Here is a 57,671-nt window from a genome sequence, read left to right as displayed (position 1 = left end):
CCACGCCGGACAAGCCGGAAAAAGGCGTTGATCGGGTCACGGTGATCAGCGTGCAGCTCGAAGGCTCGGACAGCATCGGCGCGCGCCTGGGCACCAGGCTCAAGGAGCGCTTCAATCAGAGCAATCTTTTCACGCTCAATGACGATGACGAGAAAGACATGCCCAAGCTGCGCCTTTTGCTGAGCACGGCCCCGGAGTTTCCGAGCCGCCCGGGCGTGGGCTCGGTGTATTCCGTGTGCTGGGTGTTCAGCCAGGGCAAGGGCTACCTCGGTTATCTGCTGGCCCGCGAGCTGGGCACGGTCAATGGCGACGATATGGACGCCTTGGTGGACAAGCTGGTGGAGCGCACCGACGGCATTGCCGCCAAGTACGGCAATTTGTGGAAATAGAGCGGTTGGCTAATGAAATCAGCTAAACGCTCTGGCGACAGCGTTAGCTGGCGCCAGCGCCGGCGGCAGCCGTCAGCAAGCTTTGCTTGCTTGCGCCAGCCGTTGGCGAGTCTGCGAGCCTTACGGATGGCGACAGCGGTTTCGTTGCATGTTTTTTGTGGTAACTCATTGCTGTCTCCATCCGTAGCTTCCTTCGTCGCAACGGCTGGAGCCTGGACGCGAAATGATGGCAGCGAAGTGATTGAAAATGCTCTGCTGACGCGAAAGCGGCAGCCGCCGCAACGCGGCGTACATTCAGGCGAAAACCGCATTTTTCGCCTGAATGCCACCTTTGACTTTCATAAAAAGTCAAAGGTAATCTGCTCTCGCTGAACGAACGGCGCGGGCTGAACAGCACACAGGGGGAGTGGAAGTACAGCGGCACCTGGTTCCGCTCCGGCGGGGAGTACAGGTTCATTTTCAACGGCGCTGCCGGGTCTGTTACTGTTTTCTGCGTGGGCGAAGGCGACGCCCTGTGCCGGGGAAAGGTCAATGCCGTGGGCACGGCTGTTTTCGCGCTTTCGCCTCTGGCGCAGCAGCTTGCCGATCCCGATACTCCCGCTTCTTCCATCGAACCTCGCGCCCTGTGCGATGCGGCCAATCAGGTCAACGCGATCATCCTTTCCGGCCTGCAAAGCCACGCGCAACAGGGACAGCTTCAGGGCAAACTCAACGGGTTCAGGGAAAACGCCGCGCAATGCGGCTGATTTGCGGCAGGCTCGTCCTACTGGTCTATCGACTGGATAAAGGAGTCTATGGGGGCTCAGATGATGTACAGCTTGGAAGAATTCACAAACGGGACGCGCACCCTGGCCGTGGTGGGCCTGGGCTATGTGGGCCTGCCCCTGGCCGTGGCTTTTTCCCGCCACATGAGCGTGCTCGGTTTTGACATCAACGCCGGACGCATCGAAGAGCTGCGCAAAGGCCATGACCGCACCAACGAAGTGACCGACGAAGCCCTGGCCGCCGCCACGATCGAATATACCTGCGACCCCGCCGACCTGGCCCGGGCCGCCGTGATCATCGTGGCCGTGCCCACGCCCATCGACGAACACCGCTCCCCCGACCTCACGCCCGTGGTGGGGGCCAGCCACACTGTGGGCCGTCACATGCCCAGGGGCTGCGTGGTGGTCTATGAATCCACGGTCTACCCCGGCCTCACCGAAGAGATCTGCGTGCCCATCCTGGAGCAGGAATCCGGCCTGACATACGGCACGGATTTCACCGTGGGTTATTCGCCGGAGCGCATCAACCCCGGCGACAAGGTGCATACGCTGGAGACCATCACAAAGATTGTCTCCGGTTCCGACCAGGCCACGGCCGATCTGCTGGCCCAGGTCTACGGCTCCGTGGTCAGGGCGGGCATCCACCGCGCCTCCAGCATCAAGGTGGCCGAGGCCGCCAAGGTCATCGAGAACACCCAGCGCGACCTGAACATCGCGCTCATGAACGAACTGGCCATCATCTTCGAGCGTCTGGGCATCGACACCCTCGAAGTGCTGGAAGCCGCCGGCACCAAATGGAATTTCCTGCCCTTCCGTCCCGGTCTGGTGGGCGGCCACTGCATTGGCGTGGATCCCTATTACCTGACCTTCAAGGCCGAGGAAATGGGCTTCCACCCCGAAGTCATCCTGGCCGGTCGCCGCATCAACGACAACATGGGCAAATATGTGGCCGAATGCCTGGTCAAGCGACTCATCAGACACGGCAACGTGGTCAGCGGCGCGCGCGTGGGCATTTTGGGCTTCACCTTCAAGGAGAATGTGCCCGACCTGCGCAACACCCGCGTGGTGGACGTGATCCGCGAACTCAGGGAATACAATATCGTCCCGCTGGTGCATGACGCCGAGGCCGATCCGGCCGAAGCCATGCACGAATACGGACAGGAGCTGGCAGATCTGGACCAGCTGCGCGACCTGGATGCCATGCTGCTGGCCGTGAGCCACAAGGCCTACGCCGCCCTGACGCCCGAAGACATCAAGGCCCGCTGCAAACATGCGGGCAAGGCCGTGCTCATGGACGTGAAGGGCTTCTTCGACCCGCAGGCCATGCGTGCCGCGGGCATCGACTACTGGAGGCTGTAAGCCTGGAATCACCGGATACCCAAATCTAAGGTACTTGGCTACCGCCTGAGGTATCTTGCGCGCTACCTGACTCTACAACGTACTTCTCCCACGTTAACTCCGTGATCATTGGCAAGAAACTGTTGTATACGCAGCTCAAGGCATGAGGGTATGGATGACAGCATCGTCGCACAAGGAATATACCCCGCTTTCCATCGCCCGCCAGCTCTATGCTCTGGCCACACCACGGGAACGTCGTCTGTTCTGGTGGCTGTGCCTGCTCAACATTGTCATGGGTCTGTTCGAGATCGGTGTGGCGGGCGGCATTTCCCTGCTGGGTGTGGCCATGTCCGCCCCAGAGAGCCTGGCCCGCTATGCACTGCTGGAGAATATCCGCGCGGCCCTGCCCTTTTCGCCGGCCATCCCCACTGCCTTACAATTTCTGATACTTGTCCTGGCTGGGGTCTGTGCAGCTACCTTGCTGAAAAATGTCCTGCTGGGCTATATCACCTGGCTGCAAAATTATTTTTCCCAGCGCATTGCCTGGACCATGGGCAGTAATCTCTTTCGCCGTTTTCTGGGCGCGCCGCACATCTGGCATGCCGGGCAGAACTCCGCAGAACTACTGACCGTTCTGGGATGGAAAGGCTATGTTGCCATTTATGCCACGACTCTGCTGACCCTGTTCACCCAGATGGTCATTGCTGTATTTCTGCTGGGGGGGGCGCTCATCGCCAATCCCCTGCTTTCCTGCCTGCTCTTTGTGTCTGTTGCCCTGCTGGCCGTACTCATCCAGAAAGGAACCCGTGCCCGCATCTATGGCCTGTCGCAGGACATCCGCCACTATGACCTGTATAATTCGCGTGTCGCCATGCAGGGCCTGCAAGGACTGCGCGAGATAGCCATCTACGACAAAAGGCAGAATTTCCTGCAGGAATATGTAAAATTCATTGAAGACTATTCGCTGAAAAACAGTTCCCGCACTACCCTGCCCATGCTGCCCATGTGGGTGCTGGAGGTGGCGGGCATGCTCCTTTTGCTGCTGGTTCTGCTGATTCAGGTACGTCTGGGCAGCAGCGTGGCGGCAACCACCGGTACGCTGACCCTGCTGGCAGCCGTCGCCTGGCGTCTGCTGCCGGCGGCCAACAAGACCATGAACGCCATCCTGACCATGCGCTCCTGCCAGCCTCTTCTGGAAAAACTTCTGGACTTTGTGACGGAACTCCCCGCGCCGGAGCGCCTGGACGCCCGCCCTGTGCGCCACTTCCAGCGCGAGATCAGCCTGCATGAGGTGAGCTTCACCTATCCCCATGCGGAGCATGCCGCCTTGCGGGGCATCTCACTCACCATCCCCAAGGGAGGCATGGTCGGTCTGGTGGGCCTCTCCGGCTCAGGCAAGAGCACGCTGACCTCGCTCATCACGGGGCTGTTGCGCCCGCAGCAGGGGCATTTGTGCCTTGACGGCAATATCTGGAATACATCCACTGAACGCCTGAATATCGGCTACGTCCCCCAGAACCTCTACCTGCTGGATGCCACACTGGCCGAGAATGTGGCCTTCAGCCACTGGGGCGAGCCGGTGGATGAGGAACGGGTGCGGGAATGCTGCCGCATGGCGGCCATGGACTTTGCGGAGGATCTTCCCGAAGGCATCCACACTCCCCTGGGGGAACGCGGCGTGCGCCTCTCCGGTGGTCAGATACAACGTGTGGGCATCGCCCGCGCCCTGTATGACAGGCCGGAACTTCTTATCTTCGATGAAGCCACGTCCGCGCTTGACGGGGCCACCGAACGGGCCATACAATCAACAATCGAGACTTTGCGCCAGCATGTGACGCTTGTGGTTGTAGCCCATCGTCTGAGTACGGTGGAAGGATGTGACCTGCTCTACTGGATCGACAAGGGAGCCGTAGCCATGCATGGTACGGTGGCAACGGTATTGCCTGCCTATGAAAAGACATTGCAACATACTGCCGCTCACCTGACAGAAAAGCTCAGCTAAGGGTGCATGATGTTTACCGATAAAACACTCCTCATCACCGGTGGTACCGGTTCTTTTGGCAAGAAATGCGTCGAAGTCATCCTGAAGAACCACAAGCCCAGGCGGCTTATCGTTTTTTCCCGGGATGAACTCAAGCAGTTCGAGATGCAGCAGGTCTTTTCCCTGAAAAAATATCCATGCATGCGCTATTTCATCGGTGATGTGCGCGACAGGGAGCGCCTGTACCGGGCCTTTCGTGGCGTGGATTATGTCATCCATGCGGCGGCTCTCAAGCAGGTGCCGGCGGCGGAATACAATCCCACAGAGTGCATCCGCACCAATATTGGCGGCGCGGAAAATATCGTCAATGCGGCGGCCGACTGCGGCGTGAAAAAGGTGGTGGCCCTGTCCACGGACAAGGCTGTGGCCCCGGTCAATCTCTACGGCGCCACCAAACTCTGCTCGGACAAACTCTTCATCGCGGCCAATGCCTACACGGCCTGCGATACGGTGTACTCCGTGGTACGCTACGGCAACGTCATGGGCAGCCGCGGCAGCGTCATCCCCTTCTTCCTCAGGAAGCGTGACGAAGGCGGCCCCCTGCCCATCACAGACACGCGCATGACCCGCTTCTGGATCACGCTGGAACAGTCTGTGCACATGGTGCTGCGTTCCTTTGAACTGGCCGGCGGCGGCGAGATCCTCGTGCCCAAGATCCCCAGCATGAAGATCACGGATCTGGCCGAAGCCATCGCTCCCGGCATGGCAACTGTCGAAGTGGGAATCCGCCCCGGCGAAAAGCTGCACGAGACCATGATCACGGCCGAGGACTCCCGCCATACCATCGACATCGGCCACTACTACGTCATCAAGCCGGAGACCTTCCCCTATCGCGGGCCTGAGGGGAAACCCGCGCCCGAAGGTTTCAGCTACAATTCCGGCACCAACGAAAGCTGGCTGACCATCCCTGAACTGCGCGCCACCCTGAAAGAACAAGGTTTTGCTATCCGCTAGTCATGAATACGCCCCATTTTATCCCCTATGGTCGGCAGACCATCGACGACGACGATATCGCGGCCGTGGTCGAAGTGCTGCGCTCGGACTGGCTGACCACCGGCCCGGCTGTGGAACGCTTCGAGGCTGACGTTTGCGCCTATACCGGCGCGCGTCATGGCGTGGCCGTCAGCAACGGCACCGCGGCCCTGCACGCGGCCATGTTTGCCCTGGATATCGGCCCCGGCGACGAAGTCATCGTCCCGCCCATGACCTTTGCGGCCTCGGCCAACTGCATTTTGTATCAGGGCGGCACACCGGTCTTTGCCGATGTGGATGCCGAGACGCTGCTCATGGCTCCGGCGGCTGTGGAAGCGGCCATCACGCCGCGCACCAAAGCCATCATCGCCGTGGACTATGCCGGTCAGCCCTGCGACTGGGACGCCCTGCGCGCCATTGCGAACAGGCATCACCTGGCCCTTGTGGCCGATGGCTGCCACGCCCTGGGCGCGTCCTTCAGGGGGCGCAAGGTGGGCACGCTGGCTGACATCACGGTGTTCAGCTTCCACCCGGTCAAGCATATCACCACCGGCGAAGGCGGCATGGCCGTGACCGGTGATAAGCAGCTTGCCGCGCGCATGCGGGCCTTTCGCGGGCACGGCATCACCACCACGGCCAGCCAGCGCGAAAAATCCGGCGCCTGGTTCTATGAAATGACCGAGCTGGGCTACAATTATCGCATCACGGACTTCCAGTGCGCGCTGGGCAGTTCGCAGCTCAAAAAACTGGACGGCTGGATTGCCAAGCGCAACGAACTGGCCCGGGCCTACGCTGCCGCGCTGGCGGGGCAGGACAGCATCCGGCCGCTCAGATGCCGGGAGGATGTCCGCCACGCCTACCATCTTTATGTGGTGCGCAGCCCAGACCGGGATGCCCTGTTCCGCCATCTGCGCGCCAACGGCATCGGCGCCAATGTGCATTATGTGCCTGTGCACCTGCACCCCTACTACCGAAACGTCGTCGGCACGCGGGAAGGCCTCTGCCCCGTGGCTGAAGCCGCCTATCGGGAGATCCTCACCCTGCCGCTCTGGCCGGGGATGACTGAAGGGGATATTTCACGCATTATTCAAAAACTGTGCAGCAAGGAGGCTTTATAATGCGCTACTGTACCAAATGCGTTCAACCAGATACCCGTCCCAATGTATTTTTTAACGAACAAGGAATCTGCGGGGCCTGCCTTTGGGAAGAAGAGAAGAAAAAAATAGACTGGACAGCGCGCAGGCAGGATCTCGCTTCCATCTGTCAATGGGCAAAAGCTCAAAAAGCGCCTTATGACTGTGTCATCGGAGTTTCCGGCGGCAAGGATTCTACGTTTCAAGCCCTGTACATGCGGGACGAAATGAAGCTGCGCCCGCTCCTGGTATGCTCGGAACCCTGCCAGACGACGGAAATTGGCGCCAAAAATCTTGAGAATATCAAAAATCTTGGCTTTGATGTCATTACGCTTAGTGCCGATAAAGAGCTGCTCAAGCAATTCTTCAAAAAAGATTTTTACAGGATAGGAAACCCTAACAGAGCATCTGAGTACTGTGTATATTCCTCAGTATTTATTATTGCTGATAAATTTGACATTCCCCTCATAGTCAATGGCGAAAATCCCGGCCAGACACTTGGGGTTTATGACATGAAGGCAGCCGGAGGTGATGCTACTCAAATATGGGCCTCAAATACGGTCAAAGAAAAAGTTATTGATGCTTATGCCGATGATGGCAACCTGGAAGCCCTCTTTCTATACCAGCCCAATATGACGTCCATCATCAGGAAGGGTATAAGGGGCGTATGGCTGAGCAACTACGTACAGGAATGGGGGCAACTGCATAATGCAAAGTTTTCTATGCGGCACGGCCTTTCTATCCATCCTGAAAGTATGGAGCCTTATGCCAAGGGACTTTACAGACGTTTTTATGCCTTGGATCATAGTTTTCGAGAAGTGAATCAACTGCTGAAATATATCAAATTCGGCTTTGGATTTACTACGGATCAAGCATGCTATGACATTCGCGATGGTGAAATCTCTCGTGATGAAGCCATTTTTCTGGTCAAGGAGCTGGATGGAGGCTGCGGCACCCTCTATATCACGTCTTTTTGCCAATTGATCGATATTGATGAAGGCGAGTTCTGGGAAGTCGCCAATTCCTTTAGAGGAAAAATGTGGTCAGAGGAAAAGGGGAAGTGGGTTCTGGATAATCCCATATGGGAGCAGGAACCCGTAAAAGGTACATACACGGTACGAGATATTATGAGCCGTCTTTCCATATAAAGCCATGTTATCTACAAACATTGCCATCATACCTGCACGGGGAGGCTCCAAACGCCTCCCGCGAAAAAATATTCTCCCCTTCAGGGGAAAGCCTCTCCTGCTCTGGACATGTGAGGCGGCACGGGATTCCGGTTGTTTTGACACTATCGTAGTCTCGACAGAGGATGAAGAAATTGCCCAGATTGCACATGCCAACGGCTTTTCGGTTGATGAACGCCCCGTGGCTCTAGGGTCAGACACTGCGAGTTGTGCAGATGTTTGCCTTGAGTTTCTGAGTCGTCAGGAGCAGTCAGGCATATATTATGATACCCTCTGTTGTCTGTACGCCACTGCCCCCCTGCGAAGTGCAGAGGATATTCGTCATGTCATGGCATGTCTTACGCCTGATACTGACGCCGTTCATGCTGTTTGTGGCTATGACCATCCCCCGCACCAGATGCTCTATCAAAATCCAGAAGGTTTTTTGGTGCCCGCCTTTCCCCTGCTGGTTACCAAAAAATCGCAGGAAGTTCCTGAAGGGGTCATAGGCAATGGCAGTACCTATGCCATCCGCGTCGATGCGCTCAGGAAGTACCGCTCCTTTTATCCCGCGCGCATCAGGGGCTACCGGATGCCTGCCATGCGCTCCGTAGACATTGACACGACCGAGGATTTTGCCTTGCTGGAAGCTTGTGCTCATCTGCTTGAAAAGGAAAGCTACTGACATGATATTTGATTGCATGATCCCTCAAACGAAGCGCCCGGTCAGCATTGTCTTTGAGGCTGGCCCTACCCATGATGGCCTCTCTACGGCCAAAGCACTGGTGGATATGGCCGCAAACGCCGGTGCCGATGCCGTCAAGTTTCAAATTATCAATGCGCGAAAGATTGTTCCCTCCAAAGAGACCCTGTTCACCTATGAGGTACTGAAAAACAAAGTGACGGGCGAAAGGGAAACCGTCACAGAATCCCTGCAGGAAATCCTGTCACGGCGTGAGCTGACGTTTTCTGAATGGGCAGAGCTTATCCACTACTGCAAGGAAAAGCAGGTTCTTTTCTTCGCCACCATCAGCAATGCGGAAGAAATGGAGTTCCTTGCCTCGGCTGGTTGTGCATGCGTCAAAATTTGCTCCGGGGATATCAATTATCACCACTTGCTCAGACTGGCAGCGCGTTTTCCGTGGGTGGTGCAAATAGATACCGGCAGTGCGACCATCGGCGAAGTGGAGCAGGCCGTGGATGTTCTGGAACAGGCCGGATGCCGCAAGATCATCATCAACCATTGCCCTTCAGGCTATCCGGCACGTCTTGAGAGCATCAATTTGCGAACGGTGCAGACCTTGCGGCAGATGTTTCCCTACCCGGTGGCTTTTTCTGATCATACGCCCGGCGCGACCATGGATATCGCTGCTGTAACCTTGGGTGTGGATATGCTGGAAAAAACCATCACCCTTGATCGCTGCATCCGTAGTCCTGAGCATATCATGTCGCTGGAACCGCACGAGGCGGCAGACTTTGTGCGTACCATTCGCGATGTGGAAATAGCCCTTGGCAATCCCCGACGCATCATGACGGCTGAAGAGCGCGCCTTGCCGCCGGTTGCCCGGCGCAGTGTTGTGGCTGCCCGTGATATTGAAGCCGGAGAAGTTCTGACGCAGGATATGCTTGATTACGTTCGCCCCGGTGATGGGCTGCCAGCTCATTTGGACTACTTGGTTCTCGGTAAGCGTCTGTGCACGGCACGTAAGCAGGGAGAACGACTGCTGCCTTCCTATGTTGAATAATACCACACTTATTATCCGTGCCGACGCGGCCCCGCGCATGGGGACCGGCCACGTCATGCGCTGTCTTGCGCTGGCTCAGGCTGCCCGCAGGGAAGGGCTGGACGTGCAGATGATCTGCCGTCTTGGTGTCGACTGGCTGCGGGAACGTCTGGCACGGGAGGATATTCCCCTGCATTGTCTGCCGGACATGCCGCCTGTGGCGGAGGCTCCCGACGATCTGCTGCGACAGCTTCAGACGGCCAATCTGCCGGCTCCGGGAACTGCGACTGCTCCTATCTGGGTCGTCCTGGACGGCTACCATTTCGACACGGCCTGCCAGAAGGCCGTCATGCGGGCAGGGTATCGCCTGCTGGTCATCGACGACTATGCGCACCTGCCTGAATATCATTGCGATGTGCTGCTGAACCAGAATATTGGCGCGGAGCTGCTGACGTATCAGGGCAACATCGGCCGCAAATTGCTGGGGCTGGATTATGTCCTGCTGCGGCAGGAATTCTGGGATGCCCGGAAAAAGGCACAGCAACGCAGCAGACCAGCGCAGCCCCAAAATATTTTAGTGACGCTGGGAGGCGGCAACTGTATCGAACATCTGGAAAAAGTCGCGGCTGACATGTGTCTGCCGGAATTGGCGGGGCGCACGATTCGCGTCATTCAGGGAGCCATGGATGTGGATCGTATCCGTGCGGCTTTTGCTCAGTGCCCGGCACAACTGGAGATTCTGCCCCGTGTGGATGATATGCCCGCCCTCTTGCTGGATACGGACCTGTGCATCACGGCAGGAGGATCGACCTGTTGGGAACTGTGTTGCCTTGGCGTGCCCTTTTTGACTGTGGAAGTGGCTGAAAATCAGCATAACATTGTCGAATATCTGGCAAAACATTTTTCCATACCGCAATTCTCCCTTGAAGCTGTAAAGTCTCAGCTGACAGACATTATTATACCACATTCTCCAGCCATACATAGAACAAACATAAGTAAAGTAATCAACAATCAACAAGAAGATATTTCTTTTATCCCTGCCACGGAAGATGATATACAGTTCGTTTTTTCACTGGCCAATGATAAAGAAGTACGAAAGATGTCATTCCAGCAGCATACGATTACATGGTATGAGCATACGCAATGGTTCCATGATATGCTCATAAAAAAAAATATATTTCTTATAGCTCTATATAAAAAGCAAAAATGTGGATATATACGATTCAACAACAATTATCATGACTCTGAAGTAACGATCGCCATTGATAAAAACTACCGGGGAAAACATCTCGCAAAATACATTCTTAGGGAAGCATGCCTAAAGGTTATCCATGAAAGCCCCATAAAAAGTATACTAGCCTCAATCAAATCTGAAAATTTTTCTTCTCTCAATACATTTGAAAAAGCTTATTTTACCCGTTTATCTGTCAACCAAACGCATAATCAATCTGTCAGAAAATATATTTTTCCGGCACAGGGGAATTATGTTCCAAAGTAGTTCTTCAATCTTTGCCGTTGCCGCTCATCCCGATGATGAAATGCTCGGTTGCGGCGGTACGTTGGCCAGGCTGGCCGCCCTCGGTACAGAAATTCATATCCTGCTGCTTGGTGAAGGCCCGCTGGCCCGCAGTAGCGAAACAGATGACGCACGAGCACATGCCTGTCTGTCCGCCAAACGGGCAGCGCAGGTTATCGGAGTGAATGAGGCCAATGTTCACTTTGCATCCCTGCCGGACAATCGCTTTGATACGATAGCCCTGCTGGACATAGTGCAACACATTGAAGCCCTTGCCGAACAGGTGCAGCCTGATCTTGTTTTCACGCATCATGCCGGTGACATGAATCAGGATCACCGCTTGACCCATCAGGCCGTCATGACGGCCTTTCGTCCGCTTCCCGGTACAAAGCCCGTCACCCTGCTTGGCTTTGAAGTGCTTTCCAGTACGGAGTACACACCGCCCCATACGGCTCCCGCATTTTGCCCCAATGTCTTTGTGGACATCTCGGCAACGCTGGAAACGAAATGCCATGCACTGGCGGAATACGCCTCAGAAATGCGCCCCTGGCCCCATCCACGAAGCATGGAAGCCGTCAGGCATCTTGCGGCACTCAGGGGATGCTTTTGTGGTCATGAAGCGGCGGAAGCCTTTATCCTCTACAGGACTGTTCTGTGAGTACGACCTGCGTCATTGCCGGCTCTCGTCCCTGGTGCCGCCATCTGGCTGACGCTGCGCAGCGGGCAACAGGTATTTCCTGTTCTTTGCTACAGACCCCAGAGGAACTGACCTGCGAGATTCTGGCATCTCTTTCTCCCAGGTACATATTTTTCCCTCACTGGTCGTGGATCATCCCCCGGTCCATATGGGCAAACTTTGAGTGCGTCATCTTTCATATGACGGATGTTCCCTTTGGACGCGGCGGCAGCCCCTTGCAGAACCTGATCATCCGAGGTTATCAGGAAACAAAAATAACTGCCCTGCGTTGCAGTGAAGGCATTGATGCAGGGCCTGTTTATCTGAAACGCCCGCTTTCGCTGCTTGGCAATGCAGAGGAAATCTATATACGTGCCAATGCCATCATCCAGGATATGATAATCGAGATTCTCCGCAGGCAGCCTGAACCAGTGCCGCAACAAGGAGAAGTCACGACCTTCAAGCGCAGAAAGCCTGAAGAGAGCAATCTTGCTGGTTCGACTACGCTAAATGAGCTTTTTGACAGGATACGCATGATGGATGCCGACGGATATCCCCCCGCTTTTTGGGATGTGGGAAATTTTCGACTCCATGTGACACGCGCCTCTCGCAAGACCGACAGAATACTGGCCGATCTTTGTATAACACTGAAGGATGATAGCGATGTTTGACAGAGCAAGTGCCTATATCATTGCCGAAGTTTCCGCCAATCACAACGGCAGTATTGAACGCGCCGAGGCCATCATCCATGCCGCTGCCGAGACTGGAGCCGATGCCGTCAAGTTGCAGACCTATACGGCGGATACCATGACCATTCCCTGCGACAATGAATACTTTCGTATCAAGGGAACGCTGTGGGAAGGCAAGACCCTGCATGACCTCTATCAGGAGGCCTCCACGCCGTGGGAATGGCAGCCGCGCCTCAAGGCTCTGGCCAATGACTTGGGCATGGACTGCTTTTCCACCCCTTTTGATGCCACCGCCGTGGATTTTTTGGAAAAAATGAACGTCCCCTGCCATAAGGTAGCGTCTTTTGAAGTGGTGGATATTCCGCTGCTCAAAAAAATTGCTTCCACAGGCAAGCCGGTCATCATGTCCACCGGCATGGCCAGTCTGGCGGAAATAGACGAAGCTGTGACGACTCTGCGCGAAAACGGAACCACCGAGCTTGCCCTGCTCAAGTGCACAAGCGCCTATCCCGCGCCGCCTGAAGAAGCCAATTTGCGCACCATTCCCCATCTGGCGCAGGCCTTCAACTGTGTGGCCGGCCTTTCAGACCACACGCTGGGCAGTGCCGTGGCTGTGGGCGCTGTGGCCGCAGGCGCGCGCATCATCGAAAAGCATTTTACCCTTGCCCGCGCCGATGGTGGCCCGGACAGCGCCTTCAGCATGGAACCGCACGAATTCAGGCAGATGGTGCAGGATATCCGCACGGTGGAAAAGGCCCTGGGAACCGTCTGCTACGACTTGACGCCCAAGCAGAAAGAAAGCAAGGTCTTCCGTCGCTCTCTTTTTGTGGTCAAGGATATGGAGGCAGGTGAAGTTTTCACGGAAGAGAATGTGCGCAGCATTCGCCCGGGATATGGCTTGCCTCCCCGTTTTCTGCCTGTGGCCCTGGGCAGACGCAGTGCGACACCCATCAAGCGGGGAACGCCGCTCGCACTTTCCCTTTTGAGCTAATTTTTATATTTGTACGAAAGGATTCACGATGGTCACCCAGTATCTTTGTTCCGCCCTTGTCGAAGCCCGCCGGAAGGATGCCGAGCGCTACTATGTCCCGGAGTATCCTGTTTACCTGGCTGTTTGCCGTGATGTAGCAGTAGAAAAACTGATTTGTGCACAACAGGTGTTTTCCTCACGCAGTGAAGTTGAGTCTGCGATTGAATACATAAATGCCATTTATCCAAAAATCCTCTCACACTTTGCCGAGCGTCTGACAACTTTGCATCAATACGGCAATATGGCCTTCTGGAAGCGTGCTATGGGTTTGAATTTATCCTTTTTCATAGAAGCTATCTATACAAAATTTTTTATTTTCCAGAAGACATTTGTTCCTTCGTATACTTTCAATCTATTTTCTACACCAGTACCATCTTTTCATAAACTTGATGATATGGGAAAGTTCCTTTTTGAAACCAATTACGGAAATGAGTACTTGTTTACAAAATTCATACAGACTATTTTCCAAAATCTCCCAGCCAATGAACATACTTCTAATGTTCAGGTAAATATCAACTTGCCTGGTAAGCACCATTTGCCACAGAGCACTGATGGGTTTTGCAAGTATTCGCTTGTCAACTTGCTGCGCAAACTACTTTCCTTGCGCTCTCCCACAGTCGGGTTGCTGGGTACCGGCATTTCCACGCATCATGCCTACAGGCTTACCTGTGCCAGTCTAGGGAAAATACAAAGTCTTTACGCGCCTATCATAACGTTTCCTCCAAGAAAACACAATATAGCCCTCAGAGAGGCTCTCTTTACTGGCTTTCCTGAAGAAAGTTCTTTTTGTCGTTTTTTGAAGACTATCTTAATTGAAATTTTTCCTACCCTCTATCTTGAAAACTTTGCGGATGCTCTTGCGCAAGCACGTTCCTTTTGGGAAAATTTTCCAAATCTCAAATACATTATTAATGAAGATTGTATTGGTTACTCTTTGCAGTCTTTTTTATTGGCCGTTGCCCATGAAGAGCGACACCTTCGTGTCTATATCAATGAGCATAATGGCTTTTTATATCCTTTTTTAAATACACACGAAGATAGAATTCTTGATTTTGTCGATAAATTTCTTACAGGTGGCAGAAAAACAAATAACCCTAATATGATTTCTCTGGGCCGCTTGCGCCACTGGTATAATGAACGGCCAGCGGAGCTGGACATTGACGCGCTTTACATTGATGCTCCTTACTGGAAAAATCGCAGGCAAATTGATGGATCTGATACCTTTGCCGGCGGCGCAAACCTGGTCGGGCTTTTCACATTTTTTCTTGATTTTTTTTCCCGGCTTTCTGAGCAAAATATCTCCCGCATAATGTATCGTCCCCATCCGCTCACCGAAATCGATGTTGAACAGTTGCCGACGGAACTGCAAAAATATATTCGGGCCATGCGGCAGGCGGATCCGAAAATGCCTGGAACGGCACTGCTTGCCCGCTCGCGGCTGACTATTTACGCATATACGAACAGCGGTTATGTGGAAGCGTTGCACAACAACAAGCCCTGCATAGTCTTCTATGATCCGAGCCGCTGTTTTCTTAGCGAAAAACATGCCGACTTTTTTGACGCTCTCATTGAGGCAGGCATTGTGGTTCAGACACCCCAAGCCGCTGCCGAGCGACTGACACAGGTGATTGATGATCCGCAAGGCTGGTGGCAATCCGCATCTGTGCAGCGGGGTCGCAAGGCATTCCTGGATAAAAACCTTGGCGACCCCAAAGCCCTTTTTGACTATCTGGTGCGGCTCGCCAGAACATAGAGCATTTTCACTTTGAAAATGCTCTGCTGACGCGAAAGCGGCAGCCGCCGCAACGCGGCGTACATTCAGGCGGCGTTTTTCGCCTGAATGCCACCTTTGACTTTCATAAAAAGTCAAAGGTAATCTGCTCTAGTATGCAGGAGGCTCAAGTATGGCGCCGCTGGTTTCCTTTTGTATTCCGACGTATAACGGCATGGCGTACTTTCCCGAGCTGATGGAAACGCTGCTGCCGCAGCTTGACGGGGACGCGGAAATCATTATTTCCGATGACTGCTCCAGCGACGGCACATACGAATATGCCCTTGAACTGCAAAAGCGCGACACACGCATTCACGTTTACCGCAATGCGGCCAATCTTGGCATGGACGGCAACTTTCACCAGGCGGTTAACTATGCTACAGGAACGTATATCTGGTTCTCTGGACAAGATGATCGTTTTGGAAAAGATGCTTATATGACCTTCAGGAATCTTTTAATACGCCATCCGGATACAGATTGTGTCTATTTTAACTATCGTCAGTACTTTTCAGAACCTACCCCTCATTACGGAGAAACGTATCTTCCACTGCACAAAGATTTTTTCTCCCACAATGCTGATGAATATTTTGCACGTCTGGACAGAGCCCCTTCTTTTCTACCGGCCATCGTCATGCGCAGGGACTTCTGGCAAAAAACAGACTTGAGTCCTTTTTACGGAACGCTTTATATACAGGTAGGCTGCTGGCTGCTCCATGCAAAAGATGCGCATGTTTACGTTGTTGCCGATCCCACGCATATCGATTGTCGCTGCCCGCTGGACTCCTGGAAATATACGGATGGCACTATGTGGTACAAAACAAAAATAGGAACTCTTGCCACATATTGTCTGGCGCTGGATCTGAATCCGCAGTCCTATCCTCGATTTGCCTATGAAAAGATACGATCGGCATTTCTGAGGGAACTTCCGTTTGATGGCATCTTTTTTAAGGCGCAGGGAATGCAGGTAAAAAAACAACAACGAAAGTTAACCCGCCTTGTCTTTGGGAGACAGCCTCTACTGTATTATGGCTATGTCCTGCCTCTGCTGTTTATCCCCCGCCCTCTGGCATGCCTTGTTGCCCGCTGCTGCAACAACCGCTGGGGTCAAAGCATCTTCCATTGGCTTCGCAGAACACTACTCCCCTTCAGAAATTGACATGCTGCAAATCTTCACACCAGGCCACTTTTTCCATCCCGAATATGTCTATATCTGTGCCACTGTCTTTGGCGACTTTCTGGACACTCCCTATGAACTGCACACAGGGACGGACTGCAGCAGCTGGATACTGCGGCAGGGAGCCGCGAAAATCCGTCTAGGCAATTGTCTCTTTCCAGAAACGGCGCCAGAAACCTTCTTCCAGCTCTCCCGCCTTGCCCCGAATGGGAAGACTCTGGAGGCAAAAAATTTTCGTGGGCACCCCCTGATGACGTTGCAGGCCGCCGAAGAAGATGCCAACGCCCTCCCTGACCTTCTCGGAACCATATTTTTCCTTCTAACGGCGTTTGAGGATGCCTGCAATCTGCCGCGAGATGAGCACGACCGCCTCCTTCCCGAACAAACATGGCTTTACCGCAACTCTCTTCTCTTTCGTGCCGTTGCCGATGAACTGCTGGAAGAACTTGTACACCGTCTAGCGAGCGTCGGCATCACAATTCCGATTCGGAACCCCTCCCATGCTGTGGTGTACAGCTGCGATGTAGATACGCCTTTTCACTGGCACCATCTTTCACCCCGCCGCTTTGTCCGCGTGGTTGCCGGCGCTCTGCTCAAGCGTCGAAATATTTCCGAAGCGGCCCGAATGCTACTTTCCCGACTTGATGCAGCACGCGATCCTTACTTCAGCTTTGCCACTATCTGCGACACGCTTGCTGAATGCGGCATAAAGGGAAATTTTTATTTTATGGGCGGCGCCAGTTCTCTAAAATACGATACCCCCTATGATCTGAACTCGCCGCCGCTACAACGCCTGCGCGACAACCTCCTGCAACAGGGACATCAAATCGGCTTTCATCCCAGTTATCATAGCAGCGACAACGAGGAAATCTTTTTCCGGGAACTGCAATGCCTGCGGCACTGGTCGCCGGAACCTGTCTGCGAAGGACGTCAGCATTATCTACGCTTCAAAGGATCTGCCACTTGGCGCATGTGGGAAAAATACGGTCTTATCTGCGATTCGTCACTGGCTTATTCTCATGCTCTCGGCTTTCGCTGCGGCACAGCACGGAAATTTGGCGTTTATGATCTCGAGCAGCGCCGCTCGCTTTCGTTGAAAGAACAGCCGCTGCTGTGTATGGACGGTACCCTGATTGAAGCTGCCCCCCCCCTGAGTGAAGATGCCTTTGCCCTCACACGCCAGCTGCATGAAACCGTGTGCCATTACGGCGGCAGCATGACCGTGCTCTGGCACAACTCCAGCTTGTCTGCTCCTGAAAAATTTCGCCACTTTACCGAACTACTTTCACAGCTCTGCCGCTGATGCAGAATTCTCTCTCTTGCTACAGTCCGTAGGCTTGAAACATTGCCTTTGCCTCATGTTCCCAGCACAGCTCCTGCGCCGCTGCCAGGGCGTTTTGCTTCATGGCATTAATGGCCTCGGCATCAAGGCCGTTCAGTCGTTCCGCGATGGCTTCCGGTGTGCAGGCATCCACGCAGATTCCGTGCCTATAGGTATCCACCAGCTTTTTCATTTCGGGAAAGGCAGAAACGCAGAGCGCCAGCCCGGCCATGGTATTTTCAAAAAATTTGTTGGGCAGCATGAACCGATGTTGCGGGGAATAGCCATCCACAACTTCATACCCGATATCTGCCTGTGCCGCCGACCTGACAATTTCCGCAAAGGGCACGACATCCGTAAAATGGACGCGGTCTGACACGCCGCAGCGCTGCGCCAGGGCCTTGAGTTCAGCCTTGTATGGCTCTTCTCCCGGCCCCCGGATCTCGACCTCGAAACGCTCATCCAGCAATGCCGTCGCCTTGATCAGCACATCAAGACTGCGCGAATAATCCACACAGCCGTGGTACAGGATGCGAATCGTTTTGCCGCAGGGGCGATAAGGGATAGCTTCGTAAAAGGGCACACTGCGCGCGACGCCGGGGCGGACGGCAAGGCGGTAATCCGTCCGCAAAAGATCGGCAATGCCGTCGCAGACGGTCGTAATGCCCGAGGCTTGCGGAAAATAGCGGCGCTGAATGGCATCCGCATGCCGATTATGGGCATACTTGCCCAAAAAATCCCGCACAAGGCGACCAGTGGGGCAAAATTCCTCCCGGGCATACTCGTGCACGTCAATGCCGAATGACGTCCCCTGTTCCGCCGCCAGCCCGCAGGCCAGGGGCGCGCATGTCCAGTCATGGGCAATGATGCAGTCATAGCGCCGGTCATCACGCCGAAAGGCATCCATTGCCGCTCGATTCTGCGGATGCAAGGTCCAGGCGAGACCGGATGGAAGGAATAGACGGGCCAGCGCCTGCGGAATTGTCCAGCTGCGGCGGGGGGTAATTCTTTCAATGGTCAGCAGCCGTATTTGGGACGGCGGTTCGCCGCCGCTCCAAAATCCCGCCAGCGTGACCTGCCAGCCCTTTCTGACAAAGGAATCCGCCTGTCGCAAAACACGCGGCGCTCGCTCAAGCGGCTTGTAGGCAATGATGCAAATATGCTTTTGCCTGGGTGCTGTATGCATGGCACCTCCTTGTCAATCCATGCCGCGAGGCTTCTAGTGTTTATCTCCGGCAGGGACAGGAAAAAGGCTTGATAACACCAATGCGGTACATAGCCCGTGGGATGGAGTACATACTCCGCATATCCGCCGGCATGGAGAGTCGCAAAATCTATGATACGGCAGATCAAAAGCTCTCATTTTATTGCCATCAGGCACAGGCATTTTCAATAAATACCTTACCAGCGCTGGATTTTTCGCGAAAAATTCTGCAACCACACTGACGATTAGGCAGGTAACAACTGGGCACAGACAATAAAGCAAGAAAATCAGCCGCATGCCAATCCAAAAAAAAACTGTAAGAGCGACGCGACATTGCAGGATATTGCGACCGCGCATGTCGAGTTCTGCCTTGCATCAGCTTTTCCGGAAGATTATGTTGCTGCGTGACATCCTTACTGGTCCATGGCAATAGAGCATTTTCACTTTGAAAATGCTCTGCTGACGCGAAAGCGGCAGCCGCCGCAACGCGGCGTACATTCAGGCGAAAACCGCGTTTTTCGCCTGAATGCCACCTTTGACTTTCATAAAAAGTCAAAGGTAATCTGCTCTAGAAAACGGGCAGAGGCTGGCCTCTGCCCGTTTTCTATTTCACGATTCCCATACGTCGTAGAAATACTTTGACATTTCGTGCCGCATGCAACATGCCTGACCGGTTGGGGTAATCCCTGAAGGTGCGATTGGGCAGCGCCATCAGGCGTTCCCAGTCAGCTTCCGTGAGCCCCAGGCGTTCAAGCACAAAAGCCGTGTCCTCGCGCAATTCTTCCGGCTCGTAGAGCGGCTCCTGCAACTGTGTCAGAGCCTCCTCGCGAGTCATCTGCCCGGCCGCGATCAAACTGGACAAATGGGCACGCCGTATGTCAAATCCAAACTTCGTGGGCAGGTAGTAATTCTGAATCAGCTTGGTAAACCGTGATTCAGAATGCTTGCGGCCGTAGTTCTCCCATCCGGCCTCTCGCTGCAGCACGAGCTTTGCTTCATCAGGGTTGTAGGGCATCCAGTGCAGGGGCGTCACGGCCTTGACTGTCGGGAACAGCGGAATATCGTTATAAAACTTGCAACAATCCCAGAAGCTCAAGGTGGGGAAATGCCGCAATGGCCGCTGCCCGAAACGCTTGTGGATCGCCTTGAGCTGACGGGAATCCATTGCCATATAGCCCCAGGCACGAGGCAGCACCGACTCGGACACCAGATTGAAGCCGGACAGCCAGTAACGCAGCCCCATTTTTGCCGCCGTATGAAACAGGACAGCGAAAAAGGCATGATCCTGCGGGACATCCTGGTTGGCGAGAGCTGAATACAGATAGGCACGTTGCAGATCGCGCATTTCCTCCCAGTCGATCGTGCAGGTATGGAGTTCATATCCCAGATGGCTGATAAGGCGCTGGATATTCTGCTCCGCAACAGGAGTGTTCCAGCCGGCATCCACATGGAAGACCAGAGGCCGCAAGCCCCACTCCTTGGACTTGTACGTCAGCCACGAGCTGTCTACCCCGCCAGACAAGCCTATCAGGCAGTCATAGTCCTTTCCCCTGCCCGCATGACGCATTTCTTCAACCAGTTTCTCCAGTTTTTCCTGTCCGCGTGCGTCGGGCATATAGGACTGTTCAAGACGACGGAGCGCATCGCTGCAGTGGTTGCACTGCCCATTGGCGTCAAAACTGATGTCAGGATCACTGGTATCCATGACGCAACGGGTGCAGATCTGATATGTCTTTTGGCTCATCTTATGGTCTCATCAAGGAAAAAAGGGTTTTCCGCAAATGTTCCTCATTCCGTTCCCAACAAAGGCTTTGGGCAGCGTTATGCGCGTTGCTCTTGAAGCGGGCGATGCTTTCGGGCGTGAGGGAACGGATAGCCGCGGCAAAGGCCTGCGGCGTAAAATCTTTGGCGACTACACCAAGATCATACTGCCGCAGCATGGCCGACATGTCCGGCAGCGGCGTGATGGCCAGCGCCAGACGGGCCTGCACATATTCAAAGAATTTGTTGGGCAGGGTACGTCGATGATTGAAGGTGTTGTCCGGCAACAGGAATACCCCCACGTCATGTCCGCTGATGCGCGCCACAATCTCATCCATGGGCACGGGATCAAGGAAGCGAATGTTGCCCGCAGCTCCGGCAAGCTGGCGTAATTTGTCATAGTAGTCTGGCTCATTGGGAACAAGCATGACATCAAGTGTGGCAATGCCTTCCAGCAAGCGGAAGGCTTCCAACATGACTTCCAGCCTGCGCCCGCTGCTTGCAGCTCCGTGATGGATACAGCGCACAGGGCCGTCGTGAGCCGGTGCAGGCGCTATGTCCTGATAATAGGGGCAGCTTGGCAGCAGCTCGCAGTCCAGCCCGTATTCCTCGTGATAGCCCTGAGCCAGGCCTGGCGATACCGTGAAAATATGATCCAGCCGGGGAAAATACTTCCGGCAGACATAGTCATTGATGCCGCTGAGCGTCAGATTCCAGAGAAAACTTTGCTCAAACTGCCGGGGGTAATACTCCCGGGCATCCAGTATGACCGGGCAGGGCCTGTCCCGATTCGTTCTGGCCTCGCGTATGGCCAGCGCCAGCGGAACCAGCAGGCAGTCCTGACAGATGATGGCGGAAAAATCCCTTCCCTTCAGGTGTTCAAAAATTTCCCGCTGTCGGGATGTCCAAAGATCCTGCTCATAGCGGTGGCAAAGCAACCCCACAGCCCGACGGATACGCCGAGACAGAGAATGGGATGATTGGCCAAGGTCAAAAAACTCTTCCGGTGTTTCAAAACCTGCTACAGGGGGAGTTGCACAAACAGTGACGGCCCCTAGTGAACGCAGCAGGGAATAGAAGCGAGTCGGACGGGGATCCCGTCCCAGAGAACTGGAAAATACCTGCAAGAATTCCACGGATAACGTCCTCAGAAACAGATTGCTAAAAGATCAGATCTACCGAATTCTTTTGTACATTATGATACATACTTTTCAAAAATTCTTGTACGCTCATGCTATGGGTATCTATTGCCATATTTTTGAGGGATTCACCTTTGAGATGATTTTCTTAAAAAATTCATTTTAATTTTACAGGGTTGAGAAAGGAATTTCACTCTGAAAGTGAATCCTTCCGCCCTTCCCTTCGCTTGTCCCGCGGAGATGAATTGAGTATGCTGATTCTTTATAGCAACAACAGGCACGGCATGACATGAAGGTGATCTCTCTGGTAGGCGCGCGCCCCCAGTTTGTCAAGGAAGCCCTGGTCGGGGAAGCGGCCCGGCGGCTCAATGCCTGGCAACATGTCCTTGTCCATTCCGGTCAGCACTATGATGCCAACATGTCCGACATCTTCTTTGAGGAGCTGGGCATCCCCCGACCGGATTACCACCTCGGCATCGGCGGCGGCAGCCATGCGCAGATGACCGCAGCCGCCCTGACCGGCATGGAGGACATCCTGCTCAAGGAAAGGCCGGATGCCCTGCTCGCCTACGGGGACACCAATACCACCCTGGCCGGGGCCCTGGCCGCGGCCAAGCTGCATCTGCCCGTCATCCATGTGGAAGCGGGCATCCGCATGCTGCCCAAAACCATGCCCGAAGAAATCAATCGCGTGCTGACGGATCGTATCTCCGCCGTCATGTGCTGCTGCTCCGAGCTGGGCCGCCGCAATCTGGCTGCCGAGGGCCTCACCGACGGCGTGTGCGTGACCGGCGACGTCATGTACGATCTCTTTTTGCGCATGCGGTCGCGCTTCACGCCGGAGGCGACCTGCGCGGCCATGTCGCTGCGCCCCGGCGAGTTTGTCCTTGCCACCCTCCACCGTGACTACAACGTGGACACGCCCGCCTCCCTGCGCGGCATGCTGGAAGGGCTGGCCGCCGTACAGAAAGAACTGGGCCTTGCTGTCCTGCTGCCCCTGCATCCGCGTACCCGCAAACGGGCAGAGGAATTCGGCGTCACCGGCCTGCTGGAGCGCCTGCGTACCTGCGCCCCTGTGGGCTATCTGGAGGTCATGTCCCTGGCCAGTGCGGCCCGCTTCGTGATCAGCGATTCCGGCGGTCTGCAAAAAGAAGCCTATTACGCAGGCAAGCGCTGCGCCGTCATGATGCCGGACACCGGCTGGCGCGAACTGACGGACTGCGGCTGGAACACGCTCTGCGCCCCGGAACGGGAGAGCATTGTCCAAGCGGCCTCCCGCATCATGGAACCCCTTGCCTGCCCGGAAGGCATCTACGGCGATGGCAGAGCCGCGGAAAGCATCATCAGCGCCGTGATACGCATGCCCTTTGCCCGCGCCTGAACCGCAACACAAGGAATCGTTGCATGTGTGGCATATTCGGCTGGATTCCCGCGCCCGGACACTCTTCCCGTGATGTCCGTCCTGTTGTGCGTACCCTTCTGGCGGATCTGCGTCATCGCGGCCCCGATGACGCGGGTTGTCTTGTCTTTCCCGCTGATGATCCGTCACATCCAAAAAATGGGCAGACATTTTCCGGCGAAACGCCCTGTGCCCTGCTGCTGGGCCAGACCCGCCTCTCCATCATAGATCTTTCGCCCGCCGGGCATCAGCCCATGCGCAGTGCCGACGGCCGCTACACGCTGATCTACAACGGAGAAATCTACAATTACCGCGAATTGCGGCAGGAATTGGAGCAGGCGGGCTGCGTCTTCCGCACGGCCACCGATACGGAAGTACTTCTTCATGCACTCATTACCTGGGGTAAGGAGGCTCTTCCTCGCCTTGCAGGAATGTTTGCTTTTGCGCTTTTTGATGAGAAACAACATACGCTGCTTTGTGCCCGCGATTGTTTCGGCATCAAGCCCCTCTTCTGGCATGCCGGAGAGAGCGGCTTCTGCTTTGCCTCGGAAATTCCGGCCCTGCTGCACATGCCGGGTGTGCCGCGCCGCACGAACCCCACTGCCGTCTACCAGTACCTGTGCTACGGGCAATACGACGCGGGAGGCGCCACCCTGCTGGCGGATATCCATGCCCTGCCGCCCGCCCATTGCGTGGAAATCTCCCTTGCCGATCCCGCCCGTGTCCGTCCGCACCGCTGGTGGAAACCGGATATTGCGGACACCAGCCCCCTGTCCTTCGAGGCGGCAGCCGAGCGTCTGCGGGAACTTTTTCTGGCCTCCGTGCGCCTGCATCTGCGCAGCGACGTGCCCCTGGGCGTGGCGTTATCCGGCGGCATCGATTCCTCGGCCACCACTTGCGCCGTACGCCTCCTTGAACCGGATGCTGATCTGCATACCTTCAGCTTCATTGCCGCCGGTTCGGACGTCTCCGAAGAGCATTGGGCTACCCTGGTGGCGAAAAAAACGCGGGCCATCCGCCATATCGTCACCGTGGAGCCTGCGGAACTGACCGCCGATCTGGATGCCCTGCTCCTTGCCCAGGGCGAACCCTTCGGCTCCACCTCCATCTATGCCCAGTACCGCGTTTTCCGGCTGGCCCGGGAATGCGGCATCACAGTGACGCTGGACGGTCAGGGCGCGGATGAGCTGCTGGCCGGATACTATGGTTACCCCGGCCCGCGTATGGCGGGCCTTCTGCAACAAGGGCGCTTTCTCTGGGCGCTGAAAAATTTTCAGGCGTACCGGCAATGGCCGGGCAGAACTTCTTCCTATCTCTGCCAGCAGATCATCCGGGAAGTCATTCCTGCCTGGCTGACGCCGCTGGCCCTGCGCTGTATCGGACGTTCCGCCGCACCCGGCTGGCTGGATACTGTCGGACTGCGTGAACGGGGTGTCCGTCTGTTGCGAGAGGAGAGACGCCGGGATATCTACCCGGACGGAAGCCTGCTCAAGCGAACCCTTGCTGCTCAGTTACTCTGGAACGGCCTGCCGCAGCTGCTGCGCCACGGCGACCGCAATGCCATGGCCCATTCCATCGAAAGTCGTGTCCCCTTCCTGACCCGGGAACTGGCCGAATTCTGCCTGTCCCTGCCGGAACACTATCTTGTGGATGATACAGGCTGCAGCAAGAGCGTCTTTCGACGCGCCATGCGCGGCATCGTGCCGGATGAAATTCTGGATCGGCGCGACAAGATCGGCTTTGCCACGCCCGAACGCCAATGGCTGGAAAGCCTCGGCGACTGGGTGGACGCAACTCTGGAGCAGGCCGCAAGCGTGCCCTGGCTGCGCATGGACGTTGCCCGCCGCGAATGGCAGGACATCCGCAACGGCAAAAGCGCCTTCAACTGGCGTGTCTGGCGCTGGCTGTGCTACACCCGCTGGGTGCAGCTTTTTGACATTACGGAATGACCTTGGCTTGTCCCCCCAGACAGAAAGGAGTATCGTTTCCCTCTCAAAAACGCCTGAGGAGTGAAAGATGTTCCCCATCATCACCGGCAGAAAAATCAAGAATGCCATCATCGGCTGTGGCCGCATTTCCAGGAATCATTTCGGCTCCATCGAAAAGCACGCTGACAATATGGAGCTGGTGGCCATATGCGATAATAACCCCCAGGTGCTGGCCGCCCACTGCGAACAGCATCAGGTGCCCGGCTATGCCTCGTTTACCGAGCTGCTGGAACGATCCGACTGCGACATGGTGACCATCTGCACGCCCAGCGGCCTGCATCCGCAGATGGTCATCGAGGCTGCCCGAGCCGGCAAGCATGTGATGACTGAAAAGCCCATGGCCACGCGATGGAAAGATGGCCTGGCCATGATCCAGGCCTGCGACGATGCCAAGCGCCGTCTCTTTGTCATCAAGCAGAACCGCCGCAATGCCACGTTGCAGCTTCTCAAGCGCGCGGTGGACGAAAAGCGCTTCGGCAAGATCTACATGGTTCATCTCAATGTGTTCTGGACTCGCCTCCAATCATATTACGATTCCGCCAAATGGCGCGGCACCTGGGAGATGGACGGCGGCGCCTTTATGAATCAGGCCAGCCACTATGTTGATCTGCTGGAATGGCTCATCGGTCCCATCGCCGATGTGCAAGCCATGACCGGTACTCTGGCCCGGGATATTGAAGTGGAGGACACGGGCGTGCTCAATGTGCGCTGGCGTAATGGCGCCCTGGGTTCCATGGCCGTGACGATGCTCACCTATCCCAGGAACCTGGAAGGCTCCATCACTATCATCGGCGAAAAAGGGACCGCGCGTGTGGGAGGTGTGGCCGTCAACGAGATCCAAATCTGGGATTTCGCCGAACCGAAAGAGTATGACGCTTCCATCCGGGAAGCCAGCTATGCGACAACCTCTGTGTATGGCTTCGGCCATCCGCTCTACTATAAGAATGTTATTGATGTGCTGCGTGGCGAGGCTGAACCGGAAACCGACGGCCGCGAAGGCCTCAAGTCCCTGGAAGTGCTCATTGCGGCCTATCGCAGCGCACGGGATCACAAGACCATCTCTCTGCCGCTGGAATACTGATTTCATGCAAATGCTGGCTGCGGCCACCATTATCATTTTTCTACAGGAACTTTCTCATGCAATTCATTGACCTTGCGGCCCAGCAGGCGCGTATTCGCAGCAGCATTGATGCCCGTATCAAGGCTGTTCTCGATCATGGCAAGTACATCATGGGGCCTGAAGTGGCCGAGCTGGAGGAGACCCTCTGCGCCTTCACCGGCTCCCGTCACTGCGTCACCTGCGCTTCGGGCACAGATGCCCTGCTCATGCCCCTGATGGTCTGGAACATCGGTCAGGGGGACGCGGTTTTCGTGCCGCCCTTCACGTTCTTCGCTACTGTAGAGGAGCCGGCCCTGCTGGGGGCAACGCCCATTTTTGTGGACGTGGACCCCGTGACCTTCAACATGCGGCCCGACCTGCTGAAAAAGGCCATCGAAGCCGTACGCTCGCAGGACAACTCCCTCTATCCTCTGCCCAAAGTCGCTCTTGAGCGCAAGCTGACGCCGCGCGCCGTCATTCCGGTGGATCTTTTCGGTCAGGCGGCCGAATACGAGGCGCTTCTGGCCATTGCCCGCCAGCACGATCTGCTGGTTCTGGAAGACGCGGCCCAGGCTTTTGGCGGCAGCCGGCACGGCAAAAAAAACTGCGCGCTGGGCTGCCACGCCGCGGCCACCAGCTTTTTCCCGGCCAAGCCCCTGGGCTGTTACGGGGATGGCGGCGCCATCTTCACGGACGACGATGAGCTGGCTGCTCTGCTGCGCTCCATTCGCGTGCACGGCAAAGGCGGAGACAAATACGACAATGTCCGCCTGGGCCTCAACGGACGCCTGGATACCCTGCAGGCCGCCATCCTGCTCGCAAAAATGGAAATCTTCCCTGCCGAAATCGACGCCCGACAGCAGGTGGCGGGCTGGTATGCAGAGCAACTGCAGAATATCCCCGGCCTGGTCATTCCCGGCGTGGCCCAGGGCAATATCAGCGCCTGGGCCCAGTATTGCGTCGTACTGCCCGCAGGCAAGCGGGCTCAGGTCATGGCCGCCATGCGGGCAAAGGGCATCCCCACCAATATCTACTATCCCAAGCCGCAGCATTGTCTGGCGGTCTTTGCCTCCCTGGGCTACGCGCCGGACGACATGCCTGCGGCCCTGCACGCTTCGCAGAACATCCTGGCGCTGCCCTTCCATCCTTATCTGGAAGAGGGGCAGGTGCGACAGGTGGTCACCGCCCTCAGGGAGGCTCTGGCATGAGCGATACGCCCTGGTTTGCCCATGAGACCGCCTGGATCGACAATGGCGTCAGCATTGGCAGCGGCACAAAGATCTGGCACTTCAGCCATGTGATGTCCGGTTCCGTCATCGGTAAAGACTGCAATATTGGCCAAAATGTCGTCATTGGCCCTGATGCGGTTATTGGCAATGGCTGCAAGGTGCAGAACAACGTCAGCGTCTACAGGGGCGTCACCCTGGAAGATGGCGTCTTTTGCGGCCCCAGCATGGTCTTTACCAATGTTTTCAATCCGCGCGCCCATATCCGCCGCATGGACGAAGCCCGGCCCACGCTGGTCAGGAAAGGAGCCAGCCTGGGAGCCAACTGCACGGTCGTCTGCGGGACGACCATCGGGCGCTATGCCTTTGTGGGGGCGGGCGCCGTGGTCACCCGTGACGTGCCTGACCATGCCCTCATCTACGGCAATCCCGCCCGGCAGCACGGCTGGGTCTGCCAGTGCGGCGAAAAGCTGAACAACGCTCTTGCCTGCCCGGCCTGCGGCATGCGTTATGAGCAGCAAGAATATTTTCTGCGACCTTTACCGGCTTAGGGCGTGTTAGCACTATCCTGCGCATTCTCAACTATTTTAATGAGTTCAGCGAAAATCCTTTCCCCGGCAGAATTACGAGGCAGTGTTCCGAAAAACAAGGCTTTTTCTGATAAGCGTGAACAGGCCCTAGAGCGTTTTGCTCATGAAATGATGGCGGCGAAGTGATTGAAAATGAATATTTTCAATCAAAAAATGCCCCAGAGCATTTTCTCTTTGAAAATGCTCTGCTGACGCGAAAGCGGCAGCCGCCGCAACGCGGCGTACATTCAGGCGAAAACCGCGTTTTTCGCCTGAATGCCACCTTTGACTTTCATAAAAAGTCAAAGGTAATCTGCTCTGGGGAAACTGGGCCAGCGAGCGCATGACATGAAAATCATTCTGTTCAGCAATCACTGGTATCCTTCACCTCGGCGGGCAGGCTTTCACCATCTGGCGGATGCCTGGCACGCCCAAGGGCATAGCATTACCTTTGTCACCACGGGCTTTTCCTACATTTCCTGGGTCCGCCGGGATTTTCGGACCCGCTTTTTGGGGATACACCCGGTATGCAATACCTGGCAGCATCTGCAAGAGCGATTTGATTCCTATGTTTTCTTCACCGCCTTGCACCCTCATACGACTCTGATACCGGCACTGGATCGCTTGTTAAATCCCCTCATGGCTTGCTATGGCCGTCTGCTGCCTCCAACATTGCAGGAGCGTATCACTGCTGCCGATATCATCGTCTATGAAAGCTGTGTAGCTCTCTATCTTGTCGACCGATGCCGCCAGCTGGCGCCACAGGCGCAACATATCTATAGAGTCTCCGACGACATCCGCACTATGCGTTCTACTCCGGCTGGAATGGTTCTTCTGGAGCAAACCTTGGCACGCTCCTTTTCGTATATCAGTGTACCCTGCCATGAATTGCTCCAGAAGTTTTCCGGCCTGCCCCAGGTCAGTTTTCAACCACATGGCTTGAGAAAAGATCTTTTCGACAGATGCATAACGAATCCCTACATGCCGGGGGCCCGCAATGCTATCTTCTGCGGTCTGGGCTTCTATGATGCCAACGCGGTCCATGCTATGGCCTGCACCCATACGGATGTCCAGTTCCATATTATCGGCATAGATGCACCTCAAAAAAATATACCAGACAATGTCCAATATTATGGCGAAGTTCCCTTTACTGAAACTATCCCGTACATCAAATTCGCGGATGTTGGACTCTATACGCTGCAATATTCACATTCACGCCCTATGCAGGCATATACCGACTCCCTCAAGATCATCCAGTACCGCTATTGCGGCCTGCCCATTGTCTCACCAGACTTTCTCGACCTGCACCGCGAAGGCGTCTTTTACTACCATCCAGGCGACCCGGTCTCTTGTGCCGCAGCCATGAAGCATGCCCTGCAGCATGGCCGGCACAGTGACTACGCCGACGAAGTCCACTCCTGGGATGAAATAGCCCGCACCATTTTGGAATCCGTCTCTCACCGTTGAGGAGAGCAGTTCTGAAGGCAGAATCCCGTCCATCCGGATTCCAAAGCATACCTGGAGCATTTTTTGATTGAACATATTCATTTTCAATCAAAAAATGCTCTAAAACTGCGAAGATCCACTCTCGGGTTGCGCCGTAAAACTATACAACAGTCCCCCCCCGCAGTCCTTCTCTCCCCTGTATTTCCCCGCAGCCGTCACCAGGTTGTCACACAGCCTGCCTACACAGAACAGGCCTCATTCTCAGACTATTCCGCAGGAGACGGGACATGGAAAGCATCTTTTTACTCATGCTGGTATTTCTGGCCATCCTGGCCGCAGTGGACCTTTTTGTGGGCGTCAGCAACGACGCCGTCAACTTTCTCAACTCGGCCATAGGATCGCGCATCGCCAGCTTCAAGGTCATCATGGTGGTGGCCAGCATCGGCGTGCTGCTGGGCTCCACCTTTTCCAGCGGCATGATGGAGATCGCCCGCAGCGGGGTCTTCAATCCCGGGATGTTCACCTTCAACGAGATCATTATCATTTTCTTCGCCGTGATGATCACCGACGCCCTGATGCTGGACGCCTTCAACTCCATGGGCCTGCCCACCTCCACCACCGTGTCCATCGTCTTTGAGCTGCTGGGCGGGGCCGTGGCCGCGGCCCTCATCAAGATTGCCACCTCGGGCATCCTGATCTCCCAACTGGGGGATTTCATCAACAGCCAGAAGGCCCTGGCCATCGTGTCCGGCATCCTCATCTCCGTGGTGGTGGCCTTCGTGGCCGGTGTGGTGGTGCAGTACATCACCCGCCTGATCTTCACCTTCCACTATGAGCGCATGTACCGCCGCATCGGCGGCATCTTCGGCGGCCTGTCCCTGACGGCCATTTTTTACTTTCTGATCATGAAAGGCGCCAAGGGCGCGTCCTTCATGAAGCCGGAATACCTGGCCTGGATCAATGCCCACACCCTGTCCATCCTGCTGGTGCTGTTCGCGGGCCTGAGCGTGGTGCTGCACCTGCTCATGGTGCGCCGCGGCGTCAACATCTTCAAGATCGTCATCCTGGCCGGCACCTTTGCCCTGGCCTTCGCCTTTGCCGGCAACGACCTGGTCAACTTCGTGGGCGTGCCGCTGGCCGCCTGGGAAAGCTGGCAGCAGTTCACCGCCAGCGGCATGGCCCCCGATGCCTTCACCATGGAGGGCCTGCGCAAGGCCGTGCAGACGCCCACCTTCTACCTGCTGCTCTCCGGCCTGATCATGGTGCTGACCCTGTGGTTCTCCAAAAAGGCCCACCGCGTGGTGCAGACTTCCATCAATCTGAGCAGCAGCACGCGCGGCGATCAGGAACAGTTCGGCTCCTCCCTGCCCGGCCGTCTCATCGTGCGCGCGGGCCTGAGCGCCGGCAAGACCCTGCGCCAGATCCTGCCCGCTTCGCTCTTCACTGCCCTCGAAAGCCGCATGCAGCCCGTGGAGCAGGTCAAGGGCGCGCCCGTGCTGCCCTTTGACCAGGTGCGCGCCGCCATCAATCTGGTGGTCGCCAGTATCCTCATCGCCTCGGCCACGTCCCTCAAGCTGCCCCTGTCCACCACCTATGTGACCTTCATGGTGGCCATGGGCTCCTCCTTCGCCGACGGCGCCTGGAACCGTGAGAGCGCCGTTTACCGCATCTCCGGCGTGCTGGCCGTCATCAGCGGCTGGTTTCTGACCGCCATGTGCGCCTTCAGCGCCTGCGCCCTGATCACCTGGGCCCTGTTCAAGGGCGGCAGCGTGGTGGCTGTCCTCTTCATGCTGGTGGCCGTGGTCAGCCTGGTGCGCTCCAACTTCTTCGGCAAGAAGAAGGAAGAGAACAGCTTTGACATCGTGACCAGCACCACCGACAAGGACAGCATCCGCGCCCATATCGGCGCCTCGGTGGACGAAATCAGCGATACCGCCGTGCGCCTGATGCTCGAAGGCCTTACCGCCTTCCAGGCCGAGGACGCGAAGAATCTGAACCGCTGCAAGAACGAAGCCATGAACCTTTTTGAAGACATCTCGCGCTCCCGCGGCTCCTACTACCGCATGGCCCTGCGCGGCGGCGGCGACGAGCTGGACAATGAAGCGCGGCATATCTACTACCGCATCTTCAACAGCATGAAGGAACTGAGCCACGAGCTGCACGCGGTGCTGGGCATGTCCGCCAACCATATCGCCAACCGCCACCGCCCCTACAGCGGCACGCTGGGCGACAATCTGGAAAAGATGCCGGACATCCTGGACGACGCCGCCCGAAACTTCCGGGCCTATGCCGCAGGCGAAGGCTCCCGCGCCGCGTTCTCGGCCTATGCCGACCACTGCTCTTCCCGGATCAGCAAGATCCAGATCGAACTCTTGCAGCGCATCGATACCGAAGGCCTGTCCATGCGCAGCAGTGACCTGTATCTGAACTACCTGCAGTTCGCCCGGGCCTTCATCAACCGTTTCACCATCGTGGCCCTGCTGGAACGCGACCTCAACGACGCCTGCCGCCGCAACGCCGCCCTCAAGGAAGAAGCGGCTGCCGCTCCGGCCCGGGCCTGAGAACGGACACAAACAGGCTGACCGCCGGGGAAAGGGAAGGCCCTCCGCATGGAGGGCCTTTTTTCGCGGCCTGCGATCACCGGACGTGCCGGGGACTCCCTGCGAAAAGTGAGGGCTGACCCTGATTTCATGAGCAAAGCGCTCTCCTGTTCAGATGCGTCTGCCCAGGCCGGGCCCGGCTTTGGCTCTGGCCTGCCGGCAGCGATTATGCTATGCTCCCGTCATGATCGACTACGCCCAGGCACTGAATGAGGCCCAGTATGCGGCAGCCACCAGCGGCGACGGGCCGGTGCTGGTGGTGGCCGGCGCAGGCAGCGGCAAAACCCGCACCATTGTCTATCGTCTGGCCTGGCTGGCCGAGCATGGCGTCTCCCCGGCCTCCATTCTGCTGTTGACCTTCACCCGCAAGGCCGCGCAGGAAATGCTCCAGCGCGCCGGCATGTTGCTGGGGCAGGGGCTGTCCGGCACGCAGGGCGGCACGTTCCACGCTTTCGCCTATGCCGCGCTGCGCCGCTGGCATCCGGCCTGGCTCGGCGAGCGGGCCTTTACGGTCATGGATTCGGCCGACATTGCCGCCGCGATCAAACATTGCAAGGACGAGCTCAAACTGGGCCGGAACGACCGCTCCTTTCCCAAAACACAAAGCATTGTGGGTTTTCTGAGCAAGGCCCGGAACAAGGAGCTTGCGCTGGAAGAGGTGCTGCAACGCGAGGCATTTCATCTTTTGCCCCACGCCGAGGCTCTGGCGGCTCTGGGCGCGGCCTATGACGCCTACCGCCGCGAAAAGGGCCTGCTGGATTACGATGATCTGCTCTTCGAGCTGGAGGCCCTGCTGCGCCAGAACGCGCAGGCCGCCCTTGCCCTGCGCGAGCGTTTCAGTCACATTCTGGTGGACGAATATCAGGACACCAATCTTGTGCAGGCCCGCATTGTGCGCCTGCTGGCCGGGCCGGAGGAGGGGAAGCCGGGCAACGTGATGGCCGTGGGCGACGAAGCCCAGTCCATTTACGCCTTTCGCGGGGCGAACGTGCGCAATATTCTGGACTTTCCCAAGCTCTTCCCGGGCACGCGGCTGATCCGCCTGGAAGAGAATTACCGCTCCACCAGGCCGATCCTGGATGTGGCCAACAGTCTGCTTTCCCATGCGGCCGAGTCTTTCCGCAAAACGCTCTTCACCCGCAAGGAGGGCGGCGAGCCCGTGCGCCTGATCACGCCGCTCAGCGACATGAGCCAGGCCAAGCTGGTGGTGCGGCGCATTGAGGAACTTTTGCGCGAGCATCTGCCCCATGAGATCGCGGTGCTCTTCCGCGCGGGCTTTCATTCCTACAATCTGGAAATGGCCCTGAATCAGGCGGGCATCCCCTTTCGCAAATACGGCGGCCTGCGCTATACCGAGGCCGCGCACGTCAAGGACGTGATCGCCTACGCGCGGCTTCTGCTCAACCCCCTGGATCTGCCGGCTTTCGCGCGGGTGGCGGCCCTGCACAGCGGCATTGGGCCCAAAACCGTGCAAAAGCTGTATGCCGTGGTCCTGAGCGGCGACGCCACCGCCGTGGAAAAGGCCTTTGCCCGCTATCCCGGCCTGCTGGAAGACATGCGCTTTGTGGACGGGCTGCGCGCCACGCCGCAAAGCCCGGCCGCCACATTCGGCGCCGTGCTGGAGCACTACCGGCCCATGCTGGAAAACGCGTACCCCGAAGACTGGCCCCGCCGCCAGCAGGGCCTGGAGGAAATCATCCAGATGGCCGCGGGTTATGCCGCGCTGGATCTTTTTGTGGCGGATCTGGCCCTGGAGTCGCCGGAAGAAGACGAGAACGACAACGAGGGGCGGATCACGCTTTCCACGGTACATTCCGCCAAGGGCCTGGAATGGAATGCCGTGCTGATCATCGATCTGGTGGAAGATCGTTTCCCTTCCCGCCATGCCCTGGCCCGGCCGGAAGATTTTGAGGAAGAGCGCCGCCTGATGTATGTGGCCTGCACCCGCGCCCGCAAAAATCTGGATCTCTATGCCCCGGCTTCCCTGTACAGCCGCGCCGAACGCGGCAGCCTGCATGTGAACCAGAGCCCCTTTGCGCGCGAATTGGGCCCCGGCCTGGTCCAGGAATGGGTGGAAGGCTTCGGCGGCATGCTCAGCCCGCGCGTCGCGGCTCCGGCTTTGGAAAAAAACGCGGTCGCGCGCCCCGTGCCGCGCCCCCGTCAGCCTGTTCCGGAGCCCGCCGCCTTTGACGACTGCCAGCTTCGGCCGGAAGAGGCCGCCCCGGCATCCCCCGCCGGGCGCGAGGCTTCCGCGCGCGCGCCTGCCGCCGGGCCCGGCGCGGCAGACGGCCCACTCTGTTACTGCCGCCACCGCATCTTCGGCCGGGGCAAGATCATCAGGCATCTGCCGCCGGACAAGGTGCAGGTGAACTTTCCCGGTTTCGGACTCAAAACCATTCTGAGCGAATACCTGCTCATGGAGAACTGACATGCCCCGGGTTCCGGTTCTGCCGGCCGATCAGCCGCCCTCGCAACCACTTTCGGAAGACGGCATCCTGGCCTGTCTGGCGCGCCATTTTCCGCAGACGCATCCTTCGCTGCTTTTGGGCAGGGGCGACGACTGCGCCGTGCTCAGGGCCGGGCGCCCGCTCTGCGTGAGCAGCGATCTTTTTCTGGAAGACGTTCACTTCCGGCGCAGCTATTTCACGGCCCAGGACATCGGGCACAAGGCCCTGGCCGTGAACATCAGCGACCTGGCGGCCTGCGGGGCCCGGCCCCTGGCTTTCACGCTCAATCTGGGGCTGCCCTGCTGGGCGGATATGGCCTGGCTGGAGCGTTTTTTCACGGGCATGGCCGCCCTGGCCGCGCAACAGCGCATGGCCCTGGCCGGAGGCGATCTGTCGCGCTGCGAGCGCCTGCACATTTCCGTGACAGTCTGGGGCGAGGCCGCCCATCCCGGCGGTTTTCTGGTGCGCGGCGGCAGTATGCCCGGGGACAGTCTTTTTGTGGTGGGCAGCCTGGGTCTGGCGCGCGTGGGCCTGCATGTTCTGGAAAATGACGGCAGCGCCGCGCTGGCAGACTGGCCCGCGGCCTGCGCCGCGCATTTGCGCCCGGAGCCGCAGGTGGATGCTGGCCTGATGCTGGCCAGAGCCGGTTTCAACGCCCGGCCGCCTGCGCTCATGGATCTTTCCGACGGCATCATGCGCGATCTGCCCCGCCTCCTGGGCCTGAGCGGCGAACTGCGCGCCGGAGCCGAAAACGCGGGCGCAAGCCGCGCACGCGCCCGGACTTCCGGCCTGGGCGCGGCCATTCTGCTGCCCCGGGGCCTGCTCCATGCCGAAGTGCTGCGCTATGCCGCCATGCACGGCAAAAATCCCGTGCATGAGGCGCTGCTGGGCGGGGAAGATTACGCCCTGCTGGGCTCCTGCGCGCCGGACATGCTGCCGTCCCTGCACGCGGCCATTCCCGGCTTTATGAGCATCGGCACAGTCACGGCCGGGGGCGGCATTACCTGCAACAATGAAGCGTTGGATTCATGCGGCGACCTGCGCGGCTTTGATCATTTCGAGCAGGGCTGCGGCAGGGAGAATTTTTCGCAATGAGAAACAACGTGGGCCGGATGCAGCCGCGCACATGCCCTTCTGTTCCACGCGGCGCGGTTGTGAAGGAGAACGCATGGGCCTGATCCCGGATTTTCCCGACCTTCCCGAGCTTGCGGGCATTGTAAAAGACATGCGCGCCATCTGCCGCGACGCATGGCAGCAGGGCCTGCTCTCGGGCTGCAACGGCAACGCCAGTTGCCGCCTGGATGGGGAGCGAATCTGCGTGACCCGTTCGGGCGCAGCCAAAGGCCGTTTGCGGGCTGAAGACTGCTGCCTTGTGGATCTGCGCTCCGGCCGCACCCTGGCAGGCGGCCCGGCCAGCACGGAATTGGGCATGCATCTGGCCATCTACCGCGCCCTGCCGGACTGCGGCGCCGTGCTGCACACCCATCCCCGTCGCCTGCTGGCCTTGAGCCTGCATCCGGGCGGCAAGACAGAGGACTTCCTGCGCCTGCCGCTCTTTGAGGCCGAAACCTGGCGGGCGCGTCTGGGCTGCGCGCCCGCGCTGGAGCCCGGCGGGCAGGCTCTGGCCCGCGCCGTGGCCCTGGCCGCGCAGCAACGCCCGGCCGTCTGGATGGCCGGGCACGGCTTGTGCTGTTGGGGAAAGACTCTGGCCGACGCCCTGTGCATGAGCGAAGAGCTGGAACATCTGGCCGCGGTGCAGTTACTCGCTTTGCAGCACGGCCGCCAGAGCGTTTAGCTAATTTCATGAGCAAAACGCTCTAGAGCATTTTCTCTTTGAAAATGCTCTGCTGACGCGAAAGCGGCAGCCGCCGCAACGCGGCGTACATTCAGGCGAAAACCGCGTTTTTCGCCTGAATGCCACCTTTGATTTTCATAAAAAGTCAAAGGTAATCTGCTCTAGAGCATTTTGCTTTTGAAATTATTCAATTTCAAAAGCGGCGCTGCCATCATTTCGCGTCCAGAACGCGGTCTGGACGCTCATTCGGCGCGGGCGTCCGCTCCCGCGGCCGCCAGAGCGTTTAGCTAATTTTATTAGCAAAACGCTCTAGGTGGAACATCTCTCATCTTCATGCACAAAGCCCGATAACCCCGCGCCTCTTCCCGGGCGCGGGGTTTTGCGCAGGGAGGCGGAGCGTCATGCGTTTCGGCGTTGCCGTCACAACCTCTTTCGGAAAATACGCGCGGCTCAGGGGCCGTCGGGTCTTTGCTTGAGTTCGCGGGCCGGGTGGCGTATAAGGAATAATTCCAGACAACGCTTGAAAATCCAGGCTCGGAGAAAAGTATGCTTCTGATTGACGGCAAAGAAACAGCCCTTGCCATCCGCGCGGAGCTCGCGGACGAAGTGTCCGCCGCCTGCGGCCAGGGCCGCCGCGCGCCGGGGCTGGCGGTCATCCTGGTGGGCGAGGACCCGGCTTCGCAGGTCTATGTGCGCAACAAGGAGCGGGCCTGCGCCGCGGCGGGGATTCTCTCCTTTCCTTTTCACCTGCCCGCGCAGACCAGCCAGCGCGATCTGCTGGCCCTGATCCGCCAGTGCAACGCCCGCCCGGACGTGGACGGGATTTTGCTGCAATTGCCTTTGCCGCAGGGCCTGGATGCCCAGGCCTGTTTGCTGGCCATTGATCCGGAGAAAGATGTGGACGGCTTTCACCCCGAGAATGTGGGGCGGCTTTCCCTGGGCCTGCCCGGTTTCGTTTCCTGCACGCCCGCCGGGGTCATGGAGCTGCTGCGCCGCTATGATCTTTCGCCCTCGGGCAAAAAGGCGGTGGTGGTGGGCCGTTCCGATATTGTGGGCAGGCCCCTGGCCATGCTGCTGGCCCGGCCCGGCGCGTATGCCGACGCCACGGTGACCATCTGCCATTCGCGCACCGCGGATCTGGCAGGGGAGTGCCGAAGCGCGGACTTCCTTTTTCTGGCCGTGGGCAGGCCCGGTTTTGTGACCGGCTCTATGGTGCGCGAGGGCGCAGTGGTCATTGACGTGGGCATCAGCCGCACGCCCCAGGGGCTGTGCGGCGATGCGGACTTCGCCACGGTGGCGCCCAGGGCGCGGGGCATCACGCCTGTGCCCGGCGGGGTCGGGCCCATGACCATTGCCATGCTCTTGAAAAATACCGTTCAGTCCTGGCGCGGCCGCTCGGCCTGAGGGCAGGCCCGGACCTGAGGCTGCGGAGGCGCGCTGTCTGCCGGCATGTCGTGTCCCGCCAACGCGCCGCCGCGCCCATGCTCCCGAAGAGCCTGGCCGGGCCGTGTGCGGTGTGACGGGGCTCGCATTGACCCATAAAGCAACGATGGAGAAAGCCACATGACCTTTGCCGGGGCCGTCCGCGTCTGTCTGAAAGACAAATACGCCTGTTTCCGGGGCCGCGCGTCCCGCTCGGAATTCTGGTGGTTCATGCTCTGCATCGGCCTGATCAATCTGTGCGCCGGGCTGGCGCTTTCGCCCTTTCCGCCCGGGACGGCCATGGGCCTGAACTTCCTTGTTTCCCTGGCCTTATTGCTGCCCAATTTCGGGGTCACGGTGCGCCGCCTGCACGATCGCAATCTCTCGGGCTGGTGGCTGCTGATCCCCCTGGGCAGCCTGCTGCTCTGGCTGCTGGGGCGCGGCGCGCCCGGAGCGAACGCGGCCCCGGCCTCGGCCCTGCTTTCCCTGACCATGTGCGTCTGCTACCTGGCCATTCTCTCGCTGCCGGGCACGGTCGGGCCCAATCGCTTCGGGGCAGATCCCCTGGCGACGGGGAACGAACGCCCTTGAGGCGGAACCCGGCGCGGGCCCGCTTGCCAGAAAGGCCTTGATGGCGTATGGCCCCGGAATCACCAGTTATAACGAGAGGACAATCATGTACCGCAACGCGAAAAATGTCGGCCATTATATGATTGGCAAGGGCGCGCTTTCCCAGCTCGGGGACATTCTGAAGCCTCTGCGCGACGCAGGCCGGCCCGGCCCGGCGCTTTTCTTTCTCGATCACTGTTTCAGGGACGGAAAACTGGCGGCCCGGCTGCCCGTGGAAAGCGGGGATCTGCTGATGTATGTGGACACAAGCCAGGAGCCCACCACAGAGAGCGTGGACGGCTATGCGGCCCGGGCCCGGGAGTTTCTGAGCGGCAAAACGCCCGGCGCCCTGCTGGCCTTTGGCGGCGGCTCCACTCTGGATACCTGCAAATGCGTGGGCAATCTGCTGACCAATCCCGGCAAGGCCGAGGACTATCAGGGCTGGGAGCTGGTCAAACATCCTGCGCCCTATAAAATCGCCGTGCCCACGCTCTCCGGCACAGGCTCTGAAACCTCGCGCACCGGGATTATCTGCAATGAGGCAAAAAATCTGAAGCTGGGCATGAACAGCGATTACACCATGTTCGACCAGGTGCTTCTGGACCCGGAACTGACCGCCGGGGTGCCGCGCAATCAATATTTCTACACCGGCATCGACACCTATATGCATTGCTTTGAGAGTCTGTCCGGCTCCTACCGCAATGTGGTGGTGGATTCCCTGGCCGAAAAGGCCATCGACATCTGCAAACGGGTCTTCCTCTCCGAGGACATGATGAGCGACGAAAACCGCGAACTGTTGATGATCGCCTCCTTCCTGGGCGGCATGGCCGCGGGTTTCGTGGGCACGGTGCATCCCATTTCCGCGGGCCTGAGCATGGTGCTGCACATGCGGCACGGTCTGGCCAATTGCTATGCCCTTTCCGTGCAGGAAGACATCTACCCGGACGAATACCGGGAATTCATGCGCATGATCGAGCGTCAGGGCATCGATCTGCCCAAAGGCATCTGCCGGGGCCTGAGCGACCAGCAGTATACGGCCCTCTATGAGGCCAGCATTGTGCATGAAAAACCCCTGACCAACCGCCTGGGCCCGGATTTCAAAAAGATCCTGACTCAAGAAAACGTCATCGAGCGCTTCAAGCGCATGTGAGGTCATGGGCAGGCTTTTTGCCCGGCGCGCCCTTTTCCCGGATGCGCAGGCGCACAGCCCGCGGCCTTCCAATCACGAGTCATCAAGGGAGTAGTGCGGCTATGGAGATCAAAGTCAACTTCAGCGGACGCGCCATCCGCTATACGGAAGAAGAAATCGCGGTGGTCGCGGAGGCCATGCGCAACGCCGATCCCCTGACCCAGGGGCGGTACATGCTCGCCTTTGAAAGCAAGTTCGCGCAGTATCAGGGCGTGGCCCAGGGTTCCTGCTTCACCACCATGAACGGTTGCGCGGCGCTGGAAATGTCCGCCCAGCTCTGCCGCTTCAAGCCCGGCGACGAGCTGGTCATCCCCTCGCACACCTTCACGGCTTCGGCCTACCCCTACCTGAAAAAAGGCGCGAGCCTGGTCTGGGCTGACGTGGACCCGCTCACCCGCGTGGTCACGGCCCAAAGCATCGAGAAAGCCCTGACTCCCAGGACCAAAGCCGTGGTGGTGGTTCACCTCTACGGCTATGTGGCCGACATGCCCGCCATTGCGGCTCTGTGCAGGGAGCGCGGCCTGATCCTGATCGAAGACGCCGCGCAGGCCATCGGCGCGGAAGTGGAGGGCAAAAAGGCCGGCAGCTTCGGGGACATGGCCGTGTTTTCCTTTCATTCGCACAAGAACCTGACCACGTTGGGCGAGGGCGGCATGCTCTATGTGCGCGATCCCGCCCTGGCCGCCGTGATCCCGGCCCTGCGGCACAACGGGCACTGCGCCTATGCTTTCGAGCGGCCGGAGTACTGGAAGCCCGCCATGGGCAATGTGGACGTGCCCATGCTGGACGGCGAAATGCTGCTGCCCGGCAATTACTGCCTGGGCGAGGTGGAATGCGCCCTGGGCGCGAAACTCCTGGATCGCATCGACCAAATCAACGACGAAAAGCGGGCCAGAGCCCTGGCGTTCATCGACGCGCTGGCCGACTGCCCGGAGCTGGAATTTCACCGCGTGGACAGCCGCCGCCACAACTATCATCTGCTGGCCGCGCGCATGACCGCGGGCCCGCAGATGCGCGATCGCTTCATGCGCGCCATGGCCGAAGAAAAGGGCGTCAAATGCGTGGTGCAGTATATTCCGCTTGACCGCTATGACTTTTACAGGCGCCTGGGCTGCGGCACGGCCCATTGCCCCAATGCGGACGCCTTTTTTGACAGCATGGTTTCCTTTCCTTTCCAGCACTGGCTGAGCGAGGAGGATTTTCAGTATATGCTGGCGGCCACGCGCGAGGTGATTCAGGCTTTGCGCTGAAGCGCAGCGCTGCCCGCACCCGGGGTCTGTTTCAGGCCCCGGAGCAAACCCGCCCGTGCAGGCGTCATGCAAGATTGTGAAAGCCGTGAAGGAACGCTGCATCGTCATCCCCGCGATCAAGAAAAACGCGGTCATCCCCGACCAACTGGTCAAAAAGCTGGCCGGGGTCACGCTCATGGAGCGGGCCATCAACACGGCGCGGGGCGTGGCTCCGGGCGAGGACATCGTGGTGCTCACGGACAGCCAGGAAATCTCGCTGATTTGCGAGAGGGCGGGCGTGGGCTTTCATCGGAACAAGGATCTGCGCTTCACAAGCCTGAATATTGTGGCCGAGATGCGCGATCTGCTGGCCGAACTGGCCGCCCGCTACCGGCACTGCATCATTCTGCGCGCCTCCTGCCCGCTGCTGACCTGGGTGGATGTGGAGGACGCCTGGAAAAAATATCTGGACGCCGGGGCCGACAGCCTGGTCACGGTCAAAAGCGTGCGCCAGCGGATCTGGAACGTGCGCGGCGGCAATCTGGAAAGCCTGCTGGACAGCGCAAGCGGCGCGGACGGGGAGGATTGCTTTCTGGTGGAAAGCCGGGCCTTGATCATCCTGCGCCTGGCTCTGCTGCGGGACAAGGATTCCGCGCCGCCTGGGGGCCGCCTTTCCGGCCTGAGCCCAAGCAAAGTGATCCCCTATTTCCTCAACGAGCGGGCCATCGAGATCCAGAGCTATCAGGACTGGTGGATCTGCGAGCATCTGCTGCGGCGGCGGCATGTGGTTTTTGTGGTGGCCGGGTATCCGGCCATCGGCATGGGCCATGTCTTCCGCGCGCTGATGCTGGCCCACGAGATCACCAGCCACAAGATCACCTTTGTCTGCACGCGTGAGAGCGAGCTGGCCGTGGAAAGCATTGCCCAAAAGGATTACCCCATTGTGCGCCAGGGGGCTGAGGATCTGGCCGACACGGTGCTGGCCCTGCGGCCGGATCTGGTGGTCAACGATTTTCTGAATACCGACGCGCCCTACATGGAGCGATTGCGCGCGGGCGGCGCGCGTTGCGTTAATTTTGAGGACGAGGGGCCGGGCGCGGAGCTGGCGCAGCTTGTGATCAACGCCCTGTACGAAAACGGCCAAAGCACGGAACGGCTGCGCTGCGGGCCGGACTACTTCTGCCTGCGCGACGAGTTCGTGGGCGCCGCGCGCAATGAACTGCGGCCGCAGGTCAAAACAGTGCTGATCACCTTCGGCGGCACGGATCAGCGCGACTGCTCGCGCCGGGTTCTGGAGATCATTGAGCCCATCTGCCGGGCTTACGGCATTGCCATCCGGCTGGTGGCCGGGCCCGGCTACGCCCACAAAGCGGCTATGGAGGCCCATCTGCGCAAGCTGGAAAATCCGCTGGTGGAATTCACCTGGGCCACCAACGTCATGAGCCGGATGATGGAAGGCGCGGATCTGGCCATCTGCTCGGCCGGGCGCACGGTCTACGAGCTGGCGCACATGCGCGTGCCCGGCATTGTTCTGGCCCATCACGAGCGCGAGGCCCGGCACGGCTTTGCCAGGCCGCGCAACGGCTTTGCCTTTGCGGGCCTGATGGATCGCATCGGCGACGATAAAATCCGCAATGTTTTTCTGGCCATGCTCAAACAGAGCAGGCGGGCGCGCTTCTGGGCCCGCCAGAGCCGGCTGGACTTCACTGCCAATAAGGCCAGGGTTGTGGGTCTGATGCTGGATCTTCTGGACAGGGACGAGACATGATCCGGGGCAAAGCGCCAGCCTGCGGCCGCCAGCGGCCTGCTGACCCGCGACAGCGCGCGCATGGGCAGTGCGAATGCCGTGCGCCGAAGGAAAAACCATGATGAAAAACATCCGCCAGGGCAAAACCGTGGCAGTTGTTCAGGCCCGGCTGGGCTCCAGCCGCCTGCCCCTGAAATCCCTGCTCTGTCTGCGCGATCTGCCGGTCATCGACTGGGTGACGCGCCGTCTGGCGCAATCGCGGCGGCTGGATCGGATCATGGTGGCCGTGCCGGACACGGAGCTGGATCGCGTGCTGCTGGAGCATCTGCGCCGCCGGGGCGTGCCCTGCCTGGCCGGGCCGGAAAACGACGTGCTGGCGCGTTTTTGCCTGGCGGCCGCGGCAACGGACGCCGCCCTGGTGGTGCGCGTCTGCGCGGATAATCCCCTGATCTGGGGCGAGGCCGTGGACCGCTTGCTGGCGCATTATGAGCGCACGGCCTGCGATTACGCCTACAATCATATTCCGCGCCAGAATCTCTGGCCTGACGGCCTGGGGGCCGAGGTCCTCTCCCGCGAGCTGCTGGACGAGCTGGAGGCCAGGGCAAAACAGCCTTCCCAGCGCGAACATTGCCTGAACTACATCTGGGACAATGCCGCCGCCTTCCGCATTTCCACCTTTGACCCGGAAGAATCCTGGCTCCGCCGCCCGGATCTCAGGCTGGATCTGGACCGGCCGGAGGATTTCCGGCGTCTGGCTCTGCTGCCGCTGCGCCCGGAGATGGATGCCCGGGCCATAGTGGATGCCGTGGATGGCGCGGATGCCGCGGTCGCGGCGGTCTGAATGTGCCGGGGCAAGATCATACTCCCGCAAAGCGGGCCTGCCTTCCGAGCAGGCGAGCAGAAACGCTCTGGCGAGCCCCAGGGCGCAGCGTTGACAAATCCCACCCTTGAGGTAGCCTGCGGGTAACAGATCCCTATTCCGGGAGGAGCACGCGCCGTGAAGATACTGGTCACCCCTCGCTCATTCGGCAAAAACAATCCGGAACTTTTCGACAGGCTGGCCGCGGCCGGGCTGGAGGTCATCCGCAACGACACGGGCGGCATCCTCTCCGCCGGGCAGATGCGGGAAAAGCTGGCCCCCTGCCACGGCCTGATCCTGGGGGTGGACCCCCTGGACGCGGCTGTGCTGGCCGCCGCGCCGCAGTTGCGCGCCGTGGCCAAATACGGCGTGGGCCTGGACAACATCGATCTTGCGGCCTGCGCGGCGCGGGGCGTCAAGGTCTCGCGTACCGTGGGCGCCAACAGCAATGCCGTGGCCGACTACGCCCTGGCCCTGATGCTGGCCGTGGCCCGCAAAGTGCCGCTCATTGACCGGCGCTGTCGCGAGCGGGACTGGGGCAAGATCACCAGCATTGACCTCCACGGCAAGACCCTGGGCATCGTGGGCCTGGGGGCCATCGGCAGATGCGTGGCCCGGCGGGCGCGCGGCTTTGAGATGAAAATTCTGGCGCACGACGTGGTCTGGGACGAGGCTTTCGCGCGTGAGGCGGGCATTGAGCGCGCGGACCCGGATCGCATCTGCCGCGAGGCCGACTTCATCAGCCTGCATGCCGTGCTCACGGACGAGACCCGCGGGCTGATCAATGCCCGGCGCCTGGCCATGATGAAAAAAACAGCCGTGCTGATCAATACGGCGCGCGGCGGCCTCATCGACGAAGCCGCCTTGCTGGCCGCCTTGCGCGAGGGCCGCATTTACGGCGCGGGCCTGGATGTCTTCGAGCAGGAGCCCCCGGCGGTTCCGGCCTGGTACGAGCTGGACAATCTGGTCATGGGCTCGCATTGCTCCTCGTCCACGGCAGGGGCCGTGGAGCAGATGGGCCGCATGGCCGTGGACAATCTGCTGCGGGATCTGGATCTGCGCTGATCCCGGCTTCTGCGGTAGTGTAGTGTAAGGAATTTTACGCACCTTTCTTGAAAAGAACAAATTTCACTATGTTAAGCAGAAAGTGCAAACATTTCTGGACACAGCCAAGGGGGCATATATAGCCTCTCAAGGGCAAGTCTGCATGACTTTTGGCATCAACCGAGTACTACTTTTTCCAATTTTGATGAAAAAGAGTTGCTAAGTCTCCTGCCAGAATTTTTGGCATATGAGAGCAATATGTCACACCAAGGAATGTTGCAGCTCGTGTTGCGCCAACGTACAGGTAGTTGCCGACCAAAGAAGGGCATTTCGTCTCCAGTTTATCAAGAGAGATGAAAAATGCTGCTTCAAATTCTACACCTTTAATATGGCGAATATCAAAAACGCGAATGGCATTTGTGTTGCCTATCGTCTGTCCATCGTAACAAGGTTGCACAGAAATATTGAGGCTACGTAGCTCGTTTTCAAGCATTTTGTATAACGGCCGAACATCCTCTTCTTCTGGCACAAGAACCGCTATAGATGGAATTTTGCCTAGAAAGTCTTCAATTTCTCTTATTCTCTCAGCAATCCATTTTGCAAGGTCATTCCCTTCAAGATTTTTACCAAGTACGGGCGCCCTCCCTACTGCTGCAATTTTAGAATGTTCAGGGTAGTCGCAGGGATGTTGTCCATGCATGGCTTTGAGAACAGCCAGAGAAAATTTATAAAGGCTATCTGTCTGGCGATAGGGTGCCAATACTTTTTTCTGGGTAATTTTCTCTCCAGAAATCTTCATTTGTTCACTAAACTCGTTGAACTTATCAATGGACGTAATACCATTTTCCGTAATTCTTTGGTTAAAGTCTCCACATGCAAAAAAAGAATCTGTTTCGGGATAGGTAAGAAGGCGCATACACAAAAGTTGAGTCAAGGAAAAATCTGGCGCTTCATCAACATATACCTGCGCCTTATAGCATGAAAAAATTTCTCTGATGCTGGACAACCATCCATCAGACAAATTGTTCTTAATTTCAGTGCGTTTAATCAATTTTCTAGCAAGCATAAGATTTGCTAATATCAATATATCAAGTTCAGCAGAATCTATTTTACGTTTTAATCCTGATTCTTGAGAATAAAATAATCCTTTTGCTTGGCTATCTTTTCTAAACTTTTGGTAGTCAGAAGATATCCTTTTAAAAAATTTTTCAATTGGATCATCGAATATTTTGAATGCGTCTATTCTTTGAGATAAAATAAAGATAGATTCTAAGATATGATCAGAAGGTATTTTATCCTCCTCTAGTATTTGAGACAATTTTTTATTTAATGTCGATATTTTATTTGTTTTTTTGTATTTTGATATTGAGATGACAAATCTTGTATATGCACGATAAGCTTTCTCTGTGTCAGAAAGATCTTTTTCTGTGTCAGACGCCATGCTATCGTCAGTGTCTATTTCATCTGTGTTTTCTATTTCTTTCTGGCCCTCTTGAGTTAATTGGTTTTTTGCTTTATAGAAAGATGTAAGAAAAGTGTTGTCATCTTTGAGTATCTCATTTAATTGACTCCGTATTAATTCCTCACGTTCTTTCTTTAATTTTGATTTTCTATTTATTTCTATTATTTCATCCTTTTTTCGATATAATGTAATCAGAAAGTCCTCAATGTATGGCCTCCCTTCAAGAGAGCGGGAAATACTTTTTTTAATATCGTCAATAAATTTTCTATGCTCTTCAAATCCATACTCTGCCAAACTTTCCAGTTTAGATTTTATATCCGAGCGATATGAATCTAGTAGGTATGATATAAAACTATTATATAATTCAAAAAATTGATTCGTATCAAGAATATTCTTTATATCGCTATCGTGTTCAAATCCACTTAAAAAATTAGCATTACGTAAAATATGAAGTTTATTTCTTCCTAGTACTGTCCAGTAATTTTTCCATGTTGATATATTATCATCAGGAGCCGGAATTCCTTCTTTATTGAACGCTTCCTTTAAATAGTCTTTAAGAAGTGTTGTTGGCGTAAACATAATCCAACTTTTAGTATACTTATCTGCTGTAATATTATTAGCTAGTTCTTTTTCTTCTTCAGATAATCCATGCTCAATATCCAGCTTCTGACCAAGTCTGCGTATTAAAGTTGTTGTTTTTCCTGATCCTGCTGGGCCTTGGAGAAACAATACGGACTTCAATGGCATACGAAAAATACGATCTTGAAAACTATCTAAAATTGGCTGTTCGCGTAGCGACATAGACTCAAGCACATCTCTTTTGAGTCCATCAAGAATTTTCATTTTACTTTTATCAGCAGCGAGTAATTTACCTAAAATATCTATTCCTTCTTTGCCTTCTGCTTTTTGTACCCATTTTCTAAGACTACCTTCGATTGTACTGACGGCATTTTTACCCAAAAAAATATCTCGATATGTCGTGTCGATAGAATCCCAATTTCCATTAATACGTTGTGCTTTAAATCCAACTCCCTGGACTTTTGTAATATCAATTTCTCTTTGTGTATTTTGTCCAAGTTCTTCATCAAGATCATATTGGCCAATATCAAGCGCAGCCAGCCGCCCTTTCGGAGAGCGGTAGCTGATAATATTCTCTATTCCCGTAGGAGGAATTCCGTTACAAATATAGAATTCTTCAAATCTGTCTTCTTGTTCGTAATAAATAACACATTTTGCGATAATAGGTTTTTTTCGTAATGATTTTAAATCATCATTGACAAACGAACGGGCTTTACGCTGTCCGTCCAAGACTTTGATTTCAAAATTACCAGTCGATCTTTTAAGCTCTTTTTCTGCTGACTCAGAAATATCTTCCATTTTTTGAAGAGAGCTTTCTGCAAGTTTGCTAAATCTAGAATCACCTTTCCCGATGCAGTCTTTTGCTTTTCCGGCAATCTCAGAGAGATTCATAGTGGCATCCTTCCAGGGCTGAGCTATGAAGAGCTTTCGTAAAAAAACGTGGCGTGGGGCTCATTCACGGCGATCTTCGCGCCGCTCCAGACGACAGTTTGGGGTTGGAAGTCATTCCAAGGATTCCTGAAATGACTCCTATACATGGGAGATACCCATTTTGTAGGGCAAAGCCTTGCTTTTGTCCACGACCGAAAACGGCGGAAGGACTCATTTGTAGAGTGAAATTCCTTAAAAAACAGGAAGGCGGCCCTTGACCGCCCGGCCCTGTTCCGTCTCTTGCCAGGAGCCCGCGCTTCCTCCCCAGCCGCGCCGTGGCGCGAAAGGCGTTGCAGGCTGGTCTGTGGCCGTGTACAATAAAGAAAAACAACAGGATAACGCCCATGAACAGCAATCATGACGCCAAGGCCGTCACCATGCCGGAGCTGGATTCGGTAGTGGAGCGGCTTTGCCACCCCTTATCGCTGGACGCTGTCTGGCATCGTCCGGCCCAGGGCGCGGCCATGCCCTCGCTGGACGAGCTCGGGGAGATTATGGAACGCCTGCGCGCGGCCATTTTTCCCGGTTATTTCGGCTCGGCCCGCATCCGGCGCGAATCCATGCGTTACCATCTTTCGGCCAACCTGGATTCCATTTATCGCAAACTGGGCGAGCAGATTGTGCGCGGCCTGTGTTTTTCCTGCGAGGGGCGGCATGAGGCCGTGCCGTGCGCCGAGTGCGAAAACGAAGGCGCGACCGCGGCCCTGGCGTTCATGGATCGCCTGCCCGAAATCCGCCGTCTGCTGGCCGGAGATGCGCAGGCCGCCTATGAGGGCGACCCGGCAGCCTCCAGTCCGGGCGAGACCATTTTCTGCTACCCCTCCATGCACGCCATGTTTCACCACCGCATCGCCCATGAGCTCTACAAGCTCATGGTGCCGGTGATTCCCCGGATCATCTCCGAGATGGCCCATTCGCGCACAGGCATTGACATTCACCCCGGCGCGGCCATTGGGGAGGATTTCTTCATTGATCACGGCACGGGCGTGGTCATCGGCGAAACCTGCATTCTGGGGCGCAGCTGCCGCCTGTACCAGGGCGTGACCCTGGGTGCGCTTTCCTTTCCCAAAAATCCGGACGGCACGCTGACCAAGGGGATTGCGCGGCATCCGGTACTGGGAGACAATGTGACGGTCTATGCCGGGGCCACCATTCTGGGGCGGGTCACCATCGGCTCCGGCGCGGTCATCGGCGGCAATGTCTGGATAACCGAAGATGTGCCCGCGGGGGCGAAAATTGCGCAGGAGAAGCCCCGTGACTAGCGCCATGCCCTACCGCACATGTCGCTTCGGTGTGAAGAGCAAGGCATGAAATTTTTGCAAATAAATACCAGATCACCACTCCGCCTTGTGCTGGCGTTGTGTCTTTTGGCAGCCCTGCTGGCCGCGTGCGGCCAGAGCGTGCAGGTGCGGCCCAAGGGCCAGGCGGTGGTGGGCGTGGGAGTGGGGCGCTAGCGCCCCTGGCCGGCGCGCGTGGGGCTTCTGCCTTTTCCGGGCTGCACCCGTCGCGCCGGCACGAGGTCGGGAGGCGGGCAGCGTCGGCTGCGCGGCGGGCTGGCAAGGCCGCCAAACACGCAGGGGGAACGCCTATGACGGAGAGCGGCGCGCACAATGCAGCCCTGGGGGCACGTCTGGCCCAGATGCCCAGCGGCGTATGCTGCACGGAAAACTGGCTTTTGCTGTATGCCAACGACGCCCTGCGCGAAATGCTCGACATCCGGCGCGAGGTTCTGCCCAGCACGGCTCTGAGCCGCTGGCTGGCGCAGGGCGTGCTGGAGGGCTTTCACGAGGCCGCAGGCGCGGGCGGCGAACCCGGCAGCCAGGGGCGGATGATCTTTCGGCATCCGCAGGGCGCAAGCTATCTGCTTTACTGGTGGGGCGACGTCAGCAAAAAACACGGCCCGGTGCGCTATTTCACGATCTATGAAATCCCTCTGGACGATCTGAACCGCGCGGCCCGGCTCTCCTGGCGGGAGCTGGACAGCGTGCTGGAGTTCATCCATGACGGCATCTGGGTCATTGACGCCGAGGGCATCACCCGGCGCGTCAACCGGGCCATGGAGCGCATCGCCGGAATCAAGGCCGAGGAAGTGGTGGGGCGGCATGTGAGCGAGCCCCTCTCCGAAGGCCGCTTCAAGACCTGCGTGACCTTGCGGGCCCTGCAGGCTAGGCATACGGTGACGCTCTTCGACGACTACGCCAACGGCAAGCGCTGCCTGAATACCAGCACGCCGGTTTTTGACGAGAACGGCAAGGTCTGGCGGGTGATCGCCGCCATTCGCGACATCACGGAGCTGGAAAATCTGCAGAAAAAACTTTCGGATCTCGAAGTGGAGGCAATGGCCTACAAGATCCGCGCCCAGGATCTGGAAAGTGAAGCCAATAACGGCCTTATCGGCCGGAGCCTTTCCCTGCACAGGCTGCGCCAGGATATAGCCAGGGCCGCGCAAAGCCGGGCCGTGACCCTGATCCTCGGCGAAACGGGCACGGGCAAATCCCTGGCGGCCAAGATTATCCACGATATGAGCAAGCGGGCGGAAAAACCCTTTGTGGCGGTCAACTGCGGAGCCATTCCCGCCTCGCTCATGGAGTCGGAGCTTTTCGGCTATGAAGGCGGGGCCTTCACGGGGGCATCCAGGGGCGGCAAGCCCGGCATGCTGGAGCTGGCCAGCGGCGGCACGCTGCTGCTGGACGAAATCGGCGAGCTGCCCCTGCCCATGCAGTCAAAGCTTCTGCATGTGCTGGACGGGCAGCCTTTTTACCGGGTGGGCGGCACCAAAAGCATTGTCGCCGACGCCAGGGTGATCGCGGCCACCAACAAGCCCCTGGAAAAAATGGTGGCCGCGGGCGCCTTTCGGGAGGATCTTTTTTACCGTCTGCGGGTTTTGACCGTGGAGATCCCCCCCCTGCGCGAGCGTAAAGACGACATTTTGCCCCTGGCCCGCCATTTTCTGCAAAAAAGCGGCACGGGCAAACGTCTGGCCCCGCGCACCGAGCACTTGTTCCTGGCCTATGACTGGCCGGGAAATGTGCGTGAGCTGCAATCCGTGATCCAGTCCCTGATCACTCTGGCCGAGGCGGAAAGCATCGCGCCGGCGGATCTGCCTCCGTACATGCGCGCGCAGGAGAAAACGGCCTCCCGGACTCCCGGCGCCGGGCAATCCCTGACAGAAGCCGTGGAAGAGCTCGAAAAAAACATGCTGCGGGTTGCGCTGGCCGAGACGGGCAGCACCTACAAGGCAGCTCGCCGCCTGCGGATCAGCCAGTCGTCGGTAGTGCGCAAAGCCAGAAAATACGGTATCTCCACCCTGGACGAGACGCAGACCGGCCGGAACCGGGATGCCGTGAGGGAGAACCCGCGCGATCCGGGCCTGAAACTGGCCTGACGGCAGCCTGTTTGCAAAGCAATGACAGGCTGTGAGGTGCGACGTGGACGCCCGCGCCGAATGAGCCTGAAAACCACGCTTTTCAGGCGCTTGTCCCGCTTGCGGGGGCTTGTCCCGCTTGCGGGGAAATGATGGCAGGAAGTGATTGAAAATGGATATTTTCAATCAAAAAAAATGCTCTAGGGAGAATGCGCCGATGGACAATGGCCTTATCAGCGACGTGGTTAGCACCAGCATCAAGATTTACGCGCTCATGACCCCGCCCGCGGTGCTCAGCGCCTTTATCAGCGGCACCAAGGAGTACAGCAGGGAACAGAAGGCCGCCGTGGCTCTGAAAACGTCCAGCGCGATTTTCATCATCGGCGTGGTGCTGTATTTGTTCGGCTCGCATTTGTTTGCCCTGTTCGGCTTCACTCTGGACGCCTTTCGCATCGGCGCGGGCGTGCTGCTCTTTCTGACCGCCATTTCTCTGATGAACGACGACGGCAAGCAGACGCAGACCCAGAAGGACGGGGACATCAGCGTCGTGCCTCTGGCCATTCCTTTGGGCATGGGGCCTGCCTCCATCGGCGCGGTCATGGTCCTGGGCGCGTCCGCCACGAACCTGCGCGAAATGCTGGTCGGGGTTTCTTCCTTGTTTTTCGCGGCGCTGGGCATGTTTCTCCTGCTGCGCCTGGCCGACGGCGTGGCCAAAATGCTGCACAGGACCGGCATTACCGTGCTTTCCAAGCTCACGGGCCTGCTGCTGGCCGCCATTGCCGCGCAGGTGATTTTTACGGGCCTGAATGCTTTTCTGCGGCAATAAACGTCCGGCGGCCTGCTTTCGGCGCGTCTTAAAACAGATTACCTTTGACTTTTTATAAAAGTCAAAGGTGGCATTCAGGCGAAAAACGCGGTTTTCGCCTGAATGTACGCCGCGTTGCGGCGGCTGCCGCTTTCGCGTCAGCAGAGCATTTTCAAAGTGAAAATGCTCTGGAGCGTTTTGCTACTTTCATGAGCTAAACGCTCTGGGGCCGGGAACCTGGAGAGGCGGAGATGGGCAAGAGCCGGAAGGAGGATGCCGGGTGAGCGTGCCGGAAAAATATTTCAACCCCGCCGCCAGGGGCAGCACCGTCAGGCGGGAGTGTCTCGCGGGCCTGACCAGCTTCATGGCCATGAGCTACCTTATCTTCGTAGTTCCCGCCATGCTGGCGGACGCGGGCATGCCCAGGGAATCGGCCGTGGCCGCCACCCTTTGGGTGAGCATCCTCGCCACCCTGCTTATGGGGCTGTGGGCCGGATTTCCCGTGGGCGTGGCTCCCGGCCTGGGCATCACGGCCTTTTTCGCCTATTACGTCTGCGGCCCGGCGGGCTACACATGGCAGACGGGCCTTGGCGCGGTATTCATTTCCGGCGTGGTTTTTCTTCTGCTCACGGCCACGCATTTGCGCCAGAAGATCATTGACGCCGTGCCCCTGGATCTGAAATACGCCATCGTGGTGGGCATCGGCGCGTTTATCGCTTTTATCGGCATGAAAAACTGCGGCATGGTGGCGGCTGATCCTTCCACCTTCGTGACTCTGGGCAATCTGGCCGCGCCCGAAACCCTGCTGGCCGTGGCCGGGATTTTTCTGATCAGCATGCTGATGGTGCTGCGCGTGCCCGGAGCCATACTCATCGGCATTCTGGCGATCACTGTGCTCGGCATGCTTACGGGCGTGGCCTCTGCGCCGCAGGGCCCCCTGTTTTCGGGCACGCTGCCCCTGCCCGGGGAAACCTTTCTGCGCATGGACATCAGGGGCGCCTTGCAGCACGGCCTCATTTCAATCATTTTTACCCTGACCATGGTGGATCTCTTCGATAACATGGGCGTGCTGATCGGTCTTTCGCATAAGGCGGGCTTCATGCGTGAAGACGGGCATATTGAAAATCTGGATCGCGCCCTGATCACGGATTCCCTGGCCACCATGGGCAGCGCCGCGCTGGGCGCCACCACGGCCACAAGCTATCTGGAAAGCGCGGCGGGCGTGGCCGAAGGCGGGCGCACCGGGCTCACGGCCGTGGTCATTGCCGCGCTCTTTTTTCTGGCGCTTTTCTTCGCGCCCCTGGTGAGCCTGGTGCCCTCCTTTGCCACCGCGCCGGTGCTGATCATCGTGGGCGCCATGATGATGCAGGAGGTCGGGCGCATCCGCTTCGCGGATTTCACCGTGGCCCTGCCGGCCTTTCTGACCATCGTGAGTATGCCGCTGACCTTCAACATTGCCACGGGCTTTGGTTTCGGCTTTGTAAGCTGGGTGGGCATCAGGCTGCTCACCGGCCGCTTCAGGGAGGTGAACGCGCTCATGGCGCTTATTGCGCTCTGTTTCGCGATCAACTTCAGTTTGCGACTGCAGTAGGGCAGGCTGTGGCGGGCAGCGCGGCCAGTTGCGGCTTTCACGAGAACCGCGAAGTGAAAAAACGGAGCTCATGGCGGAGACGCGCAAGCGCGAGAGGCCGGGCAGGGGCTGTTCGCGCGCCTGCGCTTGCCATCAGAAGAACATCGCGGCATACTGCACCGGCATGGTCGCCGCCCGGCGTGATCCGCGCCGGGCACGTTTAAGGTCGTCATAAAGGAAGTCTATGAAATCCAGTCTGTTGCAGCAAAAAACGCGGCCCGGGAAATCTCTTTTGCGCGAGTATGGCGAAGCTTTGCTGGTAGCTCTGATCCTGGCCCTGCTGATCCGCACCTTTGTGGTTCAGGCCTTCAAAATTCCCTCGGAATCCATGGTGGAGACCCTGCTGGTGGGGGATCACCTGCTGGCCAGCAAGTTCGCCTACGGCATCAAAATTCCCTTTACGGATACCTATGTCTACAAAGGCGACGAACCGGCCCGGGGCGACGTGATCATCTTCAAGTATCCCAACGATCCCAGCGTGGATTATATCAAGCGCGTGGTGGGGCTGCCCGGCGACGTCATTGAAGTGCGCAACAAGCAGCTTTACCGCAACGGCCAGCCCGTGCGTGAGGACTACATCCGCTTTGCGCAGCCGGATCGCATTGAGCCCGTGCGGGACAACTTCGGGCCGGTCACCGTGCCGCCGGGCAAGTATTTCGTCATGGGCGACAATCGCGACAATTCCATGGACTCCCGTTTCTGGGGCTTTGTGAGCCGCAGCGCCATCCGGGCCAAGGCCTGGCGGATTTACTGGTCCTGGGGCGGCCTGGACGACATCCGCTGGAGCAGGCTGGGCAGGCTCATTCAGTAGGCGGGTTTGTTTTTTGGGCGGCGTAACCTCGTTTGCGAGGAACGAGCAAGTACGGATGGCGACAGCCAGAGGCGCGCCATGTCCGCCAGGAAAAGCCTGTGGTAATCCGTTTATACAGCGGTGGGTTGGAGGGCGTTGACGCCTTTCCCGTGGAGCTGGAGGTGGATTATGTCCGCCGAGGCTTGCCGGGCTTCACGCTGGTCGGTCTGGCTGAAGCGGCTGTGCGCGAAGCCAAGGACCGGGTCTTTGCGGCGCTGCGGGCCTGCAATTTCCGGCTCCCCCCGGCCCGGATCACGGTCAATCTGGCCCCGGCCGGACGGCGCAAGGACGGCGCCGCCTATGATCTGCCCCTGGCTCTGGGCCTGCTGGCCGCTGCGGAGTTGATCCCCCTGGAAAAGCTTCAGAATCTTTTTCTGACCGGGGAGCTTTCGCTGAGCGGGCGTCTGAGGCCGGTCAGCGGCGTGCTGCCCCTGGCTGTTCTGGCTCAAAAAAAAGGCGCAAGCGGGATTGTGGTGCCCCCGGGCAACCAGGCCGAGGCCGCGGTGGTGCGCGGCCTGCCGGTTTATGCCCCGGATACCCTGGCCCGCTGCGCCGCCTTTCTGGCCGGAGCCGCAGAACTTGAACCCGTTTCCGCTTGTGACGCGGGCACTCTGCCGCCACCGTCCTACGGTCTGGACTTTGCGGAGGTCAAAGGCCAGCAGGCGGCCAAGCGCGCGCTGGAAGTGGCTGCCGCCGGCGGGCACAACCTGCTGATGATCGGGCCGCCGGGCAGCGGCAAAACCATGCTCGCCCAGCGCCTGCCCACCATCCTGCCGCCTCTGGAGTTTGAGGAGGCCCTGGAAGTCACCAAAATTTACAGCGTGGCCGGCAAGCTTGCCCCCGGCGCGGGGCTCCTGACCGCGCGCCCTTTTCGCTCGCCGCATCATACCGTGTCGGACGTGGCTCTGGTGGGCGGCTGTGGCCGTCCCCGGCCCGGCGAGGTCAGCCTTGCCCACCGGGGCGTACTCTTTCTGGATGAGCTGCCGGAATATCGCAAAGCCGTGCTGGAGGCGCTGCGTCAGCCTTTGGAGGACGGCGCTGTGACCATTTCCCGCGCGGCGCAGAGCGTGACCTATCCCGCGGCCTGCATGCTGGTGGCGGCCATGAATCCATGCCCCTGCGGCTATTATGGCGATGCGGAGCACGAGTGCACCTGCCGCCCGGAGCAACTGGCCCGCTATCGGAGCAGGCTCTCCGGCCCGCTTCTGGATCGTATTGATCTGCATGTGGAAGTGCCCGCAGTGCCCTATGCGGACTTGCGCGACGCCTCGGGCAGCGGCTCCTCGGCCGCCATGCGGGCCAGGGTGCTGGCCGCCAGGGACGTGCAGCGCGCACGCTATGACGGCAGCGGCGTGCTCTGCAATGCCGGGCTTTCCGGCAGCCTGCTGGAGGAACACTGCGGCCTGGACGCCGCCGGGCACGGGCTGATGGAGGCGGCGGTGCGCCGCCTTGGCCTTTCGGCGCGGGCCTACACCCGCGTGCTGCGCCTTGCCCGAACCATCGCGGATCTGGCCGGGGCCGGAAAAATCGGCGTGGAGCATCTGGCCGAAGCGATCTCCCTGCGCGTCCTGGATCGCGGCAAATAGAGAGGTTTAGCTACTTTCATGAGCAAAACGCTCTGACGCTCTCAAGCGAAAAGAAGTTTTTTTGCTGTGCTTCCGTCGTCCGCGTTTGCCCAGATGTCAGCTTGAGCGGGCCTGAGCTTTTTGGGCGGCGTGCCGCGTGGCTTTGGGGTTTTGCTGAGCGGTGCGGGCGCGGGTTTTGGAAACGCCCTTGCTCCTGACGGGCTTGCTGCGGGTCATCTTGCTTTTGGCCGTTTTGCTCGCCCGGCTTTGCCTGAAATGCTTGCGCGAGGCGGGCTGAGACTGCGCATACTGCCGCCCGGCCGGATGCGCGGCTTTTTTGACGTAGCCCTGCACGGGCAGCCTGTCCAGGGCCGCTGCCACGGAAACCGCCTGATTGTCGCAGACCTGGAAGCCCGCATCCAGCAGGCGGCAGGCCTCGGCCTCGCGCACGCGCACGTCGGGCGCGCCCAGGATCACGGCCAGCAAGCGTTTGGGCCCTTGCCTGGCCGTGAAGATCAGATTGTAGCCGGAAGCCTTGATCCAGCCCGTCTTCAGGCCATCCGCGCCGGGATACTGCCCGAGCAGGGGATTCTTGTTCCGGGTGACCCGGCCCCGGTGGCTGAGCACATGCGTGTTGTGAAATTTGAGCGCCCAGGGATAGGCCCGCAAATAGGCTCTGGCCAGAGTGAGCATGTCCCGGGCCGTGGTATGCTGCCCCTGGGCGGGCAAGCCGTGAGGGTTGAGAAAACGGCTGTCCCGCATGCCCAGCGCGCGGGCCTTGACGTTCATCATGTTCACAAAGGCCTGGGCCGAGCCGCCCACATACTCGGCCACGGCCATGCTGGCGTCATTGCCCGAGGATACGGCCATGCCCAGCAAGAGCTTTTCCAGGCGCACGCGCTCGTTGGCGCGCAGGCCCATGCGCGAGCCGCCGGAGCGCGCCGCGGCGCGGCTGACCGGCACGTCGCTGTGAAAATTCGCATGGCCCGCGCTGATGTGATCCAGGGCCAGGAACATGGAGAGCACCTTGGTCAGCGAAGCCGGAGGGATGCGCTCGTCGGCATTTTGCTCGAAAAGGATCACCTCATTATCCAGATCGTACAGGATGGCCGAACTGACGCCCATCAGGCCGTGCGCAGGAATGGCCGGCGCCGCGGCGGTGCTGCCGGGCAGCCAGATGGCGCAGGCCAGGCAGAGCAGCAGGCAGATCGCAAGGACGCGGCGCAGGGGCCGCGCCACGCGAGGACCGCACAAGGCAAGGTGTAATCTGGACATATTCGAGACTTTTACGCCAAGAGTCCGGCGGGGGCAAGCCTTTCATAATACGCTCCAGAGGCGGGGGCGTTGCCACGCCCCCGCCTCTCCTGAAGTTTGTGAGCTTGCCAGAGCTCACGCTGATTGCTACCTCTTGCGAAGAAGAGAGGAGAAAAAATGCTCAGCGCACTGCCGATTGGCTTGAAAAAATGAGTGTGGCAGCAATGGCTGTCGGCATCTTTCAAGGCATGGGGTATGGCGTATTTCCCGGCTTGGCCTGTTTTGTGGGCAGTCTTTATCTTACCCAAAAAGGAGGCGGGCAATGAGCGTCTGGATTCTTGCCACCATCATTTGCATCGGCGTCTTTGCCTACGGCATTTATCTGACCCGTAAGCGTAAGCAGAATTAGAGCAATTTGACTTTTATTTTATTTAAAAATCGTTTAGATTGCAGAGATGAAATTTGCATCTGAAGAAATCCGAACCAAGGCTGTTCATGCGTATCTTGATGGAAAAGCAACAGCCAGGCAATTGGCAGATATTTTAGGTTATACCCCGGCTAGCATCTGCAATTGGGTCAGAGCTTACCGTGAAAACCAACGATTATCAGCCAAACCCAATGGCCATCGTCCAAGTTGTTTCTCATGCGAGGAGATTCGGGAATTGCAAGCCCTTCTTGATAAAAATGTTGATATGACGCTTCAGGAAATTAAAGAGCATTTTAATAAATCCTGTTGCCTGGCTGCCATCCACCGTC

At 57.9% G+C, this 57,671-nt stretch carries 51 protein-coding genes (1 of these 51 running past the window's edge); 46 read left to right on the top strand and 5 right to left on the bottom strand.

The genetic code is table 11. The annotated features are described in order from the left end of the window. The 17 genes from G7Y52_RS04780 to G7Y52_RS04705 form a co-directional block, all read left to right on the top strand. Positions 1-389: the 3' portion of a hypothetical protein gene (locus G7Y52_RS04780; protein WP_165066913.1), read on the top strand. It extends 118 nt beyond the left edge of the window; the window shows 389 of its 507 coding nt (coding positions 119-507); its start codon lies off the left edge, out of view; the stop codon is at positions 387-389. A gap of 168 nt (positions 390-557) precedes the next feature. Beyond that, positions 558-761 carry a hypothetical protein gene (locus G7Y52_RS14875; protein WP_206215195.1) on the top strand — a complete coding sequence of 68 codons (204 nt, stop codon included), beginning with the start codon at positions 558-560 and terminating at the stop codon, positions 759-761. Positions 762-883: 122 nt separating this feature from the next. Beyond that, complete coding sequence (locus G7Y52_RS04775) at positions 884-1,135, top strand: hypothetical protein (protein WP_165066909.1); 252 nt, start codon at positions 884-886, stop codon at positions 1,133-1,135. Between the two features lie 63 nt (positions 1,136-1,198). Beyond that, entirely contained in the window at positions 1,199-2,512 is a 1,314-nt protein-coding gene (locus tag G7Y52_RS04770) for a nucleotide sugar dehydrogenase (RefSeq protein WP_165067007.1), read from the top strand. Positions 2,513-2,666: 154 nt separating this feature from the next. Continuing rightward, on the top strand, positions 2,667-4,493 hold the full coding sequence (locus G7Y52_RS04765) for an ABC transporter ATP-binding protein (protein WP_165066906.1): 1,827 nt from the start codon (positions 2,667-2,669) through the stop codon (positions 4,491-4,493). 9 nt (positions 4,494-4,502) lie between these two features. Next, on the top strand, positions 4,503-5,486 hold the full coding sequence (pseB, locus tag G7Y52_RS04760; protein WP_165067004.1) for a UDP-N-acetylglucosamine 4,6-dehydratase (inverting): 984 nt from the start codon (positions 4,503-4,505) through the stop codon (positions 5,484-5,486). Between the two features lie 2 nt (positions 5,487-5,488). Further along, positions 5,489-6,622: a UDP-4-amino-4,6-dideoxy-N-acetyl-beta-L-altrosamine transaminase gene (gene pseC / locus G7Y52_RS04755; RefSeq protein WP_165066902.1), complete on the top strand. Its 1,134-nt coding sequence runs from the start codon at positions 5,489-5,491 to the stop codon at positions 6,620-6,622. Further along, on the top strand, positions 6,622-7,785 hold the full coding sequence (locus G7Y52_RS04750) for an N-acetyl sugar amidotransferase (protein ID WP_165066899.1): 1,164 nt from the start codon (positions 6,622-6,624) through the stop codon (positions 7,783-7,785). Before pseC ends, G7Y52_RS04750 begins: the two co-directional genes overlap by 1 nt. A 4-nt stretch (positions 7,786-7,789) precedes the next feature. After that, complete coding sequence (locus tag G7Y52_RS04745; protein ID WP_165066896.1) at positions 7,790-8,488, top strand: acylneuraminate cytidylyltransferase family protein; 699 nt, start codon at positions 7,790-7,792, stop codon at positions 8,486-8,488. A gap of 1 nt (position 8,489) precedes the next feature. Next, positions 8,490-9,548 carry an N-acetylneuraminate synthase family protein gene (locus G7Y52_RS04740; RefSeq protein ID WP_165066893.1) on the top strand — a complete coding sequence of 353 codons (1,059 nt, stop codon included), beginning with the start codon at positions 8,490-8,492 and terminating at the stop codon, positions 9,546-9,548. Beyond that, positions 9,538-11,025, top strand: coding sequence for a UDP-2,4-diacetamido-2,4,6-trideoxy-beta-L-altropyranose hydrolase (gene pseG, locus G7Y52_RS04735; protein WP_165066889.1), 1,488 nt, complete (start codon positions 9,538-9,540; stop codon positions 11,023-11,025). Before G7Y52_RS04740 ends, pseG begins: the two co-directional genes overlap by 11 nt. Further along, entirely contained in the window at positions 10,925-11,701 is a 777-nt protein-coding gene (locus G7Y52_RS04730; RefSeq protein ID WP_206215194.1) for a PIG-L deacetylase family protein, read from the top strand. The genes pseG and G7Y52_RS04730 overlap by 101 nt, the downstream gene beginning before the upstream one ends. 218 nt (positions 11,702-11,919) lie before the next feature. Then, positions 11,920-12,390, top strand: a complete 471-nt coding sequence (locus tag G7Y52_RS04725) for a hypothetical protein (protein ID WP_206215193.1) — start codon at positions 11,920-11,922, stop codon at positions 12,388-12,390. After that, complete coding sequence (pseI, locus tag G7Y52_RS04720) at positions 12,383-13,399, top strand: pseudaminic acid synthase (RefSeq protein ID WP_241159592.1); 1,017 nt, start codon at positions 12,383-12,385, stop codon at positions 13,397-13,399. Before G7Y52_RS04725 ends, pseI begins: the two co-directional genes overlap by 8 nt. Positions 13,400-13,427: 28 nt before the next feature. Beyond that, on the top strand, positions 13,428-15,191 hold the full coding sequence (locus tag G7Y52_RS04715; RefSeq protein WP_165066881.1) for an LIC12162 family protein: 1,764 nt from the start codon (positions 13,428-13,430) through the stop codon (positions 15,189-15,191). Between the two features lie 151 nt (positions 15,192-15,342). Then, positions 15,343-16,365, top strand: coding sequence for a glycosyltransferase family 2 protein (locus G7Y52_RS04710; protein ID WP_165066878.1), 1,023 nt, complete (start codon positions 15,343-15,345; stop codon positions 16,363-16,365). Between the two features lies 1 nt (position 16,366). Then, positions 16,367-17,686: a polysaccharide deacetylase family protein gene (locus tag G7Y52_RS04705; protein WP_165066875.1), complete on the top strand. Its 1,320-nt coding sequence runs from the start codon at positions 16,367-16,369 to the stop codon at positions 17,684-17,686. Positions 17,687-17,705: 19 nt separating this feature from the next. Here the strand turns inward: G7Y52_RS04705 and G7Y52_RS04700 are convergent, their stop codons facing one another. Then, entirely contained in the window at positions 17,706-18,890 is a 1,185-nt protein-coding gene (locus G7Y52_RS04700; RefSeq protein ID WP_165066872.1) for a glycosyltransferase, read from the bottom strand. A gap of 441 nt (positions 18,891-19,331) precedes the next feature. Between G7Y52_RS04700 and G7Y52_RS04695 the strand changes: the two genes are divergently transcribed. After that, positions 19,332-19,550, top strand: coding sequence for a hypothetical protein (locus tag G7Y52_RS04695; protein WP_165066869.1), 219 nt, complete (start codon positions 19,332-19,334; stop codon positions 19,548-19,550). On the opposite strand, the gene G7Y52_RS04690 is transcribed toward G7Y52_RS04695, so the two are convergent. Beyond that, the gene (locus G7Y52_RS04690) at positions 19,513-20,652 is read right to left on the bottom strand and encodes an N-acetyl sugar amidotransferase (RefSeq protein ID WP_277424285.1); all 1,140 of its coding nucleotides are present in this window, start codon (positions 20,650-20,652) and stop codon (positions 19,513-19,515) included. The two genes, G7Y52_RS04695 and G7Y52_RS04690, sit on opposite strands and share 38 nt — an antisense overlap. A 1-nt stretch (position 20,653) precedes the next feature. Beyond that, positions 20,654-21,613 (bottom strand): glycosyltransferase, encoded by a 960-nt coding sequence (locus G7Y52_RS04685; protein WP_206215192.1) that lies wholly within the window; start codon positions 21,611-21,613, stop codon positions 20,654-20,656. 484 nt (positions 21,614-22,097) lie between these two features. Here G7Y52_RS04685 and wecB point away from each other — a divergent pair, with 484 nt between their 5' ends. The 19 genes from wecB to G7Y52_RS04595 all read left to right on the top strand — a co-directional run bounded on the left by wecB (position 22,098) and on the right by G7Y52_RS04595 (position 44,497). Further along, on the top strand, positions 22,098-23,189 hold the full coding sequence (wecB, locus tag G7Y52_RS04680; protein WP_165066860.1) for a UDP-N-acetylglucosamine 2-epimerase (non-hydrolyzing): 1,092 nt from the start codon (positions 22,098-22,100) through the stop codon (positions 23,187-23,189). A 23-nt stretch (positions 23,190-23,212) separates the two neighbouring features. Next, a complete protein-coding gene (gene asnB / locus G7Y52_RS04675) occupies positions 23,213-25,156 on the top strand; it encodes an asparagine synthase (glutamine-hydrolyzing) (protein WP_165066857.1) in 1,944 nt (647 codons plus the stop codon). A 67-nt stretch (positions 25,157-25,223) separates the two neighbouring features. After that, on the top strand, positions 25,224-26,276 hold the full coding sequence (locus tag G7Y52_RS04670) for a Gfo/Idh/MocA family oxidoreductase (RefSeq protein ID WP_165066854.1): 1,053 nt from the start codon (positions 25,224-25,226) through the stop codon (positions 26,274-26,276). 56 nt (positions 26,277-26,332) lie between these two features. Then, the gene (locus G7Y52_RS04665; protein WP_165066851.1) at positions 26,333-27,502 is read left to right on the top strand and encodes a DegT/DnrJ/EryC1/StrS family aminotransferase; all 1,170 of its coding nucleotides are present in this window, start codon (positions 26,333-26,335) and stop codon (positions 27,500-27,502) included. Then, a complete protein-coding gene (locus G7Y52_RS04660; RefSeq protein ID WP_165066848.1) occupies positions 27,499-28,071 on the top strand; it encodes an acyltransferase in 573 nt (190 codons plus the stop codon). Before G7Y52_RS04665 ends, G7Y52_RS04660 begins: the two co-directional genes overlap by 4 nt. 3 nt (positions 28,072-28,074) lie before the next feature. Beyond that, the gene (locus G7Y52_RS14870) at positions 28,075-28,236 is read left to right on the top strand and encodes a hypothetical protein (RefSeq protein WP_206215191.1); all 162 of its coding nucleotides are present in this window, start codon (positions 28,075-28,077) and stop codon (positions 28,234-28,236) included. Then, the gene (locus tag G7Y52_RS04655; RefSeq protein WP_165066843.1) at positions 28,233-28,436 is read left to right on the top strand and encodes a hypothetical protein; all 204 of its coding nucleotides are present in this window, start codon (positions 28,233-28,235) and stop codon (positions 28,434-28,436) included. The genes G7Y52_RS14870 and G7Y52_RS04655 overlap by 4 nt, the downstream gene beginning before the upstream one ends. A gap of 1 nt (position 28,437) precedes the next feature. Then, positions 28,438-29,556 (top strand): glycosyltransferase family 4 protein, encoded by a 1,119-nt coding sequence (locus G7Y52_RS04650; RefSeq protein WP_165066840.1) that lies wholly within the window; start codon positions 28,438-28,440, stop codon positions 29,554-29,556. Positions 29,557-29,822: 266 nt separating this feature from the next. Then, positions 29,823-32,096 carry an inorganic phosphate transporter gene (locus tag G7Y52_RS04645; RefSeq protein WP_165066837.1) on the top strand — a complete coding sequence of 758 codons (2,274 nt, stop codon included), beginning with the start codon at positions 29,823-29,825 and terminating at the stop codon, positions 32,094-32,096. A gap of 223 nt (positions 32,097-32,319) precedes the next feature. Further along, positions 32,320-34,563, top strand: coding sequence for an ATP-dependent helicase (locus G7Y52_RS04640; RefSeq protein WP_165066995.1), 2,244 nt, complete (start codon positions 32,320-32,322; stop codon positions 34,561-34,563). Between the two features lies 1 nt (position 34,564). Next, positions 34,565-35,677, top strand: coding sequence for a thiamine-phosphate kinase (gene thiL, locus G7Y52_RS04635; protein ID WP_165066834.1), 1,113 nt, complete (start codon positions 34,565-34,567; stop codon positions 35,675-35,677). A 73-nt stretch (positions 35,678-35,750) separates the two neighbouring features. Next, the gene (locus G7Y52_RS04630) at positions 35,751-36,377 is read left to right on the top strand and encodes a class II aldolase/adducin family protein (RefSeq protein WP_165066831.1); all 627 of its coding nucleotides are present in this window, start codon (positions 35,751-35,753) and stop codon (positions 36,375-36,377) included. Positions 36,378-36,923: 546 nt separating this feature from the next. Next, a complete protein-coding gene (gene folD / locus G7Y52_RS04625; protein ID WP_165066828.1) occupies positions 36,924-37,781 on the top strand; it encodes a bifunctional methylenetetrahydrofolate dehydrogenase/methenyltetrahydrofolate cyclohydrolase FolD in 858 nt (285 codons plus the stop codon). Between the two features lie 159 nt (positions 37,782-37,940). Beyond that, complete coding sequence (locus tag G7Y52_RS04620) at positions 37,941-38,390, top strand: DUF805 domain-containing protein (protein WP_165066825.1); 450 nt, start codon at positions 37,941-37,943, stop codon at positions 38,388-38,390. Between the two features lie 85 nt (positions 38,391-38,475). After that, positions 38,476-39,558, top strand: a complete 1,083-nt coding sequence (locus G7Y52_RS04615; protein WP_165066822.1) for an iron-containing alcohol dehydrogenase family protein — start codon at positions 38,476-38,478, stop codon at positions 39,556-39,558. Between the two features lie 101 nt (positions 39,559-39,659). Continuing rightward, complete coding sequence (locus G7Y52_RS04610; RefSeq protein WP_165066819.1) at positions 39,660-40,847, top strand: DegT/DnrJ/EryC1/StrS family aminotransferase; 1,188 nt, start codon at positions 39,660-39,662, stop codon at positions 40,845-40,847. Between the two features lie 85 nt (positions 40,848-40,932). Beyond that, a complete protein-coding gene (locus G7Y52_RS04605) occupies positions 40,933-42,594 on the top strand; it encodes a cytidine 5'-phosphate N-acetylneuraminic acid synthetase (RefSeq protein ID WP_165066992.1) in 1,662 nt (553 codons plus the stop codon). A 97-nt stretch (positions 42,595-42,691) separates the two neighbouring features. After that, a complete protein-coding gene (locus tag G7Y52_RS04600; RefSeq protein WP_165066816.1) occupies positions 42,692-43,414 on the top strand; it encodes an NTP transferase domain-containing protein in 723 nt (240 codons plus the stop codon). Between the two features lie 156 nt (positions 43,415-43,570). Then, positions 43,571-44,497 carry a phosphoglycerate dehydrogenase gene (locus tag G7Y52_RS04595; RefSeq protein ID WP_165066811.1) on the top strand — a complete coding sequence of 309 codons (927 nt, stop codon included), beginning with the start codon at positions 43,571-43,573 and terminating at the stop codon, positions 44,495-44,497. A 166-nt stretch (positions 44,498-44,663) separates the two neighbouring features. On the opposite strand, the gene G7Y52_RS04590 is transcribed toward G7Y52_RS04595, so the two are convergent. Next, positions 44,664-47,408 carry a hypothetical protein gene (locus G7Y52_RS04590; RefSeq protein ID WP_165066806.1) on the bottom strand — a complete coding sequence of 915 codons (2,745 nt, stop codon included), beginning with the start codon at positions 47,406-47,408 and terminating at the stop codon, positions 44,664-44,666. A gap of 383 nt (positions 47,409-47,791) precedes the next feature. Here G7Y52_RS04590 and epsC point away from each other — a divergent pair, with 383 nt between their 5' ends. The 7 genes from epsC (at position 47,792) to G7Y52_RS04555 (ending at position 55,682) form a co-directional block, all read left to right on the top strand. Then, a complete protein-coding gene (gene epsC / locus G7Y52_RS04585) occupies positions 47,792-48,709 on the top strand; it encodes a serine O-acetyltransferase EpsC (RefSeq protein ID WP_165066803.1) in 918 nt (305 codons plus the stop codon). Between the two features lie 45 nt (positions 48,710-48,754). Beyond that, the gene (locus tag G7Y52_RS04580) at positions 48,755-48,901 is read left to right on the top strand and encodes a hypothetical protein (protein WP_165066800.1); all 147 of its coding nucleotides are present in this window, start codon (positions 48,755-48,757) and stop codon (positions 48,899-48,901) included. A gap of 134 nt (positions 48,902-49,035) precedes the next feature. Further along, the gene (locus tag G7Y52_RS04575) at positions 49,036-50,832 is read left to right on the top strand and encodes a sigma 54-interacting transcriptional regulator (protein ID WP_165066797.1); all 1,797 of its coding nucleotides are present in this window, start codon (positions 49,036-49,038) and stop codon (positions 50,830-50,832) included. Positions 50,833-50,983: 151 nt separating this feature from the next. Next, positions 50,984-51,637 (top strand): MarC family protein, encoded by a 654-nt coding sequence (locus G7Y52_RS04570; protein WP_241159591.1) that lies wholly within the window; start codon positions 50,984-50,986, stop codon positions 51,635-51,637. A 259-nt stretch (positions 51,638-51,896) separates the two neighbouring features. Beyond that, positions 51,897-53,207 (top strand): NCS2 family permease, encoded by a 1,311-nt coding sequence (locus G7Y52_RS04565; protein ID WP_165066794.1) that lies wholly within the window; start codon positions 51,897-51,899, stop codon positions 53,205-53,207. 223 nt (positions 53,208-53,430) lie between these two features. Further along, positions 53,431-54,057, top strand: a complete 627-nt coding sequence (gene lepB, locus G7Y52_RS04560) for a signal peptidase I (protein ID WP_165066791.1) — start codon at positions 53,431-53,433, stop codon at positions 54,055-54,057. 98 nt (positions 54,058-54,155) lie between these two features. Beyond that, the gene (locus G7Y52_RS04555; protein ID WP_165066788.1) at positions 54,156-55,682 is read left to right on the top strand and encodes a YifB family Mg chelatase-like AAA ATPase; all 1,527 of its coding nucleotides are present in this window, start codon (positions 54,156-54,158) and stop codon (positions 55,680-55,682) included. A 96-nt stretch (positions 55,683-55,778) separates the two neighbouring features. On the opposite strand, the gene G7Y52_RS04550 is transcribed toward G7Y52_RS04555, so the two are convergent. Then, positions 55,779-56,936: a D-alanyl-D-alanine carboxypeptidase family protein gene (locus G7Y52_RS04550; protein ID WP_241159590.1), complete on the bottom strand. Its 1,158-nt coding sequence runs from the start codon at positions 56,934-56,936 to the stop codon at positions 55,779-55,781. Between the two features lie 104 nt (positions 56,937-57,040). Here G7Y52_RS04550 and G7Y52_RS04545 point away from each other — a divergent pair, with 104 nt between their 5' ends. Continuing rightward, complete coding sequence (locus G7Y52_RS04545) at positions 57,041-57,241, top strand: hypothetical protein (RefSeq protein ID WP_165066785.1); 201 nt, start codon at positions 57,041-57,043, stop codon at positions 57,239-57,241. Between the two features lie 129 nt (positions 57,242-57,370). Continuing rightward, positions 57,371-57,671, top strand: a 301-nt coding sequence (locus G7Y52_RS04540) for a helix-turn-helix domain-containing protein (protein WP_206215190.1), incomplete at its 3' end; no start/stop codon positions are given.

The sequence above is a fragment of the Desulfovibrio sp. ZJ200 genome, assembly GCF_011039095.1.
Taxonomy (GTDB): Bacteria; Desulfobacterota; Desulfovibrionia; order Desulfovibrionales; family Desulfovibrionaceae; genus Desulfovibrio.
Note: the sequence above shows the minus strand (reverse complement) of the source record. Positions and strands in the feature narration are given on the sequence as shown.

Excerpts from the sequence above, each read along its gene's own strand:
- asnB (WP_165066857.1), top strand. The coding sequence starts at position 23,213 with ATGTGTGGCATATTCGGCTGGATTCCCGCGCCCGGACACTCTTCCCGT.
- pseG (WP_165066889.1), top strand. The coding sequence starts at position 9,538 with ATGTTGAATAATACCACACTTATTATCCGTGCCGACGCGGCCCCGCGC.
- G7Y52_RS04690 (WP_277424285.1), bottom strand. The coding sequence starts at position 20,652 with ATGAGCCAAAAGACATATCAGATCTGCACCCGTTGCGTCATGGATACC.
- G7Y52_RS04615 (WP_165066822.1), top strand. The coding sequence starts at position 38,476 with ATGTACCGCAACGCGAAAAATGTCGGCCATTATATGATTGGCAAGGGC.
- G7Y52_RS04740 (WP_165066893.1), top strand. The coding sequence starts at position 8,490 with ATGATATTTGATTGCATGATCCCTCAAACGAAGCGCCCGGTCAGCATT.
- G7Y52_RS04700 (WP_165066872.1), bottom strand. The coding sequence starts at position 18,890 with ATGCATACAGCACCCAGGCAAAAGCATATTTGCATCATTGCCTACAAG.
- G7Y52_RS04765 (WP_165066906.1), top strand. The coding sequence starts at position 2,667 with ATGACAGCATCGTCGCACAAGGAATATACCCCGCTTTCCATCGCCCGC.
- G7Y52_RS04665 (WP_165066851.1), top strand. The coding sequence starts at position 26,333 with ATGCAATTCATTGACCTTGCGGCCCAGCAGGCGCGTATTCGCAGCAGC.
- G7Y52_RS04745 (WP_165066896.1), top strand. The coding sequence starts at position 7,790 with ATGTTATCTACAAACATTGCCATCATACCTGCACGGGGAGGCTCCAAA.
- pseI (WP_241159592.1), top strand. The coding sequence starts at position 12,383 with ATGTTTGACAGAGCAAGTGCCTATATCATTGCCGAAGTTTCCGCCAAT.
- lepB (WP_165066791.1), top strand. The coding sequence starts at position 53,431 with ATGAAATCCAGTCTGTTGCAGCAAAAAACGCGGCCCGGGAAATCTCTT.
- G7Y52_RS04575 (WP_165066797.1), top strand. The coding sequence starts at position 49,036 with ATGACGGAGAGCGGCGCGCACAATGCAGCCCTGGGGGCACGTCTGGCC.
- G7Y52_RS04580 (WP_165066800.1), top strand. The coding sequence starts at position 48,755 with ATGAAATTTTTGCAAATAAATACCAGATCACCACTCCGCCTTGTGCTG.
- G7Y52_RS04660 (WP_165066848.1), top strand. The coding sequence starts at position 27,499 with ATGAGCGATACGCCCTGGTTTGCCCATGAGACCGCCTGGATCGACAAT.
- epsC (WP_165066803.1), top strand. The coding sequence starts at position 47,792 with ATGAACAGCAATCATGACGCCAAGGCCGTCACCATGCCGGAGCTGGAT.
- G7Y52_RS04610 (WP_165066819.1), top strand. The coding sequence starts at position 39,660 with ATGGAGATCAAAGTCAACTTCAGCGGACGCGCCATCCGCTATACGGAA.
- G7Y52_RS04705 (WP_165066875.1), top strand. The coding sequence starts at position 16,367 with ATGCTGCAAATCTTCACACCAGGCCACTTTTTCCATCCCGAATATGTC.
- G7Y52_RS04640 (WP_165066995.1), top strand. The coding sequence starts at position 32,320 with ATGATCGACTACGCCCAGGCACTGAATGAGGCCCAGTATGCGGCAGCC.
- G7Y52_RS04725 (WP_206215193.1), top strand. The coding sequence starts at position 11,920 with ATGACGGATGTTCCCTTTGGACGCGGCGGCAGCCCCTTGCAGAACCTG.
- G7Y52_RS04710 (WP_165066878.1), top strand. The coding sequence starts at position 15,343 with ATGGCGCCGCTGGTTTCCTTTTGTATTCCGACGTATAACGGCATGGCG.
- G7Y52_RS04620 (WP_165066825.1), top strand. The coding sequence starts at position 37,941 with ATGACCTTTGCCGGGGCCGTCCGCGTCTGTCTGAAAGACAAATACGCC.
- folD (WP_165066828.1), top strand. The coding sequence starts at position 36,924 with ATGCTTCTGATTGACGGCAAAGAAACAGCCCTTGCCATCCGCGCGGAG.
- G7Y52_RS04715 (WP_165066881.1), top strand. The coding sequence starts at position 13,428 with ATGGTCACCCAGTATCTTTGTTCCGCCCTTGTCGAAGCCCGCCGGAAG.
- G7Y52_RS04630 (WP_165066831.1), top strand. The coding sequence starts at position 35,751 with ATGGGCCTGATCCCGGATTTTCCCGACCTTCCCGAGCTTGCGGGCATT.
- pseB (WP_165067004.1), top strand. The coding sequence starts at position 4,503 with ATGTTTACCGATAAAACACTCCTCATCACCGGTGGTACCGGTTCTTTT.
- wecB (WP_165066860.1), top strand. The coding sequence starts at position 22,098 with ATGAAGGTGATCTCTCTGGTAGGCGCGCGCCCCCAGTTTGTCAAGGAA.
- G7Y52_RS04650 (WP_165066840.1), top strand. The coding sequence starts at position 28,438 with ATGAAAATCATTCTGTTCAGCAATCACTGGTATCCTTCACCTCGGCGG.
- G7Y52_RS04750 (WP_165066899.1), top strand. The coding sequence starts at position 6,622 with ATGCGCTACTGTACCAAATGCGTTCAACCAGATACCCGTCCCAATGTA.
- pseC (WP_165066902.1), top strand. The coding sequence starts at position 5,489 with ATGAATACGCCCCATTTTATCCCCTATGGTCGGCAGACCATCGACGAC.
- G7Y52_RS04550 (WP_241159590.1), bottom strand. The coding sequence starts at position 56,936 with ATGTCCAGATTACACCTTGCCTTGTGCGGTCCTCGCGTGGCGCGGCCC.
- G7Y52_RS04670 (WP_165066854.1), top strand. The coding sequence starts at position 25,224 with ATGTTCCCCATCATCACCGGCAGAAAAATCAAGAATGCCATCATCGGC.
- G7Y52_RS04695 (WP_165066869.1), top strand. The coding sequence starts at position 19,332 with ATGGCAATAGAGCATTTTCACTTTGAAAATGCTCTGCTGACGCGAAAG.
- G7Y52_RS04570 (WP_241159591.1), top strand. The coding sequence starts at position 50,984 with ATGGATATTTTCAATCAAAAAAAATGCTCTAGGGAGAATGCGCCGATG.
- G7Y52_RS04590 (WP_165066806.1), bottom strand. The coding sequence starts at position 47,408 with ATGAATCTCTCTGAGATTGCCGGAAAAGCAAAAGACTGCATCGGGAAA.
- G7Y52_RS04645 (WP_165066837.1), top strand. The coding sequence starts at position 29,823 with ATGGAAAGCATCTTTTTACTCATGCTGGTATTTCTGGCCATCCTGGCC.
- G7Y52_RS04770 (WP_165067007.1), top strand. The coding sequence starts at position 1,199 with ATGTACAGCTTGGAAGAATTCACAAACGGGACGCGCACCCTGGCCGTG.
- thiL (WP_165066834.1), top strand. The coding sequence starts at position 34,565 with ATGCCCCGGGTTCCGGTTCTGCCGGCCGATCAGCCGCCCTCGCAACCA.
- G7Y52_RS04600 (WP_165066816.1), top strand. The coding sequence starts at position 42,692 with ATGATGAAAAACATCCGCCAGGGCAAAACCGTGGCAGTTGTTCAGGCC.